Source organism: Synechococcus sp. HJ21-Hayes (assembly GCF_024345835.1).
GTDB lineage: Bacteria > Cyanobacteriota > Cyanobacteriia > PCC-6307 > Cyanobiaceae > Vulcanococcus.
Map to the genome: position 1 here is coordinate 54,639 of NZ_JAGQBW010000007.1, position 54,456 is coordinate 109,094.

At 67.0% G+C, this 54,456-nt stretch carries 57 protein-coding genes, 1 other RNA gene and 1 pseudogene (2 of these 59 running past the window's edge); 17 read left to right on the forward strand and 42 right to left on the reverse strand.

What is annotated here, in order from left to right; translation table 11 throughout:
- Positions 1-90 carry the 3' end of a UPF0182 family protein gene (locus KBZ14_RS07105; RefSeq protein WP_255117622.1) on the forward strand. The gene continues 2,733 nt to the left of window position 1, outside the view, so only the last 90 of its 2,823 coding nucleotides appear in the window; its start codon lies off the left edge, out of view; it ends in the stop codon at positions 88-90.
- A gap of 108 nt (positions 91-198) precedes the next feature.
- Here the strand turns inward: KBZ14_RS07105 and fba are convergent, their stop codons facing one another.
- The 22 genes and pseudogenes from fba to KBZ14_RS07215 all read right to left on the reverse strand — a co-directional run bounded on the left by fba (position 199) and on the right by KBZ14_RS07215 (position 19,305).
- Positions 199-1,272 carry a class II fructose-bisphosphate aldolase gene (gene fba / locus KBZ14_RS07110; RefSeq protein WP_255117623.1) on the reverse strand — a complete coding sequence of 358 codons (1,074 nt, stop codon included), beginning with the start codon at positions 1,270-1,272 and terminating at the stop codon, positions 199-201.
- Positions 1,273-1,322: 50 nt separating this feature from the next.
- Entirely contained in the window at positions 1,323-2,429 is a 1,107-nt protein-coding gene (locus KBZ14_RS07115; protein ID WP_399210966.1) for a Gfo/Idh/MocA family protein, read from the reverse strand.
- 31 nt (positions 2,430-2,460) lie between these two features.
- Entirely contained in the window at positions 2,461-2,904 is a 444-nt protein-coding gene (locus KBZ14_RS07120) for a hypothetical protein (protein WP_255117625.1), read from the reverse strand.
- On the reverse strand, positions 2,901-3,776 hold the full coding sequence (accD, locus tag KBZ14_RS07125) for an acetyl-CoA carboxylase, carboxyltransferase subunit beta (RefSeq protein ID WP_255117626.1): 876 nt from the start codon (positions 3,774-3,776) through the stop codon (positions 2,901-2,903). Before accD ends, KBZ14_RS07120 begins: the two co-directional genes overlap by 4 nt.
- 40 nt (positions 3,777-3,816) lie before the next feature.
- On the reverse strand, positions 3,817-4,653 hold the full coding sequence (locus tag KBZ14_RS07130) for a prepilin peptidase (RefSeq protein WP_255117627.1): 837 nt from the start codon (positions 4,651-4,653) through the stop codon (positions 3,817-3,819).
- Positions 4,653-5,021 (reverse strand): hypothetical protein, encoded by a 369-nt coding sequence (locus tag KBZ14_RS07135; RefSeq protein ID WP_255117628.1) that lies wholly within the window; start codon positions 5,019-5,021, stop codon positions 4,653-4,655. Before KBZ14_RS07135 ends, KBZ14_RS07130 begins: the two co-directional genes overlap by 1 nt.
- Before the next feature lie 39 nt (positions 5,022-5,060).
- Positions 5,061-5,963, reverse strand: a complete 903-nt coding sequence (locus KBZ14_RS07140; RefSeq protein WP_255117629.1) for a phosphoribulokinase — start codon at positions 5,961-5,963, stop codon at positions 5,061-5,063.
- 68 nt (positions 5,964-6,031) lie between these two features.
- Positions 6,032-7,117: a 3-isopropylmalate dehydrogenase gene (leuB, locus tag KBZ14_RS07145; protein WP_255117630.1), complete on the reverse strand. Its 1,086-nt coding sequence runs from the start codon at positions 7,115-7,117 to the stop codon at positions 6,032-6,034.
- Positions 7,118-7,200: 83 nt separating this feature from the next.
- A complete protein-coding gene (gene lpxD, locus KBZ14_RS07150; protein ID WP_255117631.1) occupies positions 7,201-8,268 on the reverse strand; it encodes a UDP-3-O-(3-hydroxymyristoyl)glucosamine N-acyltransferase in 1,068 nt (355 codons plus the stop codon).
- A 54-nt stretch (positions 8,269-8,322) separates the two neighbouring features.
- The gene (gene proB, locus KBZ14_RS07155) at positions 8,323-9,405 is read right to left on the reverse strand and encodes a glutamate 5-kinase (RefSeq protein WP_255117632.1); all 1,083 of its coding nucleotides are present in this window, start codon (positions 9,403-9,405) and stop codon (positions 8,323-8,325) included.
- An 18-nt stretch (positions 9,406-9,423) separates the two neighbouring features.
- Complete coding sequence (locus KBZ14_RS07160; protein WP_255117633.1) at positions 9,424-9,945, reverse strand: YqeG family HAD IIIA-type phosphatase; 522 nt, start codon at positions 9,943-9,945, stop codon at positions 9,424-9,426.
- Between the two features lie 3 nt (positions 9,946-9,948).
- Complete coding sequence (locus tag KBZ14_RS07165; protein WP_255117634.1) at positions 9,949-10,512, reverse strand: DUF3727 domain-containing protein; 564 nt, start codon at positions 10,510-10,512, stop codon at positions 9,949-9,951.
- 19 nt (positions 10,513-10,531) lie between these two features.
- On the reverse strand, positions 10,532-11,011 hold the full coding sequence (gene ruvX, locus KBZ14_RS07170; protein WP_255117635.1) for a Holliday junction resolvase RuvX: 480 nt from the start codon (positions 11,009-11,011) through the stop codon (positions 10,532-10,534).
- Between the two features lie 3 nt (positions 11,012-11,014).
- A complete protein-coding gene (locus KBZ14_RS07175; RefSeq protein WP_255117636.1) occupies positions 11,015-12,103 on the reverse strand; it encodes a hypothetical protein in 1,089 nt (362 codons plus the stop codon).
- Between the two features lie 44 nt (positions 12,104-12,147).
- Positions 12,148-13,338, reverse strand: coding sequence for a F420-0:Gamma-glutamyl ligase (locus tag KBZ14_RS07180; RefSeq protein ID WP_255117637.1), 1,191 nt, complete (start codon positions 13,336-13,338; stop codon positions 12,148-12,150).
- Positions 13,339-13,401: 63 nt separating this feature from the next.
- A complete protein-coding gene (gene fumC / locus KBZ14_RS07185; RefSeq protein ID WP_255117638.1) occupies positions 13,402-14,811 on the reverse strand; it encodes a class II fumarate hydratase in 1,410 nt (469 codons plus the stop codon).
- Positions 14,812-14,827: 16 nt separating this feature from the next.
- The gene (locus KBZ14_RS07190) at positions 14,828-15,406 is read right to left on the reverse strand and encodes a thylakoid membrane photosystem I accumulation factor (protein WP_255117639.1); all 579 of its coding nucleotides are present in this window, start codon (positions 15,404-15,406) and stop codon (positions 14,828-14,830) included.
- 44 nt (positions 15,407-15,450) lie between these two features.
- Complete coding sequence (locus tag KBZ14_RS07195; RefSeq protein WP_255117640.1) at positions 15,451-17,148, reverse strand: DUF3685 domain-containing protein; 1,698 nt, start codon at positions 17,146-17,148, stop codon at positions 15,451-15,453.
- Between the two features lie 17 nt (positions 17,149-17,165).
- On the reverse strand, positions 17,166-17,528 hold the full coding sequence (locus tag KBZ14_RS07200; protein WP_399210882.1) for a Fur family transcriptional regulator: 363 nt from the start codon (positions 17,526-17,528) through the stop codon (positions 17,166-17,168).
- 80 nt (positions 17,529-17,608) lie between these two features.
- Positions 17,609-18,382 (reverse strand): 1-(5-phosphoribosyl)-5-[(5-phosphoribosylamino)methylideneamino]imidazole-4-carboxamide isomerase, encoded by a 774-nt coding sequence (gene hisA, locus KBZ14_RS07205; RefSeq protein WP_255117719.1) that lies wholly within the window; start codon positions 18,380-18,382, stop codon positions 17,609-17,611.
- 33 nt (positions 18,383-18,415) lie between these two features.
- Positions 18,416-18,688, reverse strand: a pseudogene (locus tag KBZ14_RS07210) (TIGR02450 family Trp-rich protein); the annotation flags it as partial.
- Positions 18,613-19,305: a Coq4 family protein gene (locus KBZ14_RS07215; RefSeq protein ID WP_255117641.1), complete on the reverse strand. Its 693-nt coding sequence runs from the start codon at positions 19,303-19,305 to the stop codon at positions 18,613-18,615. The gene KBZ14_RS07215 and the pseudogene KBZ14_RS07210, both read right to left, overlap by 76 nt.
- Before the next feature lie 103 nt (positions 19,306-19,408).
- On the opposite strand from KBZ14_RS07215, the gene KBZ14_RS07220 reads away from it, so the two are divergent.
- Positions 19,409-20,329: an NAD-dependent epimerase/dehydratase family protein gene (locus KBZ14_RS07220; protein ID WP_255117720.1), complete on the forward strand. Its 921-nt coding sequence runs from the start codon at positions 19,409-19,411 to the stop codon at positions 20,327-20,329.
- A 3-nt stretch (positions 20,330-20,332) separates the two neighbouring features.
- Here the strand turns inward: KBZ14_RS07220 and KBZ14_RS07225 are convergent, their stop codons facing one another.
- Positions 20,333-20,884: a CDP-alcohol phosphatidyltransferase family protein gene (locus tag KBZ14_RS07225; protein ID WP_255117642.1), complete on the reverse strand. Its 552-nt coding sequence runs from the start codon at positions 20,882-20,884 to the stop codon at positions 20,333-20,335.
- Between the two features lie 73 nt (positions 20,885-20,957).
- Here KBZ14_RS07225 and KBZ14_RS07230 point away from each other — a divergent pair, with 73 nt between their 5' ends.
- On the forward strand, positions 20,958-21,425 hold the full coding sequence (locus KBZ14_RS07230) for a CBS domain-containing protein (protein ID WP_255117643.1): 468 nt from the start codon (positions 20,958-20,960) through the stop codon (positions 21,423-21,425).
- Here KBZ14_RS07230 and KBZ14_RS07235 read toward each other — a convergent pair.
- From KBZ14_RS07235 to KBZ14_RS07245, 3 genes are all read right to left on the reverse strand, one after another.
- Positions 21,422-22,840 carry a hypothetical protein gene (locus KBZ14_RS07235; RefSeq protein ID WP_399210853.1) on the reverse strand — a complete coding sequence of 473 codons (1,419 nt, stop codon included), beginning with the start codon at positions 22,838-22,840 and terminating at the stop codon, positions 21,422-21,424. The two genes, KBZ14_RS07230 and KBZ14_RS07235, sit on opposite strands and share 4 nt — an antisense overlap.
- 67 nt (positions 22,841-22,907) lie before the next feature.
- A complete protein-coding gene (gene pdeM / locus KBZ14_RS07240) occupies positions 22,908-23,546 on the reverse strand; it encodes a ligase-associated DNA damage response endonuclease PdeM (protein ID WP_255117644.1) in 639 nt (212 codons plus the stop codon).
- Entirely contained in the window at positions 23,543-24,124 is a 582-nt protein-coding gene (locus KBZ14_RS07245; protein WP_255117645.1) for a glutathione S-transferase family protein, read from the reverse strand. The genes pdeM and KBZ14_RS07245 overlap by 4 nt, the downstream gene beginning before the upstream one ends.
- A gap of 36 nt (positions 24,125-24,160) precedes the next feature.
- Between KBZ14_RS07245 and KBZ14_RS07250 the strand changes: the two genes are divergently transcribed.
- Positions 24,161-26,365 carry a sigma 54-interacting transcriptional regulator gene (locus tag KBZ14_RS07250; protein ID WP_255117646.1) on the forward strand — a complete coding sequence of 735 codons (2,205 nt, stop codon included), beginning with the start codon at positions 24,161-24,163 and terminating at the stop codon, positions 26,363-26,365.
- Here KBZ14_RS07250 and KBZ14_RS07255 read toward each other — a convergent pair.
- From KBZ14_RS07255 to nadA, 6 genes are all read right to left on the reverse strand, one after another.
- A complete protein-coding gene (locus tag KBZ14_RS07255) occupies positions 26,362-26,616 on the reverse strand; it encodes a hypothetical protein (RefSeq protein ID WP_255117647.1) in 255 nt (84 codons plus the stop codon). The genes KBZ14_RS07250 and KBZ14_RS07255 overlap by 4 nt on opposite strands.
- Before the next feature lie 16 nt (positions 26,617-26,632).
- Positions 26,633-27,058, reverse strand: coding sequence for a gamma-glutamylcyclotransferase family protein (locus KBZ14_RS07260; protein ID WP_255117648.1), 426 nt, complete (start codon positions 27,056-27,058; stop codon positions 26,633-26,635).
- 139 nt (positions 27,059-27,197) lie between these two features.
- Entirely contained in the window at positions 27,198-29,726 is a 2,529-nt protein-coding gene (locus tag KBZ14_RS07265) for a ligase-associated DNA damage response DEXH box helicase (protein ID WP_255117649.1), read from the reverse strand.
- The gene (locus KBZ14_RS07270) at positions 29,723-31,357 is read right to left on the reverse strand and encodes an ATP-dependent DNA ligase (RefSeq protein WP_255117650.1); all 1,635 of its coding nucleotides are present in this window, start codon (positions 31,355-31,357) and stop codon (positions 29,723-29,725) included. The genes KBZ14_RS07265 and KBZ14_RS07270 overlap by 4 nt, the downstream gene beginning before the upstream one ends.
- Positions 31,354-32,388, reverse strand: coding sequence for a ligase-associated DNA damage response exonuclease (locus KBZ14_RS07275; protein WP_255117651.1), 1,035 nt, complete (start codon positions 32,386-32,388; stop codon positions 31,354-31,356). Before KBZ14_RS07275 ends, KBZ14_RS07270 begins: the two co-directional genes overlap by 4 nt.
- 9 nt (positions 32,389-32,397) lie before the next feature.
- Positions 32,398-33,402: a quinolinate synthase NadA gene (nadA, locus tag KBZ14_RS07280; protein WP_255117652.1), complete on the reverse strand. Its 1,005-nt coding sequence runs from the start codon at positions 33,400-33,402 to the stop codon at positions 32,398-32,400.
- A 45-nt stretch (positions 33,403-33,447) separates the two neighbouring features.
- Between nadA and KBZ14_RS07285 the strand changes: the two genes are divergently transcribed.
- From KBZ14_RS07285 to KBZ14_RS07295, 3 genes are all read left to right on the forward strand, one after another.
- The gene (locus tag KBZ14_RS07285; RefSeq protein WP_255117653.1) at positions 33,448-34,317 is read left to right on the forward strand and encodes a TIGR04168 family protein; all 870 of its coding nucleotides are present in this window, start codon (positions 33,448-33,450) and stop codon (positions 34,315-34,317) included.
- Entirely contained in the window at positions 34,311-35,387 is a 1,077-nt protein-coding gene (locus tag KBZ14_RS07290) for a hypothetical protein (RefSeq protein ID WP_255117654.1), read from the forward strand. Before KBZ14_RS07285 ends, KBZ14_RS07290 begins: the two co-directional genes overlap by 7 nt.
- 519 nt (positions 35,388-35,906) lie before the next feature.
- Complete coding sequence (locus tag KBZ14_RS07295; protein ID WP_315856132.1) at positions 35,907-36,611, forward strand: endolysin; 705 nt, start codon at positions 35,907-35,909, stop codon at positions 36,609-36,611.
- 12 nt (positions 36,612-36,623) lie between these two features.
- Here the strand turns inward: KBZ14_RS07295 and KBZ14_RS07300 are convergent, their stop codons facing one another.
- Complete coding sequence (locus KBZ14_RS07300) at positions 36,624-37,496, reverse strand: TPM domain-containing protein (protein ID WP_255117656.1); 873 nt, start codon at positions 37,494-37,496, stop codon at positions 36,624-36,626.
- A gap of 18 nt (positions 37,497-37,514) precedes the next feature.
- Between KBZ14_RS07300 and KBZ14_RS07305 the strand changes: the two genes are divergently transcribed.
- Positions 37,515-38,687, forward strand: coding sequence for a class I SAM-dependent methyltransferase (locus KBZ14_RS07305; RefSeq protein WP_255117722.1), 1,173 nt, complete (start codon positions 37,515-37,517; stop codon positions 38,685-38,687).
- A 34-nt stretch (positions 38,688-38,721) separates the two neighbouring features.
- Here KBZ14_RS07305 and aroB read toward each other — a convergent pair whose 3' ends face one another.
- The 3 genes from aroB to recQ all read right to left on the reverse strand — a co-directional run bounded on the left by aroB (position 38,722) and on the right by recQ (position 42,473).
- Complete coding sequence (aroB, locus tag KBZ14_RS07310) at positions 38,722-39,858, reverse strand: 3-dehydroquinate synthase (RefSeq protein WP_255117657.1); 1,137 nt, start codon at positions 39,856-39,858, stop codon at positions 38,722-38,724.
- Between the two features lie 72 nt (positions 39,859-39,930).
- Positions 39,931-40,311, reverse strand: a complete 381-nt coding sequence (locus KBZ14_RS07315; RefSeq protein WP_255117658.1) for a phosphoribosyltransferase — start codon at positions 40,309-40,311, stop codon at positions 39,931-39,933.
- A gap of 266 nt (positions 40,312-40,577) precedes the next feature.
- Positions 40,578-42,473, reverse strand: coding sequence for a DNA helicase RecQ (gene recQ / locus KBZ14_RS07320; protein WP_255117659.1), 1,896 nt, complete (start codon positions 42,471-42,473; stop codon positions 40,578-40,580).
- Positions 42,474-42,522: 49 nt separating this feature from the next.
- Between recQ and KBZ14_RS07325 the strand changes: the two genes are divergently transcribed.
- The 4 genes from KBZ14_RS07325 (at position 42,523) to KBZ14_RS07340 (ending at position 45,229) form a co-directional block, all read left to right on the forward strand.
- Positions 42,523-43,404 (forward strand): carbohydrate ABC transporter permease, encoded by an 882-nt coding sequence (locus tag KBZ14_RS07325; protein WP_255117660.1) that lies wholly within the window; start codon positions 42,523-42,525, stop codon positions 43,402-43,404.
- 60 nt (positions 43,405-43,464) lie between these two features.
- On the forward strand, positions 43,465-44,712 hold the full coding sequence (locus KBZ14_RS07330; RefSeq protein WP_255117661.1) for a 5-(carboxyamino)imidazole ribonucleotide synthase: 1,248 nt from the start codon (positions 43,465-43,467) through the stop codon (positions 44,710-44,712).
- A 6-nt stretch (positions 44,713-44,718) separates the two neighbouring features.
- Positions 44,719-44,901, forward strand: a non-coding RNA gene (gene ssrS / locus KBZ14_RS07335) — 6S RNA.
- An 88-nt stretch (positions 44,902-44,989) separates the two neighbouring features.
- The gene (locus KBZ14_RS07340) at positions 44,990-45,229 is read left to right on the forward strand and encodes a hypothetical protein (protein ID WP_255117662.1); all 240 of its coding nucleotides are present in this window, start codon (positions 44,990-44,992) and stop codon (positions 45,227-45,229) included.
- A gap of 559 nt (positions 45,230-45,788) precedes the next feature.
- Here the strand turns inward: KBZ14_RS07340 and KBZ14_RS07345 are convergent.
- Together KBZ14_RS07345 and clpS are read right to left on the reverse strand one after the other, a co-directional pair.
- Positions 45,789-46,067: a DUF2103 domain-containing protein gene (locus tag KBZ14_RS07345; protein ID WP_255117723.1), complete on the reverse strand. Its 279-nt coding sequence runs from the start codon at positions 46,065-46,067 to the stop codon at positions 45,789-45,791.
- A gap of 227 nt (positions 46,068-46,294) precedes the next feature.
- On the reverse strand, positions 46,295-46,606 hold the full coding sequence (clpS, locus tag KBZ14_RS07350) for an ATP-dependent Clp protease adapter ClpS (protein ID WP_255117663.1): 312 nt from the start codon (positions 46,604-46,606) through the stop codon (positions 46,295-46,297).
- Between the two features lie 119 nt (positions 46,607-46,725).
- Between clpS and petN the strand changes: the two genes are divergently transcribed.
- From petN to KBZ14_RS07370, 4 genes are all read left to right on the forward strand, one after another.
- Complete coding sequence (petN, locus tag KBZ14_RS07355) at positions 46,726-46,827, forward strand: cytochrome b6-f complex subunit PetN (protein ID WP_255117664.1); 102 nt, start codon at positions 46,726-46,728, stop codon at positions 46,825-46,827.
- A gap of 20 nt (positions 46,828-46,847) precedes the next feature.
- The gene (locus KBZ14_RS07360; protein ID WP_255117665.1) at positions 46,848-47,021 is read left to right on the forward strand and encodes a hypothetical protein; all 174 of its coding nucleotides are present in this window, start codon (positions 46,848-46,850) and stop codon (positions 47,019-47,021) included.
- A gap of 150 nt (positions 47,022-47,171) precedes the next feature.
- Positions 47,172-48,296, forward strand: a complete 1,125-nt coding sequence (locus KBZ14_RS07365; protein WP_399210885.1) for a CofH family radical SAM protein — start codon at positions 47,172-47,174, stop codon at positions 48,294-48,296.
- Positions 48,287-49,612, forward strand: a complete 1,326-nt coding sequence (locus KBZ14_RS07370; RefSeq protein ID WP_255117667.1) for a hypothetical protein — start codon at positions 48,287-48,289, stop codon at positions 49,610-49,612. The genes KBZ14_RS07365 and KBZ14_RS07370 overlap by 10 nt, the downstream gene beginning before the upstream one ends.
- Here KBZ14_RS07370 and psb29 read toward each other — a convergent pair.
- A complete protein-coding gene (gene psb29, locus KBZ14_RS07375; protein ID WP_255117668.1) occupies positions 49,609-50,298 on the reverse strand; it encodes a photosystem II biogenesis protein Psp29 in 690 nt (229 codons plus the stop codon). The genes KBZ14_RS07370 and psb29 overlap by 4 nt on opposite strands.
- A gap of 87 nt (positions 50,299-50,385) precedes the next feature.
- Here psb29 and clpP point away from each other — a divergent pair, with 87 nt between their 5' ends.
- Positions 50,386-50,976 carry an ATP-dependent Clp endopeptidase proteolytic subunit ClpP gene (gene clpP, locus KBZ14_RS07380; RefSeq protein ID WP_255117724.1) on the forward strand — a complete coding sequence of 197 codons (591 nt, stop codon included), beginning with the start codon at positions 50,386-50,388 and terminating at the stop codon, positions 50,974-50,976.
- 88 nt (positions 50,977-51,064) lie between these two features.
- Here clpP and ftsH read toward each other — a convergent pair whose 3' ends face one another.
- The 3 genes from ftsH to KBZ14_RS07395 all read right to left on the reverse strand — a co-directional run.
- Positions 51,065-53,002: an ATP-dependent zinc metalloprotease FtsH gene (ftsH, locus tag KBZ14_RS07385; RefSeq protein WP_255117669.1), complete on the reverse strand. Its 1,938-nt coding sequence runs from the start codon at positions 53,000-53,002 to the stop codon at positions 51,065-51,067.
- Positions 53,003-53,086: 84 nt separating this feature from the next.
- Positions 53,087-53,407 (reverse strand): DUF1830 domain-containing protein, encoded by a 321-nt coding sequence (locus KBZ14_RS07390; RefSeq protein ID WP_255117670.1) that lies wholly within the window; start codon positions 53,405-53,407, stop codon positions 53,087-53,089.
- Positions 53,408-53,556: 149 nt separating this feature from the next.
- Positions 53,557-54,456, reverse strand: partial view of an ABC transporter permease gene (locus KBZ14_RS07395; protein ID WP_255117671.1) — the 3' portion only. Its footprint extends 330 nt past the window's final position; the window shows 900 of its 1,230 coding nt (coding positions 331-1,230); its start codon lies off the right edge, out of view — the gene reads right to left on this strand; the stop codon is at positions 53,557-53,559.

The window sequence follows — 54,456 nt, forward strand, 5'->3', positions numbered from 1 at the left end:
GTTGTGGTAACCGATGGCACCACGTTTGTCATGGAGCGCAATCTGAAGGATGCTCTCAAGCGCCTGGTGTCAACCACGCCCAAGGGTTGAGCTGGTTGGGTCCTTGGTCTCGGTGCTCAGCCAAGAGGTGCTCGGCCAACAAAAAAGGCCCCGTAGGGGGCCTTCGACTTCAGGGGTTGGTCTGGTCCAGCTGCTGGATCAGGCAGCCACGGCGGTCTTGGGGTCGAGTTCGCCCTTGGCGTACAGACCGGCGTAGAAGTTGATGTCGCGCTGTTTGATCTTGCTGGCGTTGCCGGCGCACCAGAACTGCTGGTAACGATCGAGGCACACCTGCTTCATGTAGGCCCGGGCAGGCTTGTTGAAGTGGCGGGGATCGAAGTTAGCGGGGTCTTTGGCGGCAGCTTCCCGCACAGCGGCGGTGAAGGCCAGGCGGTTGTCGGTGTCGATGTTCACCTTGCGCACGCCGTTGCGGATGCCTTCCTGGATTTCCTCTACGGGCACGCCGTAGGTCTCGGGGATGGCACCGCCGTACTTGTTGATCATGTCCAGCCACTCCTGGGGCACCGAGGAGGAGCCGTGCATCACCAGGTGGGTGTTGGGGATGGCCTTGTGGATTTCGGCGATGCGGCTGATGGCCAGCACTTCACCGGTGGGCTTGCGGGTGAACTTGTAGGCGCCGTGGCTGGTGCCGATGGCGATGGCCAGGGCGTCCACCTTGGTTTTGGCCACGAAGTCGGCGGCCTCGGCGGGATCGGTGAGCAGCTGGCTGTGGTCGAGCTTGCCCTCGAAACCGTGGCCGTCCTCAGCCTCGCCCATGCCGGTTTCCAGGGAGCCCAGGCAACCCAGTTCACCTTCCACGCTCACGCCGATGGCGTGGGCCACATCCACCACTTCCTTGGTGACGGCCACGTTGTACTCGTAGCTGGCGGGGGTCTTGGCGTCGGCCATCAGGGAGCCATCCATCATCACCGAGGTGAAGCCGTTGGCGGCGGCACCGAAACAGGTGGCGGGGCTGTTGCCGTGGTCCTGGTGCATCACCACCGGGATGTCGGGATAGGTTTCCACGGCAGCCAGGATCAGGTGGCGCAGGAAGTTTTCGCCGGCGTACTGGCGGGCACCGCGGGAGGCCTGGAGAATCACCGGAGAGTCGGTCTCGTGGGCCGCCTCCATGATCGACTGCACCTGCTCCAGGTTGTTCACGTTGAAGGCAGGGATGCCATAGCCGTTTTCAGCGGCATGGTCGAGCAGCAGGCGAAGCGGTACCAGCGCCATGGGGGAGACCTCGAGGGGGAATGCGGGCGATCCTAACCGGCGCCTTGTTGTCAGAATTCCTGGCGTAGCCCCGTATCCGCAGCAGCCAGGGCGAGATCGCTGATGGCCTGGCTGTGGACGGCCTCCGCCAGGCCTGGCACCATCGGCCGGCTGGCGCGGGCCGCCTCCGCCCACCAGCCAATCAGGCGTGCCACTGGGGCCACGCGGCCATCGGGCCAGGTGTGGGGGAAGGCCAGGGCTGGATCCGGGCTGATCTCTTGCAACGCTCCGCTGCCCTGGGCCTGCCAGAGCTGAAAGCCATGGACGTAGTCGTTCTGGTTGCTGGAGCCGAGCACCAGGGTGCCCTCGCTCCCATAGATCTCGATCCAGTAGCCGCGCCCCGGTCGGGTCACCGAGGCCAGGCTCACCTGTGCCGCCAGGCGGCGTCCGCTGGCGGCCTCCAGCTCCAGCTGCAGCAGGGCGATGTCCTCGGCATCCACGGCGGCCAGCCGTCCGCTGCCATCAGCCAGGGGGCGCTGGGGAATGGCCATGCTGCGTTGGGCACCCACGCTTCGGGCCGGTCCCACCAGCCAGTGCAGGGTGTCGAAGGCATGGGTGCCCAGGGATCCCAGCACGCCGCCGCCGGCAGCCCGTTGCGAATACCAGTTCCACGGCCGCGTTCCATCGGCCCTGCTGCCCATCAGCCAGTCGAGTTTCACCAGCCACGGTGTGCCAATGGCGCCCTGGTCCAGCAGGACCTTGAGCTGCATGAACAGGGGCACGGCGCGGTATTCGAAATCCACGGCCACGCTCACGCCGGCCTCCAGGGCCTGGCGTTGCAGCTCCTGGATCTGACCCGCATCCAAGGCCACGGGCTTCTCGAGTAGCAGGTGCTTTCCAGCGGCAATGGCCGCCTGGGCCAGGGCAAAGCGGGGGGCCGGCGGGGTAGCAATCACCACGGCATCCACCTGGGGATCGCTCAGCAGGGCTTCGAGCTCGCTGGTGCCGGGCAGGTTGGCGGCGGCACAGGCCTGTTCGAGCCGCTCGCGGCGTGGATGCCAGAGGGCCACCGGCTCGGTGAGGGGGCAGTGCCGCAGGGCCGGCAGGTGCACTTTCTCGCCGAAGCCCAGGCCGGCTACGGCCACCCGCAGGGGTTGCAACGAAGAGGCGGTGTCGATCACGGCGGCGGGGTGATGGCGAGTGAAGGAATCAGGATCCAGCCAGCAGGTTGGCCCCTGCGGCGCAGACCGCCTGGATGGTTTCCTCGATCAGTCCATCGTTACTGGCCGGCTGCCACTGGCTTCCCCATTGCGGCAAGCCATTGATGGAGGTGTCGCGGAACAGGTTCTGGCCGCAATCGATCTCCATCACGTAGAGATCGCTGGCCGGGGGGCGCTGGGAGCGGCCCTGCTCGCTGCCGGGATCGGGCTGTGGCATGGCCTGCTGAAAGCGGCTGAGCACCGTGAGGTTGCCCGCCTTGCTGATGCGCAGGCTGCCGGCATCCCACCACTGCTGCCCCTCGGCAGTACTGGCCACCGGTTGCCAATCCACCGGTCCGGCCCAGCTGCCGCTGGGGTTGAGCAGCACCACGGCAACCGCCAGAAGCGCCGCCAGGAGCTTGCCCACACCGCTGCGGAACTGCTGGGGTGTCATACGGATGCGGCCTTGGTACAGCCGTGCATCTTCAGCAGACCCACCAGGGTGCTGCGCAGTTTCGTGCGCGGCACGATGTGGTCGACGAAGCCGTGGTCCTGCAGGTATTCCGCGGTCTGGAAGTCGTCGGGGAGTTTCTCCCTCAGGGTCTGCTCAATCACCCGACGGCCGGCAAAGCCGATCAGGGCCCTCGGCTCGGCCAGGATCAAGTCGCCAAGCATGGCGAAACTGGCGGTCACGCCACCGGTGGTGGGGTGGGTGAGCAGGGGTAAATAGAGCAGTTCGGCCTGGCGATGGCGCTCCAGGGCTCCGGAGATCTTGGCCATCTGCATCAGGCTCAGCATCCCTTCCTGCATGCGTGCTCCGCCAGAGGCACACACGATCAGCACGGGGTAACGGCGCGCCGTGGCCGTCTCGATCAGGCGGGTGAGCTTCTCCCCCACCACCGACCCCATGGAGCCGCCCATGAAGCGGAAATCCATCGCCCCCAGGGCCAAGGGCAAACCCTCCACGGTGCAAAGGCCGGTGATCACGCCGTCCTTGAGGCCGGTGGAGCGCTGGGTGTCGCGGATCCGGTCGGCGTAACTGCGGCGATCCTTGAAGGCCAGGGGATCAGTGGGGGCCAGATCAGAATCGAGGGCTTCAAAGCTGCCCTCATCGGCGATCAGGTGAATCCGCTCCTCGCTGAAAATGCGGTGGTGATGCCCACAACCGCTGCAAACACTGGCATTGGCCGCAAGATCCTTGCGATACACCACCAGCCCGCATTCCGGGCATTTGCTCCAGAGCCCGTCCTCCTCGTTCACCTCCTGGGGATTGCGAACCGCCGGTGCGGTCTTGCGGCGATCGGCAAACCAGTCGAACAGCGACATGGAGGCAGGGAGCGTCCGGGTTTAGGTGGTCTTCAGACCATTAAAGGGCTCCCCAGCCCAGCCAGTGCCCTAGCTGTTGCAGCCAGAAGCTGTTGCCACCGATCCACACGGCCAGGCCTCCACCGGCCAGGAACGGACCGAACGGGAAGGGTTGACCGCGTTTGAGTCGGCCGCTCAGCAGGCCGAGGGCACCGAACAGCGCTCCCGCTAGCACCGCAAGGAGCACCGCCAGGCCAACGCCGCTGAGCCCAAGCCAAGCTCCCAGCAGGGCTGTGAGCTTGGCATCGCCCAGACCCAGGGCGGGCTTGCCCATCACGTTGTGGGCCAGGCCACTCAGCCCTTCCATGGCCAGCAGTCCCCCACAGGCCGCCAGCAGATGCTCGAGCAGCAAGCTGCGCCCACTGCTCTCCCCCTGGCTAAAGCCGGCGATGGCCGTGATCGCCAGGCCGAGCAGCACCCCCCAGCGGCAGAGGGGTTCCGGTAGCCATAGGTGATCCAGATCGATCAGGGTGAGGGGCATGAGCAGGGCCACCAGCAGCCAGCCCGCCACCAGCAGCATCCAGCCGGGGGGGGCGGCCAGGGCGGAGGGGCTTCCCAGGGCCGTGGCCACGAACAGGCCAGCGGTGAGTAGCTCAACCGCGGGGTAGCGCGCGCTGATGGGGTTGCCGCAATGGCGGCAACGGGCCCTCAGAACCATCCAGCTGAGCAGTGGCACATTTTCAAACCAGCTCAGTTGGCTGCCGCAGTGGGGGCAGTGGCTGCGGGGGTGAACCACCGATTCCTCCCTGGGCAGGCGCCAGGCCACCACGTTGAGGAAGCTGCCTAAGCAGGCACCCAGCACAGCGGCCAGGACAGCAGCAACAGCAGTCGAGCTCATCAGCCGCGGTAGGTGGTTCGGGTACTCCGCAGTCGCTGTGTGCGGCCACGCACAAGGTCGAGCGACACGTACTGCTCATCGGGCAGGAGCACCGGCAGTTCGAACACCACCCGGCCCTGGCCCATGCCCGTGCCTGACAAGACAACACCCAGGGGCTCCAGTCCGCTGGGACAACGCTCGATGTAGGTGAAATAAATCCTTCGGGCCCGGCCGATCACATCGGAACTGTTGATGCGATCCCAGCGGGGCTGCAGGCGCAGCTCAGAGCGAACGTCCGGCCGTGGGCCCTGACCGGAAGGCCCAGTGGCCCCCGCAATCACAAAGGACGGAGGACCACCGGGCGTAGAGGGGACGGGTACTGACTTCACCGGGTCCGCCTGACGGACCCACACTAGTGGCTAAAAGCCTCAGGACAGTTTCTTTTTCTCCTCGATCATCCGGTGAATGATCGGGGTGAGGATCAGCTCCATGGCGAAGCCCATCTTGCCGCCGTTCACCACGATGGAGGTGGGGCTGGACATGAAGGAGTCGTGGATCATGTCCAGCAGGTAGGTGAAGTCGATCCCCCACTTCTCACGGGCACCCTTGCGGAAGTGGATGATCACGAACGATTCATCCGGGGTGGGGATGTTCCGGATCATGAAGGGGTTGGAGGTGTCCACGGTGGGCACCCGCTGGAAGTTGATGTCCGTGCGGCTGAACTGCGGGCAGATGTGGTTGATGTAATCCGGCATGCGGCGCAGGATCGTGTCCACGGTGGCCTCAGCCGAATACCCACGCTCGTGGTTGTCGCGGGCGATCTTCTGGATCCACTCCAGGTTCACGATCGGCACCACGCCCACCAGCAGGTCGGCGAGGGAGGCCACGTTGTAGCCATCTCCTTCCACACCGCCATGCAGGCCCTCGTAGAAGAGCAGGTCGGTGCCGGCGGGGATGGGTTCCCAGGGGGTGAACTGGCCTGGTTCCAGGTTGGTGCCAAGGCGTCCGTTGTGCTCAGCGGCTTCCTCCACGGAGTGCAGGTAGTAGCGCTTCTCGCCGCCGCCGCTCTCGCCGTAGCTGCGAAACAGTTCGCCCAGCTTGTCGAACAGGTTGGCCTCGGGGCCGAAGTGGGAGAAGTTTTCACCCTTGGCTAGGGCCTCGGCCATGGCCTGCTTCATGGGGCCACGCTCGTAGCGGTGGTAGCTGTCGCCCTCCACCACGGCGGGGGTGATGCCCTCGCGTTTGAAGATCTGCTCGAAGGCACGCTTGACGGTGCTGGTCCCTGCGCCGGAGGAACCGGTGACAGCCACAACCGGATGACGCTTCGACATGCGCAAGGATCAGCAGAACTGTGGGCGAGTTTGGCAGGTCGTGGGTCTGTCCCCTAGTGCCAGGCGTTTCAGCCCTCAAGGGCCGCCAGTAACTGGTCGCCCATGGCCTGGCAGCCCAGCTGAGTGCAGCCTTCGGCCATCAGGTCACCGGTGCGGTAGCCGGAGGCCAGCACGGCATCCACGGCTGCTTCTAGGGCCGTGGCGGCGGCGTCCTGCTGCAGCCCAACCCGGAGCATCATGGCCGCACTGAGCACCATGGCCATGGGGTTCGCCTTGTCCTGGCGGGCAATGTCGGGGGCTGAGCCATGGATGGGCTCGAACAGGCCTGGCCCCTCCGCCCCCAGCGATGCGGAGGGCAGCATGCCGATGGAGCCTGTGAGCATGGCGGCCTCGTCGCTGAGGATGTCGCCGAACAGGTTGCTGGTGAGCAGTACGTCGAACTGCCTTGGGGCACGCACCAGCTGCATGGCGGCGTTGTCCACGTACATGTGGGTGAGCTCCACGGAGGGGTACGCGCTGGCGTGGAGGGTTTCCACCCGGTCGCGCCACAGCTGGCTCACATCCAGCACATTGGCCTTGTCCACCGAGCAGAGCCTGCCGCCCCGCTGCAGCGCCAGATCGAAGCCCACCTTGGCGATGCGATCGATCTCGTAGTCGAAATAGGCCATGGTGTTGAAGCCGCGCACATGGCCATTGGCTTCAACCCGGCCCTTTGGGGTCCCGAAGTACACCCCGCCGGTGAGTTCGCGCACCACCATCAGGTCCACGCCCTCGATCACCTCCCGCTTGAGGGTGCTGGCCTCCACCAGGGCTGGAATGATCTTCACCGGCCGCAGGTTGGCGAATAGTCCCATCCCGGATCGCAGCCCCAGCAGGCCGGTCTCGGGGCGCTGCTCGCGGGGCAGGCTGTCGTACTGGGGGGAGCCGATGGCGGCCAGCAGCACAGCATCGGCGGCCTTGCAGGCCGCCAGGGTGCTGGTGGGCAGGGGCTCTCCGGTGGCATCGATGGCGGCGCCGCCCATGGGCTGCTCGTCGTAGACGAGCTCAAACCCGTGCCTGGCACTCACCACATCCAGCAGCTGCCGGGCCACCGCGGTGATCTCCGGGCCGATGCCATCGCCGGGGAGCAGGGTGATCCGGTAGCTGGACGTCATGGTGAGGAGGGGGCAGGAACCGCCAAGGGCGGTGTTTCAGGACTGGGCGCGAGGCTAGGCCTTGGGCGGATCCCGGCCGATGCTCAGGGCTTCAGCTGCTTCTCCAGCTGGCGCAGGGCCTTGGCCATCTCCGGCAGTTTGTTGAAGGCAGCAGAACAGCGCAGCCACAGCCGGTTGGGGATGGCGGGGTAACCGCTCACCACTTCGCCTGGGGCCACCTCGCCGTGGATGCCCGATTTGGAGGAGGCGATCGAGCGATCCCCCATCACGGCCTTGTTGGCCAGCCCCACCTGGCCGGCCAGGATCACGCCGTTGCCCAGCTTGGCCCCGCCGGCGATGCCCACCTGGGCGGCGAGGGCGCAGCCTTGGCCCGTGGTCACGCCATGGCCCACGTGCACCAGGTTGTCGATCTTGGTGCCAGCGCCGATGCGGGTTTCTCCCACCGACGGGCGATCAATTGTGCTGCCGCAGCCCACTTCCACACCGGCTTCTAGGACCACTAGGCCGGTCTGGGGCATCTTGCGCCAGCCATTCGCAGTAGGAACAAAGCCAAAACCCTCGCTGCCGATCACGGCGTTGGAGTGCACCACACAGCCGCTCGCCAGGCGTGAGCCCGGGTGCAGCACGGCACCGGCGTGGAGTTCACAGCCCTCGCCGATCTGTACGTCCTCGTAGATCACCACATGGGGATGGAGGGTGCAGCTGGAGCCGATCTGCACCTCGGCGCCGATCACCACATGGGCCCCAACGTGGGACCCCATGCCCACCACCGCAGAGGGGTCGATCACCGCGCTCGGGTGGATTCCTGCAGGCTTGGCCCGACGGGGATGGAGGGCCTCCAGGGCCTCGGCGAACCCCAGCCGGGGATCCGCCAGGGCGATCCAGGCCAGCCCCTGGGCACTGGCCTGCTCTTGCAGTGCTGGCGCCTCATCGCCGCGTTGCGGGAGGAGCACCGCACTGGCTGTGGTGCCGCCGAGAGCGGCAGCCAGGGCATTGCCTGGCTCCAGAAAACTCAGCTGGCCGGCCCTGGCCTGATCGAGGGCGCCGGCACCCTGGAGCTCCGGATCGCTGCCCAGGTCATGGGGCAGGTGCTGGAGGCCGCCGGCGGATTGCACTTCACTCAGCCGGCTGAGCAGGTCGCTGAAGCGCATGGGGGCCGTGGGCTTTCGGCCGAATCGTAGGGCCCGTGCTTGGACCCAGGTCGATCAGCTGGGGGTGGCGGCAGCGGTGAGCACCAGGTGATCGCGGTGCACCACCAGCCCGCGCTGGCCCATCACGCTGCGCAGGTCGTCGCTGCTGAGGGCGGATAAACCGCGAGCCAGCTCACGACCATCCAGGGCCAGGAGACGCACGGCATCTCGGGCGGCGAAGTGGCCCTCCACCTGCTGGACCCCCACCGCCAGCAAGGAGGCCCCCTGCTGCACCAGCGCTTGCTCGGCGCCCCGGTCCACGGTGATGCTGCCCTGGGGCAGCAGGGCGTGGGCCAGCCAGCCCTTGCGGTCGCTGAGGGGTTGGGGGCTGGGATGGAAGCGGGTGCCCACGTTGGCCCCCGCTAGCAGGGCCTCCAGTACCGCCGGATCGCGGCCATCGGCCAGCCGCACCGGAATGCCGCTGGCGGTGGCGATGCGGGCGGCGGAGAGCTTGGTGGTCATGCCCCCGGTGCCCCAGTTGCCGCCCCCCTTGGCCACGCCTGTCAGGGCTTCCAGTTCCGCCAGGCTGTTCACCTCGGCGATGGGACGGGCGTCGGCATCGCGGCGGGGATCTCCCGAATAGAGGCTGTCGATGTCGGTGAGCAGCACCAGCTCATCGGCCCCAACGGCTACGGCCACCAGGGCGGAGAGGGTGTCGTTGTCGCCGAAGCGCAACTCATCGGTGGCAAGGGTGTCGTTCTCGTTGATCACCGGCGTCACACCCCAGGCGAGCAGTTGCTCGAGGGTGCGGCAGGCGTTCTGGTACCGGCGCCGTGACGCCAGATCGCCGCGGGTGAGTAGCACCTGGGCCACGCAGCGGCCGTGGCTGGCGAAGGCCTGGTCGTAGAGGGTCATCAGCCGCCCCTGGCCCACGGCGGCGGCGGCCTGCAGGGCCTCTACCTCAGTGGGGCGCTGGGCCTGGCCCAGGGCATGGCAGCCCAGACCCACCGCCCCACTGGTGACCAGGGCCACGGGTTCCCCCCGCTGCCACAGGCCACTGAGGCTCGAGGCCAGATCGGCGATCACCTGCTCGGTGCTGCGGGATGGATCGCCCCGCAGCAGGCTGGTACCCACCTTGATCACCCGTCGTTTGGTCATGCTCGGCCGTTCTCCGTGTCAGCGCAGGGAGGCACCGGCCAGCCGCGCCAGCTTCACCTCCAACATCTGCCAGCGATCGTGGGGACAGGGTTGTCCCTCCGGATTCACCGGTTTCACCAGCACCGTGTAGAGGCCCAGGCGGTTGCCGGCCAAGACATCGGTGAACACGCGATCGCCCACGATCGCCACGTGGGCTGGGGGGATGGCCAGCTCAGCCAAGACCCGCCTCAGCGCGCCTCGGCGCGGTTTGCCTGCGCTGGAGGTGAAGGCCACGCCCAGTTGGTCGGCCAGGCCGCCGATGCGGCTGCGGGAGGGGTTGTTACTGAACAGGTGCAGGGGCATGTGCTCCTGGGCCCGCCGTAGCCACAGCTCCATGGCCGGCGGCAGTTGGTGGCTGCGCCGGGGCAGCAGGGTTCGATCGACATCCAGCACCAGGGCCTGGATGCGTTGCTCGATCAGGTGCTCCAGCGGCAGCTCCGCCAGGGTGCCGGGGGCCATCCAGTCGGGTTGCAGGAGCTGCGTCAGGGACAAGCGGGTCACGCGTCAGTCGTCGGCGAGTTCGCGCTCGTCCAGCTCGGCCTCGATGCGGGGCTGGATCCGCTCGAATTCCTCCCCTTCCACCAGCACGCCCTCGCCGTCCTGCAGGCGGGCCACCACAAAGAAGGGATCCAGGGGGATGAACAGGCCGTATTCCTGCTCGTTGGCCCGGAACTGGATCAGCATCTCGTAGAGGTCGGTGTCCTCGCTGTCCTCGTCGTCCTCGATGTCCTCTTCCAGTTCCTCGGGCTCATCCAGGTCGCCGCTCACGGTGAGGGTCACGGCCGAGCGCACCAGGGTGAGGTCGTGTTCCTGGAGCACCACCTCGGCCACCGACAGGATCGATTCGGCCGCATCGAGTTCCTCGATCACCTCGTCCTCGCTGTCCTCGTCCTCGGCGATGCGTACCAGGCACACCGGGGTATCCACAGGGGTGAGCAGGGCGTAGTCGTTGCCATCCAGGGGAATCAGCTGCTCGAGGAAGCAGAGCAGATGGCGACCCTGGCCATCGCGCACGAGCACCGTGGGCACATCACCGGATCCGTTCGCAGTCGGGCCGTCGGAGCTCATGAAGAGGAGGCAGATCTTCTCAGGATGCCTGCGCACCCTCCCCGGGGCCAAGCACAGGGGTCGCCGCTGGGACCGGCGCAGGCTCAGGCCCCTCGGCCAGCCACTGCTCCAGCAGCATGGCGGCGGCAGCGCTGTCGAGGGCACCGCTGCGATCGCCCTGCAGCCCATGGCGTTCTGCAGCGGCCCAGCTACTGGCGTATTCGTTCACAAAGGCGAGGGGCAGCTCCAGGGTCCGGGCCAGCCGCTCGCCGTAACGGCGGCAGTGCAGAGCCTGGTTGGTGGGCTGCTGGGTGGCATCCAGGGGCAGCCCCACCACGAGGGCGGTGATGCGCCGCTGTGCCACCAGGGGCTGCAGTACAGCCAGGTCTGCTGGGAACTTGCCCCGCTGCAAAGCCCGCAGGTGCGTCACGGTGAGCCCCAGGGCGTCACAGCCCGCCAGCCCGATCCGCTTGCGTCCCACATCGAGAGCAAGCACTGAGCGTGGCTTGGGGGCCACCATCGATCAGCGGCTCCAACGGCCCACCGGCGTGGGAATCGGACCTTGGCGGGGCTGCAGCCGGCCGAGTACGGCCTCAAGCTTGCGGGCCATCTCCTGGCTGGGTTGGGGCGCATGGCGACGCCAGACGCTGCGGGCCATCAGCACCTCTTCGCCCTCTGGCGCCATGCCCAGGCTCTGGAACCACTGGCTGCGTTCGCGGTCGGTCAAATCGCTCCGCACAATCACTTGCTCCGATCCGGCGGCCCCTTGTTCCAGCAGCCATTGCAGTGCGGGGCCCTGCAGGTGCTGCCAGCCCGGGTGCAGGCTGAGCTCCAGCTCGGGGATGCCGCGGGAGCTGTGGCGCAGGCGGCGAACTCCCGCCACGGCCTGTTGCCTGCTGTTGTCGATCAACATCAGGCTGGGCGATTGGCTCTGGTCCAGTAGGTCTTCGACCCGGCGATCCAGCAACTGGCGCAGCTGGGCTGGCAGGGCCGCCTGTTCCAGGTGCCACATGGCCGAGGCGGTCCGGCTGTTCAGGGGCCGGAGCTGCAGCTCGGCGGGCAGCTTCACAGCATCCGGCTCCACCGCCTGGCCGCTGTTGGAGGGCTCCCAGCGCCAGAGGGTTTCACGCCGCAGAGGCTGGAAGCCCTGCTGACGCAGCAGAGCGAGCCGGGCATCATCGCAGCTGGGGCTGGTGGCGATCCAGCTGGCGGCACTGCGGCTGCGCTGGATCGCCTCCCGTACAAGGGCCGCTTCCACGGCCATGCGGCCCGCTTCGCTGGCACCCAGCACGGCTTCACAGGTGCGCAGGTGTTGCAGCTGCCAGCAACTGCCGCTGCGGTTCAGGCGCTTGCTCACCACCAGCCCCAGGGGCTGGTGGCTCTGGCGATAGGCCACGAGCACCATCGGCGCCAAGGCCCGCTGGGCCGTGAGGCTGTGGAGCAGACGCTCCGGCCCCTGCAGCAGCAGGGAGCGCTGCAGCAGGGGATGCAGGTCTTGAAAGGCGGAGTCCTGTAGGAGCGGCAGATGCCAGCCCCGCAAGGGCTCGATCTGCAGGGGTGGCGGCGTCAGCGGCGGCGTCACAGGTGGCGGCACGGGCTGCGGCACGGGCATGTCCCTGGAGGAGGGCCGCCCAGGCAAAAGGGCTTGTTGCAATGTTATGGGCGAACCAGCACGAGGGGCGTGCGCTCGTTGGCGTTCCCGGCCGGGTTGGGCCGCAGCGCCCGCTGCAGCAGCGCCTCGTCGCAGCCGGGGCTCGAGGCCAGTACCTTCACTCGGCCCAGGTCGTTCACGTCCACCACCGCCACTGCCACGCCTAGGTCGGCCGCCAGTTGGGCACAGATGGCTGCGGGTTGGTCAGGTCCCAGCACAATCGTCTGGTCGTAGGGGGGGGTAGTGCCAGTGATGTCGTCGATCAGACGGGCCTGTTCACCAGCGAGCCGATAGAACCAACCCTTCGACCCCACCAACTTCAGGGCCATCCCCACCAACCAGGCGCACAGCACCCTGGCAGGGCCCACATCGTCGATCAGGCTCTGCAGGCCGCAGGCGGAGGCCAGGGAGCTGGTGGGGTGGAAGACGCGGCAGAGGAGCCGTGCCAGCGAAGATGGTTCCACCGTGGCGGGATGGTGGTAACGCCCCTGCATCACCGCCAGTGGGGTTTCCCCGATGGTGAGCACATCGCCGGGTTGCAGAACGGCGCCGGCGTAGTGACGCAGCACCTCGGTGGGATCGTCGAGGGTGCCGAGCAGATGGGTGCGAATCGGCAATACCGAGCAGTGGTCGCCCTGGCGCCAGCTGGAGGTGCTGGGGTTGGCCGGGGCCGGTTTACGCAGGGGGATCAGCACGCCATCGCGGCGCTGCAGGCGTCCGAAGGGGCCGTAGTTCACCCAGAGAATCTCGAGCCAGAGGGTGTCGAGTAGGGCCTTCAGATCGCTGCCTGCAGGCCCACTGATGCTCACGCTCACGTCGGCTTGGGTGGTCTTGCGGCCCTTCACGATGTAAGCGAACCAGTAGCCATCCGCCCGCGATTCCTCATCGGGATGGCGGGGGGTAATGCGGTTGGTGATGGTGAGTGCCGAGAGATCACCACGGCCCAGCAGGGTGGGCTGCAGGCTGATTTCCGGCACAAACACCTCCATGCGGGCATGGGGGTTGTGGATCTGGATGGATCCCTTCACCAGCACCTGGCTATCGCCCTCCCGCTGCACTTTCCAGCCGCTGGTGCTGATCTGCAGGGGTGAGGCAGGCCTTAGCCGGTGGCGGCTCTCCAGCCACAGCAGGGCCAGCCCGAAGATCAGGGCACTGATCAGCAGGAACGCAATCACGGGATACAACGCCAGCTCCATGGGGTTTGCGGGAGCGTAGGGCCGGCTACTGCCCAGTCCACCCCCTGGGCATCAGTGGCTGCCTTACACCATCTGCTCCGGCCGCACCCACTGGTCGAAGTCATCGGCGCTGATGTCTCCGAGCACCAGGGCGGCTTCCTTGAGGCTGAGGCCGTGCTTGTGGGCGTGCTTGGCGATGGCGCAGGCGCGGTCGTAGCCGATGGCAGGGGTGAGGGCGGTCACGAGCATCAAGCTCTGGTTGAGCAGCCTCTCGATGCGGGGCTCGTTGGCTTTGAGGCCTTCGATGCAGTGTTCCCGGAAGCTCTGGCAGCCGCCCGCCAGGAGCTCGAGGCTCTCCAGCAGGTTGTGGGCGATCAGGGGTTTGAACACATTCAGCTCGAAGTTGCCCTGGCTGGCCGCCATCTGCACGGCGGTGTTGTTGCCCATCACCTGCACCGCCACCATGGTGAGGCTCTCGCACTGGGTGGGGTTTACCTTGCCCGGCATGATTGAGGAGCCCGGCTCGTTTTCTGGCAGCACCAGTTCCCCCAGGCCGCAACGGGGGCCGCTGCCCAGCCAGCGGATGTCGTTGGCGATCTTCATCAGGCTGCCGGCCAGCACGGTGAGCGCGCCGTGGCAGCTGGCTAGGGCCTCGTGGCCGGCCAGGGCCTGGAACTTGTTGGGGGCACTGGTGAACAGGGTGCCCAGGCGTGCGGGGAGCCGCTGGGTCCCCGCCTCGCCGCAGCCCTTCGGGGCATTGAGGCCGGTGCCAACCGCCGTGCCGCCGATGGCCAGCTCCCGCACCCGCGGCAGGGTGGCTCGGATCGCCTCGAGCCCCAACTGCAGTTGGGCCACGTAACCGCTGAATTCCTGGCCGAGGCTCAGGGGGACCGCGTCCTGCAAATGGGTGCGGCCGATCTTCACGATCTCGGCGTAGGCGGTGGCCTTGGCCTGCAGGGCTGTGGTGAGGCCCTCCACGGCTGGAATCAGGCTCCGTTCGAGTTCCAGCACCACGGCAATGTGCATGGCCGCTGGGAAGGTGTCGTTGCTCGACTGGCTCAGGTTCACATGGTCGTTGGGGTGCACAGGGCTCTTGCTGCCCAGCTCACCCCCCAGGGCTTCCACGGCCCGGTTGGCGATCACCTCGTTGGCATTCATGTTGCTTTGGGTGCCCGAGCCCGTCTGCCAGATCTTCAGGGGGAACTCAGCGTCCAGCGCACCAGTGGCCACCTCTTCAGCCGCGCTCACGATGGCGGCACAGAGGCTGGCGTCGAGTTTGCCCAGGTCGCGGTTGACTTCGGCGCAGGCCGCCTTGAGTTGGCCAAAGGCGTGCACCACCGCCAGCGGCATGGGCTGACCAAAGGGAAAATTCCGGATCGAGCGCTGGGTCTGGGCTCCCCAGTAGTGCTCGCTGGGCACCGCAATGGCCCCGAGGCTGTCGGTTTCGAGGCGGGTGGTGCCGTTGGCGGTTGCGCTGCGCTTGCCGTTGGTCATGGCTGTCCCCAGGGGGTCACTTGGAAGGAACGATTTCGCTGTTCAGCTCGTTCACCTCGAGGTTGAGGCTGAGCTTTACGTCGCCCTGGGGCTTGAGGCCCGTTACCTGGGTAAGGGCCACGTTGATGGCATCGATGCTCACGGGGCCGCTCTCATCGAGCACCGCTTTGCCGTTCTGATCGAACACCACTACCTGGGGAATCAATCCCTTCCAGTAGCTGGCAGGGTCTGTGGGGCCATCCCCCTGGCGGCCTTGCAGGGGGTCGGTGGGGAGGATGATCAGCTCGGCCGTGCGGCCCCAGAGCCGCTGCAGCTCGTTGAACACGATGGCGTACTGCTTGCTGGCGGCGCTGTCGTCGAGGAAGAAGCCCAGCACGATCGGGCGGTGCTCGGCCATGGCATCCGCCAGGGTGCCCCGGGGTGGCACAAGGGAACCATTGCCGGCGTAGAGGGCGTAGATGTTGCCGTCGTAACTGTTGGTGTCGCGGGCGGCTTGGGCAGAGCCCGGCAGTGCCAAGGCCGCAGTCAGAGCCATCGTCAGCACCAGGGCGAAGGCGGTGCAGCGATTCAGCAACCGTGCCAGGAAACCGGGCATCAAACGGAACAGGCCAACATTGCGGCCATTGTGACCCGTGGCTTTCAGCCTCTGCTGATGCTGCGGCCCATGCCCTGGACAATGCCGCGGCCCACCAGGCCGATGGCCCGCCCGATCACCTGGGTCAGCACCACCACCACCAGATTCCCCAGGCGCCGCAGCAGGGCCTGGAGTTGAGGCGCCAGGGCATCGCGGCTCTCGAGGGCGAGGGTCACCAGCTGCTGCACCCAGCCCAGCTGGCGCAGCTCCCCATCGCGGGGTTCGGTGAGCGTTAGCGGGGTGATGGCGCCGGCCTCGAGCTTGTAGAGCAGCCGTTGGCTTTCGTAGAGCTGCACCGGCCGCTCAAACCAGCTGCCCCAGCGCTGCTGGGCATTGAGCTGATTGCGCAGCCGTTCCAGATTGCGGGTGGCCAGTAGGTCGCGGCCCAGCAAGTAGCGACGCAGCTCGGGCCAGTTGCTGCAGCAGGTCAGCAACTCGGCACTGATCAGTTCGGCGTTGCGGATCAGCCAGTTGCTGATCAGGGCTTCCAGCTGTAGAAGCGCCTGGGGCTCATCGGGAGCCAGCAGGCGGCCATCCACCAGTAGGGGCTGGGCCTGCACCAGGGCCGCCAGCATCGGCAGGGGCGCGGGCAGCTCGGGGTCCACGGAATCGAGATCGGCGTTGCTGCTCAGGGTGTCGGCCACGGGCAGCAGGCTGCCCTGCTGGGGCAATTGCACGTATTCCCCTGCCATCTGGCGTAGGGCGAGGCGGCGCAGCTCGGGTTGGAGGCTCTGCCAGCGCTGTTCGAGTTGTTCACCGCGCAGCTGGTCGTGGCGTAGCCGGATGATCAACAGATCCAGCTGGCTGATCAGGGCCAGCAGCAGGTCGCGGCGGTGTTCCTGGGTCAGGCCTTCGAGGGCCAGCCGCTGGCCGCTGTGGTTACTGAGCCCGGCCTGGGTAGCGGCCACCAGGCGCTCTTGGATGGCCTGCCACACCCCCACAGCGGTGCGTTCCCGCAGGGTGATGGCGGTCACGCCGGAGGGCTTGGACGCGCTCACCCGAGGTCCAGCGGCTTGAGCCGGAGCAGGGGCGGGAAAGGCCATGCTCACCGGCCCCCACAGCCAGAGCAGTAGGCGTCGGGCCACGGTGAGTTCTCGCAACCGTCCGAGCAGCAGGAGCTGGCTGAGGCCCCCTGGGACTGCCAGCTGCAGCCATTGCTCACAGCGGCGTTGCTCAGCATCGATTTGCACCAGGCCGCTCTGCAGCAGCCATGGCCCGAGTCCCAGGGCTTGCTGGGGTTCGCTGGAGCTGGCGGCCACGGGACGGAGCTCCACCACCCGTCCCCCAGCCAGCAGGGTTTGCACAGCCGCCTGGAGGTCGTCAGCCTCGGTGTCTCCCTGCTGGATCAAGCCCTCGGCAGGCAGTTGCAGCAGCCAGTCGCTGGGATAGGTGGCCTCCGCCGGGAGTAAGAGCAGCAGCGGTGCGGGCTGCCAGCGTTCCCGCAGGTGGTGCAGTTCCGCGGCCAGGGTTTCTGCAGGCAGGCCCGAGGGTGAGCTCCACAGCACTAGCTGGGGGGCCCCTTCCAGTTGTTCGGGCCAGCAGACCGTTCGGAAGCGGCCTCCTGCCGGCTCCGCGGCGCTCAACAGGCGGATCAATCCCTCCCGCAGGAGCGGGTCAGCCAGGATCAGCAGCTGGGGTGCGACCTGGGCCTTGGGCACGGCGTTGGAGACGGCGATGGTCAGGCCATAAGGTAGCCAGCCCATACCCGTTACTCCAGGGTTCAGCGGCGGCGGCGACCGCTGAGATGGAGCGTGTATCCCTCAATCGCAAAGCCGGTGAGCTCTTCGATCGTGGCCAGTAACTCGGGGGGGAGTTCCACATCCAGATCCTGGATGGCTCCCGATTCCAGGCAGGTGAGGTGGCTGTGGGGATCGCTGCGGTAGCCATACAACCGACCACTGGCCCGATCGAGGCACTCGATCACTCCGGCGCTCTGGAGGGCTTCCAGGTTCTGGTACACCGAGGTGTGGCCGATGTTGCGTCCCTTGGCGTTCAATTTCTCGAAGATGTCGCGGGCACTGAGGTGATCCTTCTCGTCCCAGAGCAATTCGAGAACCATGCGCCGTTGCCGCGACAGGCGCATGCCGAGGTCCCGGCAGCGCATGTAGGCGCTGTCAACCCCTGGGCTGGCTGGCGTGGCAGGCACTGAACTGGCCGGATCTCTTACACCGTTATAGAGCCGCTCGGCGAACTGACTGCATCCTGCAGTCGTTCGGGCCCCACGGCGGCTATCGCTTCAGCCAGATCCACGGTGCCGTCATAGAGGGCCCGGCCCACGATCACTCCCTCGACGCCGAGGGGAGCCACGGAGAGCAGCGAGAGCACGTGTTCGAGCGTGCCGATGCCGCCGGAGGCGATCACAGGAATGCTGCTGGCCTGGGCCATGGCCCGCAGGGAATCCAGGTTGGGGCCTGCCAGGGTCCCATCGGTGGCGATATCAGTGCTGATGATGGCGGCAACCCCGGTGTCTTCAAAACTCTTGGCCAGTTCCGTGGCCTTGACGCTGCTGGTTTCGATCCAGCCGCGGGTGGCCACCAGGCCGTCCTTGGCGTCGATGCCCACCACCACCTGGCCGGGATAGCGGCTGGCCAGGCGTTGCACCAGTTCGGGCTGTTCGATGGCCACGGTGCCGAGGATCACGCGATCGAGGCCGCAGCCCAACAGCTCCTCAGCCCGCTCGGCGCTACGCACCCCGCCACCGAGTTGGACGGGAATGTCGAGGGCGGCGGTGATGGCCTTCACCGCGTTGTCATTCACGGGTTGGCCGGTCCGGGCGCCGTCCAGGTCCACCAGGTGCAGGCGCTGAGCCCCCTGGCGCTGCCAGGCGAGGGCCTGGGCCACCGGGTTGTCGCTGAAGCGGGTCACCTGGTCGTAGTCACCCTGATGCAGCCGTACGCAGTGCCCGTCGAGCAGGTCGATGGCCGGGATGATCTGCATGGCGGCGGGGGTGGGTAACTGTTGCCAGCCAGGCTGCCAGAGGCGCCGATTGCGCAGGTCCCGCAGCGGCACCACCAGCCGGAAGCTGCGCTGCAGCACCGCCTCCAACTCCACAGCCCGCTCGGTCCCCTTGCCCCGTTCTCCCAGCAGGGCGAAGTGGCGATAGCCGCCACTGCGGCCCAGGCTGGCCGCTTGGGCAGTCCAATGGTGCGGCACCCGCGAGGTTGTACTCATGCTGTGAAGTGTTGGCCGAGGCCATAGGGCTCGGCGTCGGCGGGATCGAGCAGTCCCAGCTCCTGCCGCCATTCGCGGATGGACCGTTCCCAGCCGTCTTCCCAGCGCACCGCCGCCAGGCAGTGGGCCTGCCGGCCGATCCCCATGCCATGGGCCACGGCGCGGCTCAGGGCTTCAAAGCGTTGCGTCTGGAAGCGGAAGCTGGCCAGTTGGCTGGCACTGGTAAGCAGCACGTAGGCCGGGAATCCGATCTGGGCGGCGGTGATGGCCAGCACGCCGGTTTCGCCCTCCGGGGCGGTGCCGAAGCCACTGATCACATGGTGGATGTCATGGGTGGTGGCCACCCGCTGGGTGAGCCACTGGGCTTCGGTGGTAGTGGGTCGGGGGCGGAAAAATTCCGGGTCGTAGTTGAGACGCCGAATCAGGCTGGCGTAGTTGTGGCCGAGGCTTTCCGCCGGCAGTTGCAGCAGCAGCTCGATGTCGGGCTGCAGGGGTGGATAGCGGCTCTCCATCATCTCGGCCCCACCGGGTACCTGCCGGAAGCGACGCACACAGTCCGCCATCTGCGGGCTGTCAAGGAAGCTGTCCACCAGGTCAGCCACGTTGCTCAGATCGCCGCCACTGCGGCCGATGGTCGCCAGCAATTTGAGGTTGTTGAGGGAGCGCAGCAATTCGGTGAAGCGTGACATCAAGACTGCGGTCTGGATCTGAAGATGAATGTGTTCCCAGTGTGGGGCCGCCAGATCCGTTGGGGCAGCGGTTTGAATGGCGCGCAGTTCCGCAAGGCCTGTCGTGAAGATCCTGGTGATGGGTGGCACCCGCTTTGTGGGCAAGCCGCTGGTAGCCCAGCTCCAGGCCGAGGGCCATGCCCTCACCCTCTTGACCCGCGGCAAGAACCCCGTGCCGGCAGGCGTGGAGCACATCAGCGGCGATCGCACCAGCCCCGCCGGCCTGTCGGCCCTTGAGGGTCGCCGTTTCGATGTGATCGTGGATAGCTCAGGCCGCACGGTTGAGGACAGCCGTGCCGTGGTGGAGCGCACTGGAGCCCCAGCCCATCGCTTTGTGTACGTGAGCTCGGCGGGTGTGTACGCCGACAGCGTGCTCTGGCCCCTCACGGAGGACTCCCCCACCGATCCCCAGAGCCGCCACGCCGGCAAGCTCGACACCGAGGCCTGGCTCCAGGCCGAGAGGATCCCCTTCACCAGTTTTCGGCCCACCTACATCGTGGGTGCGGGCAACTACAACCCCGTGGAGAGCTGGTTCTTTGACCGCATCGCACACGGCCGGCCCGTGCCCCTGCCCGGTGACGGCGACACCATCACCCAGCTGGGCCACGTGAACGATCTGGCGGCGGCCATGGCCCGCAGCATTGGCGTGGATGCCGCCGCCAACCGCATCTACAACTGCAGCAGTGCCCAGGGCATCAGCTTCCGGGGGCTCGTGGCCGCTGCTGCCCGCGCCTGTGGCAAGGATCCGGCTGCAGTAGAGATTCGCAGCTTTAATCCCGCTGGCCTGGATCCCAAGGCCCGCAAGGCTTTTCCCCTGCGCTTGGCCCATTTTCTCACCGATATCCATCGGGTACAGCGGGAGCTGGCCTGGACGCCGCAGTACGACGTTGAGCGCTCCCTTGCCGACAGCTTCACCAACGATTACGCCAGGCGCATGGCCACAAGCCCGGATTTCAGCTCCGATGAGGCCCTTCTGGCGGGTTGAGCGTCAGCGCTGCTCGGCGCGCAGGTATCCCCAGGCGGAACTGAGGGCCAGCGCCAGGGACGGCCAGAACAGCCAGTAGCCGAGCAGGTGCAGCATCCCGGGCAGCCCGAAGTTGTTGGGACCCTCCAGGGCGGCGCCCCAGCCATTCGGCCAAAGCAGCAGCAGCAGCGAGGTGAATTGCAGGATCGTTTTGGCCTTGCCGCTCCAGGAGGCGGGGCCTCCGCTGCCCTGGCCCGCCCGCCATCCTGAGATCAGCAGCTCTCGCGCTAACAGCAGCCACACCGCCCAGAGCGGCAGTGTCCCCTGTGCCCCCAGCCACAGCAGTGGGGCCAGGATCAACACCTTGTCGGTGAGGGGATCGAGCCGAGCTCCCCACACGGATCCACCGCCGGCCCGGCGCGCCAGCCAGCCATCGGCGGCATCGCTCAAGCCCCCTAGCAGCAGCAGTGTCCAGGCCTGGGCCTGGCCGCCGCCGCTGAGGGCCAAGATCAGGGGCAGGCCCAGGGCGGCGCGGCCCACGGTGAGGGCATCGGCCAGGCGGCGGCTCTTTGACATCGATTCTCGGCCGGGTGGCCCCATTCTTCCGTCTGCCCGGCGGGTGACAATGTCGCCAGCAGCAATCCTGGCCATGGTCGTCGAACGACGCGTTTCCGAAGTGATGACCTCTCCGGTGCTGAGCGTGGGTACAGCCACCCCGCTGCAGGAGGCGGTGCAGCTGATGAGCGAGCACCACGTGAGTGGCCTGCCGGTGGTGGATGTCAGTGGTGCCCTGGTGGGTGAGCTCACCGAGCAGGACCTGATGGTGCGGGAGAGCGGCTTTGACGCCGGTCCCTATGTGCTGTTGCTGGATTCGGTGATCTATCTGCGCAATCCCCTGCAGTGGGACAAGCAGGTGCACCAGGTTCTCGGCAGCATCGTGGGCGAGGTGATGGGCAAGCACCCCCACACCTGCCCCGCAGATACCCAGCTGCCCGCCGCTGCCAAGCAGCTCCACGACAGCAGCACCCAGCGCCTGTTTGTGTTGGATGGGGACAAGAAGCCGGTGGGTGTGCTCACCCGCGGCGACGTGGTGCGCGCCCTGGCCGCCGCCGGTTAAGGCAGGGGCGGCGGCAGCAGAGGGGGTGGCGGCACTGGCAGCGGGGTTTCCCTCGAGGCGCTATCCACCTCGCTGGGGCTCACCGCTGCAGGATCAACCTGTTGCGGTTCCGCTGGGGGATCGGCCGTGGTGGCATCGGGGTTGGCGGGCAAACTCTCCCCCTGCAGCAGCAGCAGCGGTGGCGGCAGATCCGGTGCCAGGGGCAACCTCTCCTCGGGACTGCTCTGATCCCCATCGCTCTGCTGCAATTCCCTCAGGGCCATTGGGTCGGCGGTGATGGGTGGCTCCCGCAGGGGGGAGCGCAGGGCGCTGCGGTTGGGATCCTTGCTGCCCTTCGGTGCCCAGATCAACCGGGCCACCGGTTCCACCCCCTGCTCCATCAGGCGGTTGAACCCCGCCAGGGCGCGGTCGATGATCTGCCCCCCCAGGGTTTGCCCGCACTGCAGGGGGTTGCCGCAGCCGTTGTTGTTGAGCCTGGGCGTGAGGCTGGCCAAGAGGTTGCCCTGGAGCGGCAGTGACCGCTGGCTCAACCGCAGCAGGTAGGGCACGTGCACAAAGCTGGTCGCCCCGCCGCTGATCCAGTTGGCGTCCGCGTCGCTGAAGCCCTTCACCCCCGGGATGATGAAACGACTCTTCGAGGCGTGGTCGGGCAGGTAAGCCGCCCGCAGCCCCCGATCTCTGGCCAGGGCCTTGGTTTGCTCCAGGGTGAGCCCATCGCGGCTCATCAGCACCTCGAGGCGGCCGTCGTTGCGTAGGCCGATCACCATCCGGATCCGTGGCAGGAAGTAGCGGATCTGCTGCCCCATCGAGATGCTGTAGGCGCCCTTGTACTCGGGCGGAGGGCTCTCCAGGTCGTTGTAAACGCTGTGCAGACCGCCGATGAAGCTGTCGTAGTCGGCGGCCCGTTGGGGTGTCAGTTCGCCGTAGCCGAAGTCCACCCGGCCGTCATGGCGGATGCCCACGTAGGCCCGCTGGCGTGCGGCGGTGCGGTTACGACCGCGCCACACCCGAGAACCCAGCTTGATGTCGCCCAGGGGAACCGTGATCTCCTGGCCGCTGTTGTTCACGTGCCGCTCGTACATCGGCCCGGACACGTAGGCCAGGGCGGAGCTGTCGTTGAAGGCCTCCTGTTCCCGGTCCCAGCCCTCGAGCAGATCCAGCCGCACTTTGCGGGGGTCGAAATCGAGGGCGTAAACCTGATCGTTGGGCAGGTAGCGGAACGCTTCGGTGCTTGCCGCGTCTGCGGTGGCGGCCTGGTTGTTCGCCCTGCGGCGGTCTGGCAGGGGGGGCGCAATGGCGATCAGAAAGGCCAGGGCCCCCAGCGGCAGGCCGATGGTGAGCCAACGCTTGCGGCGCCACAGCGGCCGGACCGGCGGGTGCGGAGTGGGAGGCGTTTCGCGAACCAGAGTGGGCACTCGGCGTGGAAGGCCGCCTCGGATCTGCTCCGAATCAGCGGCAACGGCGTATCAATCTACGGGCTGTTCACGGCAGGCACATCACACAGCCATCGGCGATCACCCAGCGCTGCAGTTGTGGCGAGCAGGGGTGCCCCCCGGTGAGGTTGCCGAAGGCCGGCAGTAGGAGCCGCTGGGCGGGGCGATCCAGGGCGAAGCAGGGCAAGCGCAGCCGATCGGCCCCACCCCCGATCAGGGCCACCGGGTGTAGGTGCCCGCAGATGTTCAGCAGGGGCGGATCGCCCGGCGGCGGCGGCTCCGGTTCATGGCTCAGCCAGAGCACACCCCGCTGTTGGGAGGGAGCCGCTGGCAGCCCCTCGAGCCAGCTGCCCCGATCGTGGTTCCCCCCCACAAGAGTGAGGCGGCAGCCCAGTAAATCGGGCAAGGCCGCAAGTTTCTGGCGCAGGCTGAGGGTGAGGCCGAGGCGGCTGTGGATCAGGTCGCCCAGCACCAGTACTTCCCTGGGCTGCAGCCGGTGGGCCAGATCCAAGAGTCGGTTCAGGTTGGCCGCATCCCCGTCGCTGGGCAACGGAATCCCATTGGCCTGGAAGGTCTCGGCCTTGCCCAGGTGAACGTCCGCCAGCAGCAGTAGCTGCTGCTGGGGATCCCAGAGGGCGCCCTCGCCCAGCAGATTGAGGTGATGGCCGTGCCAGTGCAGCTCGCTCACCGCTGGCCCATCACCTCCTGGTAGGCCGGCCGGGCCTGGGTGGCGGCAATGGTGGCCTGCACATTGGGGAAGGGGGTTAGGTCGATCTGGGGGAAGAAGATCGGCAGATAGGCCAGGTAGGCCTGCACGGCGCAGTCGGCCACACCCCAGTGCTGGCCTGCTAGCGGCTTGCCTCCCTCCAGGAGGCGATCCAGCATGGTCATCAGGCGCGGAAATTCCCGCTCGCGGCTGGAGGGTACGAACAGGGCCGTGGCCAGGGTCGCATTGGCAAACAGCACCCATTGCTGGACCAGGGCCCGCTCGGCGGGGGTGCTGCATTCGCCGCCGTAACGCTCCGCCAGGTACAGCAGGATCGCGCCACTCTCGAACAGCTGCAGGCGGCCGCCGGGGAGGGCTGGATCCTCGTCCACCAGGGCTGGCACCTTGCCGAAGGGGTTGATGCCCAGGAAGGGCTCCTCGCGGTGCTCGCCGGCTTCCAGGTCCAGCAGCGCCCAGTGGTAGGGGATTCCCTTTTCCGCCATGTACCAGCGGGGCATGGAGGCCCGGCTGCGGGCACTCCCGTAGAGGGTTAGAGCCATGGGGATCGGCTGAGCTGGGGGCATCATCGGCCCCGGATGGCTCAACGCCATCACACTGAGCTGAGTGGCTCGGGCACCGTGAAGGAGCAGCTGGCGGCGCAACGCGAGGAGCAGCAGGCCGCTCTGCTCCGCCTGGCCCCGCACATCGTGGGCCGCACCCGCCGCGGGGTGGTGGGTAGCAGCCGCTATGCCAAGGCGCTGCGGGAGGCCGTGCGCCATGCCTCCGACGACCGGAACCGACAGCCGGTGTTGATCTCCGGTGAGCCGGGCTTGGAGAAGGACAACCTCGCAGCCCTGATTCATTTCGGTTCCCCGGATCGCCACCAGCTGCTCGTGCAGCTCGATGGCGCTCTCCTGCGCCCCGATGGTGCGGAGCTCTTTGGCTCCGCCACCGCCGACGGTGAGGGATCGCTGCTGGACACCCTGGGCAGTGGCTCGCTGTTGATCGACAAGCTCGACCAGGTGTCAGCGGAGTTGCAACCCGCGCTGCTGCAGCTCGCCCGCAACGGTCGCTGGCAGGCCCCTGGAGCCGATAGCCATGAGCGGCAGTTCACAGGCCGGGTGTACTTCACGGCCGAGGCGTCCATGCCCAGCTTCGACCGGGCCTGCACCCTGATCCGTGTGCCGCCCCTGCGGGTTCGCCGCCAGGACCTGGGCGAATGGCTGCGCTATGGCGTGCGGCAGCGCAGCCGCAAGCTCGGCTGGGATCAGCCGCCGGAGGTGCCCGAGACGGTGGTGAAGCGGCTGCAGATCTACGACTTCCCCAACAACCTGCGCGAGTTGGAGATGTTGATCTATCGAGCGCTGCAGCAGGCGCGGCGCCAGGCCGATGGTGAGGCCGCCGGTGGGAGCACTGCGGCAGCGGCGGTGCTCCCCACGGCCCTGCCGGAGGACGTGTTCTGGACGTCCCCCCGCCAGCAGCGCTTCCGCTTCGACATCTGGCGCTGGAAGCCGCGCCTGCGGGAGTTGATGCGAGCGCCATGGCTCTGGAACGGGCTGCTGTTCGGCCTGGTGAGCTGGATGTTCGTGCTCGTGAACCTGTGGCTGTGGCTGGGTCCCCAGGACCGCGCCCACAACGGCGCCCTCAATCTCTTCTGGGCCTGGTGGTGGCCTTTGATCCTGTTGAGCTTTCCGCTCGTGGGCCGGCTGTGGTGCTCCTTCTGTCCGTTCATGGTGTGGGGTGAGATCAGTCAGCGGCTGGCTACAGCCCTGGGCTGGCAGCCCGCCCGCTGGCCCCGTGGCAACACGGACGACTGGGCCTCGCCGCTGCTGGCGGCAGGTTTCGCGGCGATCCTGATCTGGGAGGAAACGGCCAACCTGCTCAACACCGCTTGGCTGAGCAGCTGTCTGTTGTTGCTGATCACGGCGGGGGCGGTGATCGGTTCGCTGCGCTTTGAGAAACGCTTCTGGTGCCGCTACCTCTGCCCAGTGGGGGGCATGAACGGCCTGTTTGCCAAGCTCTCGATCCTGGAGTTGCGGGCCCAAGTGGGCACCTGCAGCGGCAGCTGCAGCTCCTACGCCTGCTTCAAGGGGGGGGCGGCCGACGGGGAGGGTTTGGCCACTGCAGGGTGCCCACTCGGTACGCACCCTGCCCACCTCAGCGATAACCGCAACTGCGTGCTCTGCCTCACCTGTGCCCAGGCCTGCCCCCATCGCTCGGTGCAGTTGGCCCTGCGCCCCCCGGCCGCCGATCTGCAGCGTGAGATGGAGGTGCCCCGGGGGGAAGCCGGCCTGTTGCTGGTGTTGGCGGGCGACCTCTGCCTCCACGGCTGGCAGCGACTGCTGGGTTGGTTGCCTCTGGCCCCTGCCACCCTGGTGGCGGGCCCCCTGCTGCCCCGGCTGGCCTTTGCCTGCCTAGCCCTGGCGCTGCCATCGGGGTTGTTTCTGCTGACCCGGCCCTTCTTCTCGGCTCCGCGCTTGCGGCGCACCCTCTACGGCCTGCTGCCGCTGGTGTGGGCCCTGCTGCTGGCTCGTCATCTCCCCATCGGCATGGCGGAAGCGGGCCTCGTGCTACCGGTGAGTGTGGCCCCCCTGGCTCCGCCTTGGGCCGCCTCACTGCCCCGCTGGAGTGCCGACCCCCATGTGATCGGCTTTTGCCAGAGCGCCGCCGTGCTGCTGGGGTTCAGCGCGGCTGTGGTGGTGTTGCGCCGGATGTTGCAGACCAATCGGCTGGCTTGGCTGAGTTCCACGGCCCTGGCGCTGCTGCTGGCCCTGGGGGGACGCTGGTTGGTGGCCTTTTAGTAGCTGCGGCAGAGGCGCTGGATGTCGCTGCTGCGGTAGAGGCTTTCGCTGGCGCCTGGCGTGGCTTCCGCCAGCTTGTGGGCCTTGGTGAGCAGGTGTTCGCTGCCGATCCGGTTGGCGATGGCCGCCTTGGCCGGGCCACTGGCGCTGGCCCAGCTCTGGCAGTCGCGGCGGGTGTCAGCGGCCACAGCGGCTGTGGCCCCGATGCCCGCCAGCAGCAGTGCCACCGGCGTGATGAGGCAGATCCGCATGGGCTCTCGGGCTGGCTCAGCCTGCTGGTTGACGCCGACCCTGCCAGATCCCGGAGGTGATGCGGGCCCCATGGCGCACCTGGCGTTGCCGTCCGACATAGACCCACGCCTGGCTCCCATCGACCAGGCGCCAGCTCTGCCGCTCGTAGAGCCGCGGCACCCCCTCGAAGCGGTCCAGGGCGGCCAGCATTGCCGGGGTCACGGCGTAGAGCTCGCCAGCAATGGTGTCGGCTGGATCGTCGCTGGCCACGGCCATCGGAAAGGGGCCCAGGTCGTAGAGCCGAGCGCCCGGCAGCAGCGCTTCGCCGCGGTAGGTGCCAGCGGCGATCCAGTGGTGGTTGCGCTCACCTCGTTTCAGGCTGCCGTACACGAATACCGGAGCGGTGTCGCTGGGGCTGGCCCCAGGCCAGGGATAATCAGCCGATTCGCCTTGTGCTGCCATGACGATTGCCCTGCTGATTGCCCTGGCCGGATCCCTGGTGCTGATGAGTGTGATTGTGCGCCGTCTGGAGCGTTCCTGAACCAAGGGCTGCCGTTCCATGCCCGTGCGTGCGCCTGGGTGGATAGTGCGCCTGTTCTTGTTAGTTGGCTTCCGCTCGTTCCGCCTCGCGGATCAGCCGTTGCACCCGCTCCAGTAGCGACTCGTTGCTCATGCGGCTGTTGAGGCGCTCCACCAGCAGCGGAAAGGCCAGGGGGCCGGGCCTGCTGGTGCGCTCCAGCAACCGTTCACTGCCGGCCAGGCGTGTGAGCACCTCCTCGAGGCGATGGAGCTCCAGCTGCTCCTGCATCACCTCCCGCCGGGCCTGCTCCAGCAGCAGATGCTCCGGCTCATGTTTCGTCAACACATCGAACAGCAACGCGGCGCTGATCTGGAGTTGCCCGCCCGTCTTGTTCTGGCCTGGCATGCCCTGGGTCACCAGACCACTCACCTGGGCGATGGCCCGGAACCGCCGGCGGCAGAGTTCCGAGAGGTTCACGGCCTGTTCCAGGTCGGCTTTGAGCTGGCTGAGGTCGAACAGATCGTCGCCGTGGAGCTCCAGCAGTTCATCAAAGGGGTAGCCCTTGGGGGCCAACAGCTCAAAGCCGTAGTCGTTCACCGACACGGTGATGGTGCTGGGGCGATGGCGGGCCAGGCGCCAGGCCCAGAGGAAGCCGAGGCCCTCGTGTACAAAGCGCCCTTCCAAGGGAAAGGCGAACAGATGGCTACCCTCGCGGCTGCGGCACACCTCCATCAGCAGCTGGTGCTGCAGCGGCAGGCGTGAGAGGTTGGCTTGCCGCTGCAGCAGCGGTTTGAGGGCCTGCAGTTCCGGGCTGTCCAGTTCAGCGCTGCCGGCTAGGGCCCGGGCACAGCGATCCATCTCCGCTCGCAGGTGCTGGCTGAGCAGGTCGGAGAGGGCCATCTGGCCGCCTGCCCAGGCTGGAACCGTTGCGCTCTTCTTGGCCGTGGCCCTCACCATGGCGGTCATCTCCCGCAGGCGCACGAACTCCAGTTGGCGGCCCGCGAAGAAGAACACGTCGCCAGGTTTGAGACGGCCGATGAACGCCTCCTCCACATGGCCGATCACTGCGCCTCGAACGAAGCGCACCGTGACGGAGCGATCGGCCGTGATCGTGCCGATGTTGAAGCGATGCAGCCTCGCGATGGCCTTGTCGAGCACGCGGTAGCGGAACGGCTCGCCAGCGGCGGCCGGCTCGTCGTCTAGCCGGCAGCGCACCAGCTTGCGGTAGCGCGGGTAGGCCGCCAGGCATTGGCCGCCGTGTTCGAGAAAGGCCAGGCACCACTGCCATTGCGTGTCTGTGAGCTGGCGGAAACTCCAGCTCCTCCGCACCGCCGTGAGGGCCTCCTCGGGCAGGAAACCAGGGCCGCAGGCCAGGGTGACCAGGTGCTGCAGTAGCACATCCAGCGGCAGCTGGGGCGGCCGGCGGTGTTCCACCAGCCCTGCGGCCAACCCCCGCCGCATGGCGCTCAGTTCCAGTAGTTCGAGGGCATTGGTGGGCATGAACAGCACCTGGGAGGTGCCTCCCGGCGTGTGGGCACTGCGTCCCGCGCGCTGCAGCAGGCGGGCCAGGTTCTTGGCGGAGCCGATCTGCACCACTCGCTCCACGGGTTGAAAATCCACACCCAGATCCAGGGAGCTGGTGCACACCACCCAGCGCAGGTCACCGGTCTTCACCTGGGCCTCGATCGCCTCGCGCTCAGCCCGGTCGATGGCGCTGTGGTGCAGGGCGAGGAGCCCCTCCATCTCGGGGCAGGCGAACCGCAGGCACTGGTGCCAGCGCTCGGCCTGGTTGCGGGTGTTGGTGAACAGCAGGGTGCTCACCGCCGGATCCAGGCCGGCCACCAGCTGTTCGTACATGCGCAGTCCGAGGTGGCCGCCCCAGGGGAAGCCATCGATTGAGTCGGGCAGCAGGCTGCGGATCGCCGTGGTGCGCTGGATGTCGGCGGTGACGATGCGCGGTTCTGGGCTGGTCGCCGCCGCGGCACCCACGCCCACTGCCGCTTGCGCCGCCTCGTTGAGGTTGCCGATCGTGGCGCTGATCGCCCAGGTGCGCAGTCCCGGCCGCAACTGTCGCAGCCAGCTCAGGCAGAGCTCGGCCTGCACGCCGCGCTTGCTGCCCATCAGCTCATGCCACTCATCGATGACCACGGCCTGCAGCGCGCCGAATAGCTCTGGTGCCTTGGGATTGGCAAGCAGCAGGCTCAGGGATTCGGGGGTGGTGATCAGGATCTGGGGCGGGGTGCGCAGCTGTTTGCTGCGCTCGTGGCTGCTGGTGTCGCCGTTGCGGATGGCCACCCGCAGCGGCCAGCCCATGGCGCTGATGGGTTGCTCGATCGCCAGGGCCAGATCGCGGCTCAGGGCCCGCAGGGGGGTGAGCACCAGCAACCGCAGGCCATGCGCCGCCTTGGCTTGGCTCTCCTGCCCCGGCTGAGCCGCCAGCATCTCGGCGATGGGGCCCATCACCGCGGCATAGGTTTTCCCAGACCCCGTGGGCACCTGCAGCAGGCCGCTCTCCCCAGCGAGATAGGCCTGCCAGCACTGGCGCTGGAACGGCATCGGGATCCAGCCTTGCAGGCGAAACCAGGCCTCGATCGGCGCCAGCACGGTCAAGGCCGTACCTCCATCAGGGCGAGGGCCGAAGCGAGGCTGTCGGCCTCGGCGGCGGGCTTGTCGCGGCGCCAGCGGCTGATCCGGGGGAAGCGCACGGCAATCCCGCTCTTGTGGCGCTTGGAGGCTTGCAGGCCCTCAAAGGCCAACTCGAACACCTGCAGCGGCTCCACCGACCGAACCGGCCCGAACCGCTCGCGGGTATGGGCGCGGATCCAGCGGTCGAGTTCGCGAATCTCGCCATCGTCGAGGCCGGAGTAGGCCTTGGCGAAGGTCACCAACTCGCCGGCGTCATTCCAGAGTCCAAAGCTGTAATCGGTGTAGAGGTTTGCCCGCTTCCCGCTCCCGGCCTGGGCATAGAGCAGCACCGCATCCAGTTTCAGGGGCTCCAGTTTGTGCTTCCACCAGTGGCCCCGTCGCCGGCCCGCTAAGTAGGGGGAGTTCAGGGCCTTGAGCATCAGGCCTTCGGCCTTGCTGTGGCGGGCCTGTAGGCGCAGTGGTTCCAGCCCCTGCCAGTCGCTCAGGGCTTGGCAGGGGGAGAGCCGCAAGCGGCTCTGCAGCTCGGCGGGGGCTGTGGCGCTCCAGTGCTGATGTAGCTGCTCCAGCCACAGTCGCCGCTCCCTCAGGGGGTAGGTGCGCACATCGACGCCCTTGCGCTCCAGCAGGTCGTAGGCCACAAAGGCGGCCGGGCACTCCCGCTGCAGGGCCTTGCTGGGCGCCTTGCGGCCCAGCCGCCGCTGCAGGTTGGCGAAGGGTTCAGGGGCCTCAGCCTCCGGATGCCACACCACCACTTCGCCGTCGAGCACGGTGCCCTGGGGAAGGCTGGAGGCCAGGTTGATCAGCTCGGGGAAGGCCTCGTTGATCAACTCCTCTCCACGGCTCCACAGGCTGGATCCTGCGCTCCGCTGGATCAGTTGGCCCCGGATTCCGTCCCACTTCCACTCCAGTTGCCAGTCGGACGGCGCGGTGTCGGCCAGCTGCCCAGGCTCCAGGGGGCTGGCCAGAAAAAATGGATAGGGCCGCCCCGACAGCTCCTCGCCCTCCCCCGCCGGCGCGATCAGGCCCTGGAAGGCCGCGGCGGAGGGTTCGAACCCTCCCATCAGTCGGTGGGCCAGCAGGGCTTCATCCAGCCCGGCGCTGCGGGCCAGGCCACGGGTCACCAGACCGGTGGAGACGCCCACCCGAAAGCCGCCACTGAGCAGCTTGTTCACCAGCAGCAGTTCGCCGGCGGTCAGGGTGGCCCAGCAGTGGCGCACGGCCTCAGCCTGGGCGGTGGGCTCCAGGGCGGCGAGATGGGGGAGCCGTTTGGCCATCCAGATTTCGAGGGAATCGGCCTCGTTCGTGGCCTGCGGCGCTGGATGGGGCCAGAGCAGTGCCACGGTTTCGGCGGAATCGCCCACCTGGCTGTGGCAGGCCTCGAACAGCCAGTCGGGCAGCGCCGTGGCTTCCTGGCAGATCTCCCGCAACCGGCGGCCGCTGATCAGTCGCCGCCGCCGTTTGCCCAGCAGTAGGGCCAGGGCCCAGGCGGCATCGCCCGGGGGCACGGAACGGAAATAGTGCTCCAGCCGCTCCACCTTGGCGTTGGTGCTGGTGGTGCGGTCCAGGTCGTCGAACAGCGCTGCAAAGTGCCTCAAGATGGTTCCGCCTGCTCCTCATTGCCGCTGCGTTCGGCTTCGAAGTGCCCGGCCAGGGGCGCAGCGCTGATGCCTTCTACCTCCCGCAGGTAGCGAGCGAGCACGTCGCTTTGGCCGTGGGTCACATACACCTGCTGGGCGCGGCTCTGCTGCACCGTGCGGACCAGTCCTCCCCAGTCGGCATGGTCGCTGAGCACAAAACCGCGCCCGTAGCCCCGGCGCCGCCGCGCGCCGCGCACAGCCATCCAGCCACTCACGAAGGCCGTTTGGGCGCCGGCCAGCTGGCGCATGCCCGTGCCGCGCTGGGCCGCTGGCGGAGCGATCAGCAACCGGCCCGCCAGGGAGGCCCCGCGGGGCAGGCTGCCCAGGGGCACCGTTGGCGGCATGGCGACCCCCGCCTCTCGGTAGCTGGCCATCAAGTTGTGCACGGCGCCATGCAGCAGCACCTCATGCTCCACGCCGATGGCGGCCAGTTCCGCCAGTAGCCGCTGGGCCTTGCCGAAGGCATAGGCAAACAGCACCGATGGGCGGTCGGGCGCCTGCTGCCACCAGGTCTGGATCTGGCGGGCCACCTCGGTGCCGCTCTGCCAGCGGTAGATCGGCAATCCAAAGGTGGCCTCGGTGATGAACACATCGGCTGTCACGGGCTCAAAGGGGGTGCAGCTGGGGTCGGGGCAGCGCTTGTAGTCGCCGCTCACCAGCCAGCTTTCAGCGCCGGCCTCGAGCCGGATCTGGGCGCTACCCAGCACATGGCCGGCCGAATGGAACGACACGCGGGCGTCGCCGATGCCCAGCACCTGCCCGTAGTCCACCGGCAGCAGGCGGATGTCCTGGCCCAGGCGTTGGCGCAGGATGCCTTCACTGCTGGCAATGGCCCAGTACTCGCCGCAGCCGGCACGGGCGTGGTCGGCATGGGCGTGGGTGATCAGGGCGCGCGGTACCGGCCGCCATGGGTCGATCCAGGCCTGCGCAGCGCGGCAGTAGAGGCCCTGGGGGGTGAGCGTGAGGAGGCCGTCGGCGGGAAGGGGCATGGCCCCGCTTCAGCGGCTCATCTCCAGCATCTTCTGGATCGGCAGCAGCGCCCGCTGGCGCATGGCCTCATCCAGTTCGATCGCCGGGGCCATGCCGTGGAGGCACTGCCATAACTTCTCGAGGGTGTTCAGCCGCATGTAAGGGCAGGCATTGCAGCTGCAGCCATCGGCACCCGGCACCTCGAAGAACTGCTTGTGGGGCACGGCCTTGCGCATCTGGTGCAGGATCCCTGGTTCGGTGAGCACGATGAAGCTCTCGGCGGCGCTGGCCTCGGCCCGGTGCAGCAATTTGCTGGTGGAGCCGATGAAATCGGCCAGGTCCAGCAGGTGCTGTTGGCACTCCGGGTGGGCCAGAACCTCGGCTCCGGGATGTTCGAGCTTGAGCTGCAACAGGGCCTGCTCGCTGAAGGTTTCATGCACGATGCAGCTGCCAGGCCAGAGGGTGAGCTCCCGGCCGCTCTGGCGTTGCACCCAGCGGCCCAGGTTCTGATCGGGGGCGAACAGGATCGGTCGATCGGCCGGCAGCTGCTGCACCAGATCCACGGCGTTGCTACTGGTGCAGATCAGGTCGCTTTGGGCCTTCACCGCGGCCGAGCAGTTGATGTAACTCACCACCAAGTGGTCGGGATGGGCCTCCCGGAAGCTGGCGAAGGCATCGGCGGGGCAGGCGTCCGCCAGGGTGCAGCCCGCCTCGAGATCCGGCAGCAGCACCGTTTTGTTCGGGCTCAGGATCTTGGCGGTCTCGGCCATGAAGTGAACGCCGCAGAACACGATCACCTCCGCATCGGTGGCGGCGGCCTTGCGGGATAGCTCGAGGGAATCGCCGATGAAGTCGGCGATGTCCTGAATGGCGGGGTCCTGGTAGTAGTGCGCCAGGATCACGGCCTTGCGCTCCTGCTTCAGCGCAGAAATGGCCGCCGGTAGCTCGGCATGGGGCGGGCATGAGCCAGTGGCAGGGTTTCCGCTGCTGCCCTGGGCACCTAACGCTGTGTTCTGAGCAGCCGCGAAAACCAACCGAATCCTCAGCTAGTGCAGGATGGCAAGAGCCTAGGCATCAGGTTGTCAGATCTCCGCATTGCTATCGCCGGAGATCTCCACGGCCAGTGGGACGCCACCGATGAACGGCTGCTTGAGCTGATTGCACCCGATGCGCTCCTGGTGGTGGGCGATCTCAACGACGGCCAGCAGCAGATTCCAGCCCGGTTATCGCGGCTGCAGTTGCCCCTGGCCTGCGTGCTCGGCAACCACGACACTGGCCGTGACTCCAGCGGTCGCACCCTGCAGCGCCAGCTGGCGGCTCTCGGTGATCGCCACTGCGGCTGGGGGCTGCGGGAGTTGCGGCCGCCGGGCCTGGCGGTGGTGGGGGGCCGGCCCGCCAGTGCCGGCGGCGGCTTTCATCTGAACCAGGGGGCCCAGGCGGTGTTCGGGCCGGTGAGCCTGGAGGAGTCTGTGTCGCGCATCGTGACGGCTGCCCTGGCGGCCGACCCGAGCCTGCCCCTGGTGTTGCTGGCCCACAGCGGACCCACGGGGCTGGGCAGTGCTGCCGGGGATCCCTGCGGGCGTGACTGGAAGCCTCCCGCCTGCGACTGGGGCGATCAGGACCTGGCTCTGGCAATTGAGCGCATTCGCCGTCGCCGGCCCGTGCCACTGGTGGTGTTTGGGCACATGCACCACCGGCTCAAGCGGGGCCAGGGCGACCGGTTGAGTTTCTGCCGGGATCGGGCAGGAACCGCCTACCTCAACACGGCCTTTGTGCCCCGCCACGGCACCGACGACCGCGGCCGGCCCCTGCGCCATTTCAGCTGGGCCGTGTTTCGCGACGGTGAGCTGGGGGAGGTGAGCCACCGCTGGTATTCCCCGGAGGGTGAGCTGCTCTACCGGCAAGTGCTGGCTGCGCCGCTGGCCGCCAAGCAGCTCGCGCCATGCTGATCCTGGCCTGCGTCAGTGGCCATGGTTTTGGCCATGGTTCGCGGGTGGCGTCGGTGCTCACGGCCCTGCACCAACTGCAGCCCGACTGGCGTCTGGTGCTCTCCACTCCGCTGCCGGAGGCATTTCTGCAGCTGGCCTTTGGTCCGGTGCCGTTTGAGTTGCGCCCTTGCCGTTGGGATGTGGGGGTGATTCAGGCGGACGCCCTCGGCGCCGATGGTCCGGCCACGCTCATGGCTCTGGATCAGCTCCAGGCAGCCCTACCTACCCAGTTGGAGCGCGAGGCGCACTGGCTGATGCAGCAGGACGAACCGGTGCTGGTGCTCGCTGATGTGGCACCTGCGGCCGCCGATCTGGCGGCGGCGATCGGGGCGCCCCTGGTGTGGATGGGCAATTTCGGCTGGGATGCCATCTACCGCCCCATGGGGGGTGTCTTCAGCGACTGGGCGGACCGCGCGTTGGCCCTGTATCGCCGCGGCCAGGCCGTGATCCGCTGTCCCTTCGCCATGGCCATGGACTGGGGCCTGCCCCAGTACGCCGTAGGCCTCACCGCAGGGCGGCCTCGCCAGGCGGCTAGAGACCTGGCCAGAAGCCTGGAGCTCGATGCTCCGCGGGAACGCACGGTGATGGTGGGCTTTGGCGGCATGGGGTTCGCCCTGGATCCGCATCTGTTTACCCGTTGGCCCCAGCACTGCTTTCTGGCCAGCGATGCGGCCCTCGCTGCCGCGGCCCCGAACGTCCGGCTGATGCCTGAGCAGCTGCGGCCCCTCGACCTGATGCCCCTCTGCGGACGGATCATCACCAAACCGGGCTACAGCACGTTCTGCGAGGCCATGGCCCTTGGGCTGGGCCTTCATTTGGTGCACCGCGAGGGATTTGCCGAAGCCCCGGTGCTGGAGGAGGCCTTGCGGCGCCACGCCCCCCACCGGCTGCTCACACGAACCCAGCTGCTCGAAGGCGACTGGCAGCTCGACCAGCCCCTGTTGCCAGCCACGGGCTCAGCCCTCGACCCCGAAGGCCACCAAGAGGCCGCGGTGTTGCTGCGCCAGCTGGCGTTGCAGTTCACCGCTTGAGTGAAACTGCCGCGTATCTGCGCTATCTCAATGCCGATCAATCTTGGCATTTTGTTGTTCCGAACTGAAGCTGGCTTCGCCGAGCACAACCGGCCAAATGTATTATTCACTACAGGTGGACACCTGTGTGACTGTCACTGACAAGATTTCATCTGGAGGATTTGTTTGACAAACTCTCTGCAACCAATTCTTTAATGCGTCTCGTTCCGACCTCTTTCCCTTGTGGTAGTGAAGTCGCTCTGAGTCTGAATTTGGTTAACCCGTCCCCCAGTCTTTTCGCCACCGCTTTCGTCTTCGAAACCGTCTGGCTCAATCGATTTCTCGGCTGAACTTGCGCTTGTCGCCAATCATTGGTGTCATGCGTCGATTTCTGCGGGATGGAAGTCCTTCGCGATGCATGGTTTGCTGAGTTCTGCTCTTCGCCGCCTCCCAAGCCCGTTCCTGCCGGCTTCGATCGCGCTGGGGTGCACCCTCTCCCTGCTTCTGCCTCAGGCGCCTGTGCGGGCCGCGGCTGATCAGGTGGAGGTCCCCCCGACAGACTCCGCACCCGCTCTCGCTCCCCCCCTCGAACTGGCCCCGCGACCCACCAAGGTGGCCCTGCGCGATGCCGCTGCGCCGGCGGATACCGCTGCAGCCAGCAGCGCCTATCCCATCACCCCTGAGCGGCGGGCCCTGCTCAACACCATTCGCTTTGCCGAGGGCACCTGGGCCCGGGGTGAAGATCTGGGCTATCGGATCATGTTTGGCGGGGGTCTGGCTCCCCATCTGGAACGCCACCCCGATCGGGTCAACTACTCCGGCGGCTACGCCAGCGCCGCTGCCGGCGCTTACCAGTTCATGCCGTTCACCTGGGCCCTGGCCAGTCGCAGTTTGCGCCTGCAGGGGTTTGGTCCCCACGTGCAAGATCAGGCAGCTCTGTTCCTGATCCAGCGCCGCGGCGCCCTTGAGCTGGCCGATCGGGGTGAGTTCACCCCCCATCTGGCCGCCAAGCTGGCGCCGGAGTGGGCCTCCTTCCCCACGTTGGCCGGCCGCAGTTACTACGGCCAGCCCGTGCAGCGCTACGCCCTGCTCAAGAGCTTCTATGAGCGCAACCTCTCGGAGCTGCGTGCCGGTGCTGCCATCCCGGCCACCGTGGCCCAGAGCCCCCGTTGCTTGCCGGTGGAATCCCTGCGTTGCCAACTCGAAGCGCTTGAAGCCATGGGCCCCCGCAGCAAACCCCTGTGACTCTGATCAGCGTCAGGTCTCTCCGTCCTTGAGCTTGGCCTTGCCCACGGTGTTCTGGGCGATTAGGTAGGCCACGGCGATGGCTCCCACGAAACCCAGAGCGTTGCGCAGCAGGGGCAGCAGATCGGGGGTGCGGGTCACGATCGGGGCAACCCCGAACACACCAAACAAAATCACCCACAGGGGAGAGAGCAGCAGCACCCAGGCCCACTCCACTTTGTGTTCGGGCTTGCGGGGATAGGCCGCAAATCCCACGATCAGGCCCCCCAGCACCGAGGTGGCCAGGGTGAGCACCCATTGCTCATTGGGCAGCCCTGGCACCACCTGGCACCCGCCCCGGTCGAGACAGGTTTCCACCGCCGCTAGGGAGTCCACGATGGCCGCATCCTGGCCGTGGTCGCGCACGTAGTACTGGTTGCCGAAGCGGGTTTGCAGCTCTACCCAGTAGGTGCGCGGCATCAGGGCGAACAGGGCATCACCCACGTTGAAATTGAGCAGGTTGCCGCCGCGCTCATCGGCCACCAGCAGCAGGCTGCGCTCATCCAGGCCCCAGAATTCCTTCACCGCCAGGCCGGGCGTGCGGTCGTACTGGGTGAGTACCCGCAACTTCCAGCCACTGCGCTGCTCCACCTCGTTGAGGTGCTGCTCCAGGCTGCTGCGCTGCTGGTCCGTGAGGATCTTGGCCAGGTCGATCACCGGCGTGGGGTGATCGGGGAGCAGATCGGGATTGTCGTAGGCCGCCGCAGGCGCAACGCCCAGGCTGAGCAGCAGGGCCAGCCCGAGCACGGTGGTGACCAGGGCGGCAGTGGCTCGCGCCCAGGCCCGCTGGAGAGTCAGATGAAGAAACTCCCGCGGGCCCATGGCAACTGCTTCAGTGGCCAGCATTCTCCCTGAGCTGAGCCCATCCCCGTGACTCCCCTTCCGGCTGCACCCCCCTGGTTGGCCCAGCGCCTGGAGCAGGCCGGTGGCGCCGTGCCGTTTGCCACCTACATGGAGTGGGCCCTGCATGATCCTGAACACGGTGCCTATGGCAGTGGCCGGCTGCAGGTGGGCCCCCGCGGCGATTTCGCTACCTCGCCATCCCTCGGCCCCGATTTCGCCGCCCTGCTGGCTCCCCAGCTGGTGCAGTGGCTGCAGGAGTTGGCTGAGCAGCATCCGGGCCAGCCCCTCGCCTTGGTGGAGACGGGACCGGGAGAAGGCGACTTAGCCCTGCAGTTGGCCGAGGCTCTGGCCGAGAACTGGCCCGCGTTGGCGGCCCGCACTTCCCTGGTGCTGGTGGAGCCCAATCCGGGCATGGCGGCCCGCCAGCGCCAGCGCTTGGCCGTCTGCCCCCTGCCCTGCCGATGGGTGGGCCTGGCGGAGCTGGCAGCTGCGCCGGTGCAGGGGGTGGTGCTGGCCCACGAGGTGCTCGATGCCTTGGCGGTGGAGCGGATTGTCTGGGACGGGGCGCACTGGCGCCAGCAATTGCTGGAACTCCACCAGGGCCTGCTGCGGCTGGTGCCCGGCGAACCCCTGGGGCCGCAGGCCGAGGCGCCACTCACAGCCCTGGGGCTCCTGCCGGCCAACCCCCAGCGTCCGCCTGGCTGGACCACCGAGTTGCATCCGGGACTGCAGCCCTGGCTCCAAGCCGCGGCGGCGGGCCTCAGCGCCGGGCGAATGCTGGTGATCGATTACGCCCATGAGGCCTGGCGTTACTACGCGCCCCAGCGCGCCAACGGCACCCTGATGGCCTATCGCGGTCAGCAGGCCAGTGATGATCCGCTCCAGGACCCCGGCCACTGGGATCTCACGGCCCATCTGTGCATCGAGAGCCTGGTGGCGGCAGGGGATGCCACGGGGTGGTCGTTGGTGGGGCAGCGGCGTCAGGGCGAGGCCCTGCTGGCCCTCGGCCTGGCCCAGCGGCTCCATGGCTTGCAGCACCAATCCGTTGGCCAGCTCGCCGATCTGCTCAGCCGCCGGGAAGCGCTGCTGCGCCTGGTGGACCCCATGGCCCTGGGGGACTTCCGCTGGCTGGCCTTCTCACGGGGCCCGGCCGGGGCGATGCCCCTGTTCCTGCAAGATCCGTCCCTGGTCTAGGACGAGGGATCGCTGTGTCGGGACTGTCCAGCGCTCAGCCCAAGGCGGCCAACACCGCGCGGATGGTGTCGGCGCTCACGTCGTCACGGATCTCCACCCTGCCCAGCCCGGTGGGCAGCACGAAGCGAACCTTGCCGTCCCGAACTTTCTTGTCCCCTTGGAGGCACTCGAGCACGGCATCGGGATCGAGATCGGGCCAGGCCATCGGCAGTCCGGCGGCAGCGATCACCGCTTTCTGCCTCCTCTGATCCTCCTGGCTCCACAGGCCCATGGCCAAGGACACCTCACCGGCGGCGATCATGCCCAGACCCACGGCCTCGCCGTGCAGGTAGGTGCCGTAGCCGCACAGGGCTTCCACCACGTGGCCGAGGGTGTGGCCGTAATTGAGGATCGCCCGCAGGCCGCCTTCCCGTTCATCGGCCGCCACCACCTGCGCCTTGGCAGCGGCGGAGCGCTCCAACAGGCTCTGCAACCGCTGGGCGCCAACGCTGGCCAGGCTGGCCAGGCCCGCAGCGGGGTCATGCTCGGCGGCGGTGTGCAGATCGGTGAACAGTTCGGCATCACCGATCACGCCGTACTTGATCACCTCGGCCATGCCGGCCCGGAATTCGCGCTCCGGCAGGGTGGCGAGGGTGGCGGGATCGATCAGCACCAGCCTTGGCTGGTGAAACGCCCCGATCAGGTTCTTGCCGCCAGGGTGGTTCACGCCAGTCTTACCGCCGATGGCGGCATCCACCATGGCCAGCAGGGTGGTGGGCACCTGCACCACGGCGATGCCCCGCAGCCAGGTGGCGGCGGCGAATCCCGCCATGTCGCCCACCACGCCGCCGCCAAGGGCCACGATCAGTGACCCCCGCTCCAACTTGCGGGCGAAGGCGGCGTCGTGAATCTGCGCCACCGTGGCGGGGGTCTTCTGGTCTTCGCCGGCCTCGATCACCAGGTCCGTTGCCGCGAAGCCACTGGCGATCAAGCTCTGCAGCACGTTCGCGCCGTAGTGCTGGTGCACCACCGGGTTGGTGACCACCAGCACCTTGGTACCGGCCTTAAAGCCGCGGCCACGCACCTGCTTTCCCAGTTGGTGCAGGCTGCCGTCACCGATCACGATCGGATAGGGGTTGGCGCTCAGGGCCACCTCGATGGTTCGGGAGGGGCACGCGGCGGCAACGGTCATGACGGGTGGTGGGGCGGCCAGAGGTGTTGAGGCTACGGGGGCAGAACGGAGCGATGGCGGGCTCGTCAAGGCTCAGCTGCGTGAGGCGCGGTAGCGCTGCTCATCAGCAGATGCCCCTGCGCCACTTTCCCAAGGAAATACGATCCACTCACTGGAGTCAGTGATCTCCACGGCTTGCCACCACTGGGGCTCGGCTTTGCTCACCCACACCACCACCTGGCTGTTTTCCAAGTGCTTGTAGGGCCCCAAGGTCAGCCCGGTTTCGTAGACGTCATCAACCACGAGACAGCCCGCCCTGGCCTCTGCCAGCAGGGGGAGCCCCAGGCGGTGGCTGAGGGCTACGGCCAGCACTAGTCCGCCGCGGGGGATGCCGAAGATCCCGTTGAAGCCTGAGGACCCCGCAGCGATCTGTTCCACGGCTTGATCAAAGGCGTCCCAGGTGAGGTTGCGCATTGATTGGGGTCGATCCCTGAACGATCGCCATGGTCGCAACAGCGTGGCTGGTTGCGGGAGTGTCGCGCGTTCTTCGCCCAGGGTCCGAGCGCTTGGCCCCAGCTCCATATCGACCCAAGGCCGAGGCGCATGAAGAACCAGCCGCAGCTTGACAAACCTGGGCGCCTGGTTGGCGGCGCCATAGTCCGAGGGATCAAACAGGTCGCTGCGATTCGCGGGAGGACTGAGCCTGCTGGCCACGCTGATCGAATCCAGCGACCTCTGCGTCATCTGTTCATTGGCCCATGGTCACGAACCACACCCAGTAGCTGCTCGCCGTAGCGCTCCAGCTTGGCGGCCCCGATGCCGCCAACAGTCGCCAGCTCGTCTCGATCGCGGGGCCGGCGGGCCGCCAGCTCCATCAGGGTGCGGTCGTGAAACACCACATAGGGCGGCACTCCCTGGAGCCGTGCCTGCTCGAGCCGCCAGGCCTTGAGCACCGTTACCAGCCCGTCATCCACCTCCGCTTCGCCATTGCCACTGCGATCCCAGTGGGTTGTGCTGCCGCGCCGGCGCTCCCGCTGCGGGGGCGGTAGCGGCAGCTCCAGGCTGATCTCGCCCCTGAGCAGGGGCCGCACCCGCTCCTGCGGACCCAGTTGCAGCCCACCCTTGCCCTCGGGCACGGGCTCCAGATAGCCCAGTCCTGTGAGTTGGCGCACCAGCGTTCGCCATTGGCTGCGGTCGAGCTCGCGGCCGATGCCATACACGCTCAGGTCGTGGTGGCTGAATTGGCGGATCTTCTCGGTGCTGCCCCCCAGCAGCACATCCACCACGTGGGTAGCGCCGAAGCGCTGGCCCGTGCGCACCACGGCCGAGAGCAATTTCTGGGCGGGCACGGTGAGATCGGCGAGCTGTTGTGGCTCCAGGCAGCCATCGCAATTGCCGCAGGGCTCGCCCAGCTGCTCACCAAAGTGCCGCAGCAACACCTGGCGGCGGCAGCCGGGAGCCTCCGTGAACCCCAACAGAGCATCGAGCTTGCCGTGCTCAATGCGCTTCTGCTCCTCGGGAGCGGCTGAGTCGTCGATGAAGCGGCGCAGCTGGGGTACATCGCCGGGGCCGTGCAGCATCCAGGCCACCGCCGGCAGGCCATCGCGGCCTGCCCGCCCGGTTTCCTGGTAGTAGGCCTCCAGGCTCTTCGGCAGATCCACGTGGGCCACGAAGCGCACATCGGGCTTGTCGATGCCCATGCCGAAGGCGATGGTGGCCACCACCACCACCGCGCCGGTGCTGCCGCCGCTGCGGAACAGCTCCAGGGCTGCCGAGCGCCGGGCGGCCTCCATGCCGGCGTGGTAGCCCACCGCCTCGAACCCCGCCGCCTGGAGCTGGCTTGTGAGGCTGTCCACCCGGCTGCGGGAGCGGGCGTACACGATGCCGCTGTGGCCCCGCTGCTCCTGGAGAAAGGCCAGCAGCTGCTGGCCGGGCTGTTCCTTGGCCCGCAGCAGATAGCGGATGTTGGGCCGATCGAAGCTGGCCAGAAACACCTGGCCGCTCTCCAGCTGCAGGCGTTTGATGATCTCGGTGCGAGTGCGCGGATCAGCCGTGGCGGTGAGGGCCAACCGCGGCACCCCTGGGAAGCGCTCGGCCAGCACGCCCAGCGCGATGTATTCGGGCCGGAAATCGTGGCCCCACTGGGAGACGCAGTGGGCCTCATCAATGGCGAAGAGGCTGGGGGGGCGTCCCCCGGCCACGCCGGCCGCCAGGCGTTCCAGCAGATCCCCCGCGAGCAGCCGCTCGGGCGACACATAGAGCAATTGCAGACTGCCCTCCTCGAGCTGGCGCCACACCGCCGCAGCCTCTTCAGGGCTCAGGCCGGAATGGAGGGCAGCGGCCAGCACGCCCGCCTGGCGCAGCCCGGCCACCTGGTCGTCCATCAGGGCGATGAGGGGCGACACCACCACCCCCAGCCCCGGCCGGCACAGGGCCGGCACCTGAAAGCACAGGGACTTGCCGCCGCCGGTGGGCATCAGCACCAGGCCGGAACCACCGCCTCGCACGTGGCGCACGATCGCCTCCTGGGGGCCACGGAAGGCGCTGTAGCCGAACACCCGCTGCAGCACCTCCAGCGGTTCGGCATGGTTCGCCCCCGCGGCAGACCGGCTCACCACCTTGCTGGCTGATTCCAAGAGATCTCCCACAATGGCCGCACATCGCCCAGCCGGCCCCTGTTTGTCCATGCCAGCCACCACCCGCAGTGCCACCGCCTGGGGCTTCCTGGCACCGGGCCTGATCCTGATCGGACTTTCGGTGCTGATCCCCGCGGCCATGGCCCTGGTGATGAGCTTCACCCAGAGCGGTCTGGATGTGAGCGAACCGCTGCAGTTCGTTGGTCTGGCCAATATCCGCCGTCTGCTGGCGGATCCGATGTTCTTCAAGGTGCTTGGCACCACCCTTCTTTATCTGGTGGGCGTGGTTCCGCCAGTGGTGCTTGGGGCCCTGGCCCTAGCGGTGCTGGTGAACCGACAACTCCCGGGCATCCACTGGTTTCGGGCCGCCCTTTACACGCCGGTGTTGGTGTCGATCGTGGTGGCGGCGATCGCTTTTCGCTGGCTCTATGCCGAAACCGGCTTGATCAACGGCTGGCTCAGCGCGCTGCTGGGGCCGGCCTTTTCGCCGATCGGCTTCCTCACCAATCCCCTGCTGGCGCTGCCCTCGGTGATGGTGGTGACGCTCTGGAAAGGCCTCGGTTACTACATGGTGATTTTTCTGGCTGGCCTTCAGGGCATCTCTCCGGACCTTTACGAGGCCGCTGAGCTGGATGGCAGCGAGGGCTGGCGTAAGCACCTCGACATCACCCTGCCGTTGCTGCGGCCCTACCTCACCCTCGTGGCCGTGATCTCCGCCATCGCGGCCACGAAGGTGTTCGAGGAGGTGTACCTGATGACCCAGGGCGGCCCAGCGGATGCCACCAAGACCCTCGTGTACTACGTGTACGACCAGGCCTTCGCCGAACTGGAGATCAGCTACGCCTGCACTGTTGGCCTGGCTCTGTTTGTGATCGTGCTCCTGCTCAGCTTGGTGCGCTTCGCCTTCGCCGGCGACAAAGGTTTCAGCTGACCGGCTTGCCCCTTCTGAAGCCCCTAGAGATGCGATGGTGGTTGATTGACCTGCCGGCGCATGGGCGCTTCGATCGGGATAGTGGGGGGAGGCCAGCTGGCCTGGATGCTGGCGGAGGCTGCCCAACGGCGGGGTGTGTCCCTGCAGGTGCAAACCCCCAATCCCCAGGATCCTGCCGTTGCGCTGGCATCCGGCGTGGTGCAGGCGGATGTGCGCGATGTGGGCGCCACCCGGAGGTTGGCCCAGGGCTGCTCCGCCATCAGCTTTGAGAATGAGTGGGTGGATCTGCAGGGCCTGGCTCCCTTGGAGGCGGAAGGTATTCAGTTCGTTCCCTGCCTGGATGCCCTCAAACCCCTGGTGTGCAAGCGCAGCCAACGGGAACTGTTGCAGCGGCTGAATCTGCCTTCCCCGCGCTGGATTCCCCTGGATCTGGTGCAGCAGAAGCAGCCCGTTCCAGAGCTGATGCCGCCGGTACCGACGGGTGCTCCCAGCGGTGCTCCTGCCCCAGGCCCTGCTGTGCAGTTGCCGGATGGGTTCGCCTTTCCGTTGATGGCCAAGGCTGCCAGTGGCGGCTACGACGGCAAGGGCACCGCCCTGCTGCGTTCAGCCGTGGAGCTAGAGGCCTTGATGCAGCGGGTGGACGCCGGGAACTGGATCCTGGAGGAGTTCGTGAGCTTCGACCAGGAGCTAGCGGTGGTGGCTGCCCGGGACCGCCAGGGGGAAGTGGTGTGTTTTCCCCTGGTGCAAACCCATCAGTACCAGCAGGTGTGTGACTGGGTGCTGGCACCGCTGGAGGCGAACCACGGCCTGCAGCAGCGGGTGCGCAACATTGCCGCCTCGCTGCTCACCTCTCTGGATTATGTGGGCGTGCTCTCGATTGAGTTCTTTTATGGGCCCAGGGGCCTGATGGTCAATGAACTGGCGCCCCGCACCCACAATTCCGGCCATTTCTCCATTGAAGCCTGCAATCTCAGCCAGTTTGATCAGCAACTGCTCGTGGTGGCCGGTGAGCAAGCTCAGGAACCAGAGCTGGTGGTGCCTGGTGCCTTGATGGTGAATCTGCTCGGCTTCGAGGTGTCCGACAGTGAGTACGCCCCCCAGCGCGAGGCGCTGAAGGCCCTTGCTGATGCGCACCTGCACTGGTATGGCAAGCAGGGAGCGGCCCCCGGCCGCAAGCTGGGTCACATCACCGTGCTGCTGCGCGAAGCAGAGAGTGCCGCTCGCCGCCAGGAGGCCATGGCACGCCTTGAGCAGGTGAGGCAGATCTGGCCCCTACCGCCTGGCCCGGATCCCCAGCAGGGGGCTTAGGATTGCGCTGGGCTGCTGTGTTGGTGACTGCCTTCTACAGTTTTCTGATCTGACTCCCTTTTCGACTTGGGGCGTCTGTCGCGACAGTGCCGTAGACCGGCCTCGTAGCCGGAAACGAATCTCCGCTCTGACTCCCCTTCTGGTTTATCCAGGTCGGAATCTGGGGCAACACGGCACGGTGGTCCATCCTCTTCCAGTGCAATGAGTCCTGTCAGTTCCGAGGGTTGGACGGACTGGCGAGTGGACTGACAAACGGTCTGACACATTGACGCACGACATGACCAGATCCTTTGCCCTCGCTGTGGCTGTTGTTGCGCTTGGCGTCTGTGTGGTGCCTGTCCGGGCCATCAGCCGTGATGACGCCTGTGCGCGCTTTGCCAGCAAGCTCAGCGACGCAGTGAAAGCTGGCGACACCGCCAAGGCGCAGCAGGTTTACAGCGTTGGCAGCCAGCGCATCGCCAGCCGCTTCAACGGAGCCACTTGCCCCAACGTTCAGCCCCCGGCCAGCGGCAACTAAGGCCACTCCTGGAGAATGCGGTCGAATAGGACCAGTCGGTCTCATCGGTGAAGATCCCCAGTGGTTGGTAGCGGGATCCGATCTTGCCAGCAAGTGGCTGCTGGCCAAGCTGAGCACCGACGTTCAATTTGGGTATACGGCTAAAGCTCAGGGAATTTGCTGCATTGCTGGTGGGTAATTTCAATGGATTCTCTTTCCCGCCAGCGCAAAGCTCTATGGCATTGTCGGGAATACAGGTGCCACGGCGTGAGCGATTCACGACAATCAAAAGGCCGTTCGGGGGTGGTCAGACTTTGGACATGTGTTGGGATCAGTTCTCTCCACGTTCAGCGGATTTACCCCACATCGTTAATGCTTTTCATGGTTAGGACTGTTGGGTTCATGGATGATCAACCATGGAGATCTTCTTCTTGGTTCTAGACTGGTTTCTGTTGCTGTATCTCTTGGTTTGAGCTGTCTTTGAATGGCGTTGCTCAGTTGCCCATAAGCCCCGCTGTGTGTTGACCCTGTTCTGATGTCTTGGTGTGCCAGCCTTTGTTCGCGTCCACGGGTAAAGACCTCAGTTCTGCATGGTCTGCGCGATGAGGGCTTCCAGGCCGGCTTGATCCAGGCCGGTGACCACGAACACTTCCTGGGCGCTGCTGCCTCGGCGCGCCACCAGCTTCCAGCCTCCGGTAATGGGAATGGATACCCGTAGGCGAAGTTCCGGCGCTCGGCCCCTCACCCGGGAGATCACGGCGGGGGTGATGGTGTCGATCTCGGGGCTGCGCACCAGCCGCCGGAGCAGTGGGATCAGCCCGTCCAAGTAGGTGCTGTGGGTGATCACCAACCTGCCCATGGTTTTGCCGTGGTATGGGCTGGCCAACCCTAGGGAACCCTTCAGAGCATGCCGTCCGCTCCACCTTGTCCATGGCTGCGCCAGCCCTACCCGATCGGCGCCACGCCCTGATTGGCCAGCGCCTACCGGATCATCAGCTTCGTGTTGGAGGCTGAGCAGCAGAGGTTGCATACCCGGCCGCTGTTCCAGTTGATGCACCGTTCCCGCAACGGTTGAGGGTTTCCGCTTCAGCCCCGCTCCAACGGCGCCATGGTGAGGCCTTCAGCCCCGAGTTGTTGGTGGTACAGCTCGGCCTGCTCGAGGGGGCCGCTCCACACCACGGCTGAGCCCGTGGAATCAATCCGGTGGGCGAGATCCCAGGCCTGGTCTGGCTGCATGCCGGGGATGTAGCGCACCAGTACCTCCACCACGTGCTGGAAGGTGTTGTGGTCGTCGTCCAGCACGATCACCCGTGCTGTGGGGTAGGGCTGCTGCAGCAACTGGCGTTCCATCACGGCCTGCCCACCGGGGTTGGAGGACGTGCTTTGAACTGACTGCACGGGGGTCTTCAGCACGGCTGGATGACGGTCAACAACAGAACAAGGCATCGAAGAGGTGGCCTGGGCCCTCTCAGGGCCTCAAGGCTGGGTAAAGTGCGCCCACACGAATTTCTCACGCCATGTTGATCACCGTGGGTTGGGCCTCCCTGGCTGCTCTGTTCACCTTCTCGATCGCCATGGTGGTGTGGGGCCGCAACGGCGACGGCACCCTTAACTTCTGAGCCCCCTGGCAGCGGCTGCTGTGACCGATCTCGCCCTCACTGGCAACAACGTGTTGGCGATCGTGGCCACCTCCTTGCTGGTGTTCGTTAGTGGAGGTGTGATTTATCTCTCCACGATCGAGTGGCGGGATCGCCGGCGCCGCCAGCAACCGGTGCGGATGGCGACGAAAGCCGGCACCAAGGCCCGCCGGTGATCACGAGCCTGTGAGAGCTCCGCTTTGACGCCCTTGCTCCAGGCCGATCGGCCAGAGCCGCTGGCCCAGTGGGCCTGGCAGGAGGCAGGCGAGCTGTTGGTGCCTCCCCCCTCCGAGGGCCATCGTCCCGGGGCAACCTGGAGCCCCGAGCTGCAGCAGCAGCTGGATGTTGCCCTTCGCCGGGATCCGGCTTCGCATGATGCGGCGATCCTGGCCTTGCTCTTGCTCGAGACGCCGCCCAGTTCCTCGTTGCGCCAGGCGGCTGATGGCCTCCGCGAGCAGCTGGTGGGTGACGCGGTGACCTACGTGGTGAACCGCAACCTCAACTTCACCAACCACTGCCTGCAGCATTGCAGCTTCTGCGCGTTCCGCCGGGATCCCGGTGAGGCAGGAGCCTACTGGCACTCCTTAGAGCTCCTCCAGGACAGAGCAGCGGAGGCCCAGGCCCTCGGGGCCACGGAGCTTTGCCTGCAGGGCGGCTTGAATCCTGAGGCGCGGCTCCAAGGCTCTGCCCTTCATTACTACATTCGGCTGCTGACGGCCTGCCGTGATGCGGCCCCCGGGCTGCATCTGCATGCCTTCTCTCCCCAGGAGTTGCTGTTCATCGCGGAGCAGGACAGGCTCCCCCTTGCGGAGGTGATCGCAGCCCTGAAGCAAGCCGGCCTTGGTTCTGTTCCGGGCACGGCCGCCGAGGTGCTCAGCGAGCGGATCCGGCGCCGCCTCTGCCCTGAGAAACTCACGGCCCGCCAGTGGTGTGCCGTGATCCGCGAAGTGCATGCGGCCGGGCTGCCGAGCACCGCCACGCTGATGGCTGGCCATCTTGAACACCCTGCCGACCGCGCAGCTCACCTGCTCACCCTCGTGGCCCTGCAGCAACGGGCCTGGCAGCATCAGCAGATGGGTTTCACCGAGTTCGTGCTGCTTCCCTTCATCGGGGCGTCCGCACCCGCCTCCCTGCGTCAACGGGTGGGACGGGATCAGCCCGATCGGGAGGCGATGCTGGCCCTCACGGCCCAGGCGCGGTTGCTTTTGGGGCCCTGGTTTGTGAATCACCAGCCCAGTTGGGTGAAGCTCACTCTGGAGGGAGCCACAGAAGCCCTGCGCTGGGGGTGTAACGATCTCGGCGGAACGCTCATGGAGGAGTCGATCACCACCATGGCTGGGGCCCAGGGCGGCACCTGCCAATCGCCGCAGCAACTGGAGCAGGCGGCGCGCTCCCTGGGGCGGCCCGTGCGGGTGCGCACCACGCTGTATGGGGCACCGGTATGCGCGTGAAGCTCAGCAAGCTGCCCCTGCGCTTCACCATCCTTTCAACGGCCGTATTGGTGGTGGCTCCAGCCCTGGTTCTCGGGCTGTTTCCCCGTAGCAATGCCTCGGGCCTGGACCGGCTGGTGGGGGCTGCCGCGATGGTCCAGAGCTTTGCCTCGGCGGCGAACCAACCCGTTCCTCCCCTCTGGCGCCAGCGCCTGGGCGAGGCCTCTGCCCAGCGGCTGTGGCGCCAGCAACGGCGCCTGTGGTGGCAGTTCTGGGGGGGGCATGGGGATGCCGGCGCCTACCTGGTGCTCAATGCCCCAGCCAACCTCCCCCTTCCTGCCAATGGCCTGCGGGTGGATGATCTGCTGGTGGTGGCGCCCGACCCCTTGGCGCGCCAGTTGCTACGGGATCAGCTCAAGGTGACCCGCCGAGCCCCTCGGGGCATGGAGCAGCGCTGCAGCACCCAGTTGCGTCAGCGGGAGGCCGTGCTCTGGAACGGCACGGCCCTGGGCCAGATGTTGGGCCCCCTCGCCCCCGTGGTGCAGAGCGTGCAGCACGGTTGCCTGCTGCTGCGTTCCGAGCGGCAGGCCCTGCTCTGGCAGGGAGAGGCGGATGCCACTGAGGGGCTGCTGTCCCGAGCCCCCACGCCGATACCGGAACCGGTGTTGCAACCCCTGCCCGCACCCCTATTGATGGAGTTGCAGGGTCGGCGCCTGGATTTGCTCACCCGCGGACTGCTCAGCAGCCAGTTGGTGCGCCAATCCCTGGCTCAAACCTATGGCCTCGGTCCGCAGCAGCTCACGCTTCTGGAGCGCACACCCTTCCAGTTGCGGCTTAGGGCCGTGCCCACGGGTCGTTTCCAGGCAGGGCTCGAGCTGCAGGTGCCGGTGGGAGCGGATCGCAGCCGGTGGGGGTCCCTGCTGGCCGGCCTGCGCAAGGCGCTGCTCGATCAAGGGCTCATGGAGCAGGAGCTGGGCCCTACCGGCCAGGCCCTGCAGGCGCCAGGGCCGGCCACCACGGCGCCCACCAGCACCTGGAGTCGGGAGGACGGCATGGTGGTGGGCGGCTGGCGCTGGTTCCAGGCGGCTGGCGCCCCCCAGTTGCTGCTGTTCCTCGGGCCCGTGCCCACCCAGGCCTCGGTGTCAGCCACTGTTCCCCAGGCCGATTGGCGTCTGCGGCTGCGCCCCCAGGCCATGCTGAAGGCCTCGTTGCTGCCTGAGAGCCTGCCCCTGGTGGTGAGCCGATCCGCTGAGCTGCAGCTGCTGGGGCGCACGGCCAGTGGCCGTGCTGGCGAGCGCCAGAGCGCCCTGGCGGGGCGCCTGGATTTGAAGCCCTAGTTGGCTTCCTCTGCTGAAGAACCCTGGCTCAGGGCCCGCTCGCGGCGGCGCCGGTCGGCGGCCAGGGTTTCCTCCACGAGTTCCACGGCTTGGGCCATCTTCTCGATGTTGGTGGCATAGAGGCCCAGGTCCTTGTCCACCCGGTCCTTGATCAGGCCCATGGCCTCCCCGATGTCGTGGGCGGCGCTGCGCAGGGCCTGGGGGTCGAGGGCATCGGAGCCACGGGCGCTCTGCAGCAGGCTCAACAGCCCCACGGCCACGAGTCGTGAGTAGTGGAAGTCCGAGCGCTGCACGCCGGAGAGCAGGCCCGCGATCGGGGCCGGGGCACCCTCGCCCCGGTTCGAGAGCCAGCCCTTCACCTCCTCGAGGCTGTGGTGCCCCACGCTGGCCACCGCATCCGCGGCCATCTGGCGCAGTTGAGCGGGGTCAAAGCCATTGGCGCTGCAGAGGGCGGCGAACAGGGGGTCGCGTTGCTCGTCGGGGCGGTAGCCCTTGGACAAGCTGTCGAACACCTGGGTGAGGCCCACGGCGAACAGGCCATCGGCCTGGAAGCCCTTCTGGTGGCTCAGCAGGTGCAACTCCACCAGCAGTTCGTCCACCAGGCGGCGGTAAAGGGGGGCGATCACATGGGGAAACGCCGCATGAAAGGCCCGCTTGCTATCGGCAACGGTCTGGCTGGCGCCCACGCTCAAGGGTTCAAGGTGGGGCGACCCTAGCGCTGCAGATGCCCCACCCTCAGTAGGATCCGCAAAGCTGCTGCCTGCTCCGTGTCGATGATCCCGATCGTGATCGAAGAGTCGGGCCGAGGGGAGCGGGCGTTCGACATCTATTCCCGGCTGCTGCGGGAGCGGATCATTTTCCTGGGCGAACCGGTGACAGCTGAATCCGCCAACCGCATCGTGGCCCAGCTGCTGTTCCTGGAGGCGGAAGATCCCGACAAGGACATCTTCCTCTACATCAATTCCCCCGGTGGCTCCGTCTACGACGGCCTAGGAATCTTTGACACCATGCAGCACATCAAGCCTGATGTGCAGACCGTCTGCGTGGGCCTGGCCGCCTCCATGGGTGCCTTCTTGCTCTGCGCCGGTGCCAAGGGCAAGCGCAGCAGCCTCACCCACTCGCGGATCATGATCCACCAGCCCCTGGGAGGCGCCCGCGGCCAGGCCAGCGACATCCGCATCCAAGCCGACGAGATTCTGTATCTCAAGAAGAAGCTCAATCAAGAGCTCGCCGACCGCACGGGCCAGCCCCTGCCCCGCATCGAGGAAGACACCGACCGCGACTTCTTTATGTCGCCGGCCGAGGCTGTGGAGTACGGCCTGATCGACAAGGTGATCGACAAGCGCCCCGTACGGCCTGTCTGAGCCCATGCTTCCAGGCATCATGAGGTCATGAAAAAAGCCCGCGGTTCACACCGCGGGCTTTCTGTTGGTCTTGCAGGTCCAGGCCAGCTCAGGCCGGTGTGGGGCTGGCAGCACGCTCAAGAAATGGCGAGAAGCGTTCCTTCTCGGGGATTTCGGCGAACTCGGCCACGATGGCGCGGAATTCGTCGCCATCAAGACTCTCCTTCTCGATTAGAAGCTCCACCACGCGATCCATGCACTCGCGGTGTTCTGCCACGAGTTTCACGGTGTCGGCGTAGCAGGTCTGCACGATTTGGCGAACGGCATCGTCGATCTTGCTGGCCAGACGATCGGAACCGTCGCTGCGGGTCATCAGGTCACGGCCAAGAAACACCTCCTGATTGCCCGCCTCGAAGGACACCTGACCCAGATCGCTCATGCCGAAGCGGGTCACCATCTGACGGGCGATGGAAGCCACCTGCTGAATGTCGCCGCCGGCGCCCGTGGTGACTTCGGCGTAGCCGAACACCACATCCTCGGCGGCACGGCCACCGAGGGCACCCATGATGCGTGCCCGCAGCTGGGCGCGGCTCACGAGCATCTGTTCTTCATCGGGGGAGAACCAGGTGAGGCCTTGGGCCTGGCCGCGGGGGATCAGCGTCACTTTCTGCACGGGGTCGTGCGCCTTCACCAGGGTTCCCACCAAGGCATGGCCCACTTCGTGATAGGCAATCAGGCGCTTACTGCGGCCATCGGTGAGGGGTTTGCCCTCCATGCCGGCGATGATCCGGTCCACGGCGTCATCGATTTCGGCGAGGGTGGTGGCCTCCTTACGGCGGCGCGCCGTGAGGATGGCGGCTTCGTTGAGCAGGTTGGCCAGATCGGCGCCGGAGAAGCCCGGGGTGCGGCGGGCGATGGCCTCGAGGCTCACGTCCTCGGCAAGCTTCTTGTTGCGGCTGTGCACATTCAGGATCGACAGGCGCCCTTTGATGTCGGGCACATCCACCTGCACCTGGCGGTCGAAGCGGCCTGGGCGCAACAGGGCCGAATCGAGCACATCGGCCCGGTTGGTGGCGGCGATGATGATGATCCCACTGTTGCCCTCGAAGCCGTCCATCTCGGTGAGCAGCTGGTTGAGGGTCTGTTCCCGCTCGTCGTTGCCACCGCCCACGCCGGCACCCCGCTGGCGCCCGACGGCGTCGATTTCATCAATGAAGATCAGGCAGGGGCTGTTCTCCTTAGCGCGCTTGAAGAGATCGCGCACGCGGCTGGCGCCCACGCCCACGAACATCTCCACGAACTCGGAACCGGATAGGGAGAAGAAGGGCACACCCGCTTCACCGGCAATGGCTTTGGCAAGCAGGGTTTTGCCGGTACCTGGAGGGCCCACCAGCAGCACACCCTTGGGGATCTTGGCTCCCACGGAGGTGAAGCGCTCCGGGGTTTTGAGGAAGGTCACCACTTCCTGGAGATCTTGCTTGGCCTCCTCCACACCAGCCACGTCGTCAAACTTGACGCCCGTTTCCGCTTCCATGGCGAAGCGTGCCTTGGTTTTACCGAACTGCATGGCCTGGCCAGGGCCGCCGGGCATGTTGTTGGAGCGGCGGGCCAGGAACACCAGGGCGCCGATTAGCAGCAGTGGGAACAGCAGGTTGCCCAGTAGTCCAAGGGCTGGCGGAGCATTGCGGGGCGGATGGATATCGAAGCTGATGCCCTGATCCTTGAGCTTGTTCACTAGCTCGGGGGCTAGGCCAGGCAGATCCACGCGCAGCCGCTGCACGCGGTTGTCGAGATCGGGATCCACAGCCTCAACCACGGCGCTGCGGCCACCGTCAAACACGTCCACGGCGGTCACGCGTCCCGCATCGACGTAATCGAGGAAGCGCCCGTAGCTCATGCGGGCCACCGCCGCATTGCGGGGGGCCACCGTGGGGCCAGCGGCGCTGAAGCGGCTGCTGCCGCTATTGCCAAGCACCTGCCAGCCGAGGAACAACGCCACGCCGATGGGAAGAACCCAGAGGGCGATGGTGCGCCAGCGCTGATTCATGGCAGTGGAAATCCGGATCTGGATGTTTAACAAGTGTAAAGCGAGCCCTCGCCGATCCGGGGCTGGATCCACTGGAGGTGAGTGCTACACGGCTTCCTGCCAGTCCGCCGGCTCGCGGCTGTTCTCAGGATCGGGCGCAATGCTGAGGGTGCGGGGGGCCGTGCCCGTGGGTGCGGTGGGTTCATCGGGCTCGAGCGACAGCTGTTCCACCGGCAGGCTCTCCATCAGCTCAGGCCCGCCCAGGCCGTGGGTCCAGATTTCCACCACGCTGCCGGGAGGCGCCAAGAAGCTGAGCAGCTCGAAGGGGAACACCACCCGTTCGAGAAAAAACTCATCCGGGCCGATGCAACGCACGATCACCATGCGATCGGTGCCGTTGCGGTAGCCGCAGGAGAGCTGGGCCAAGGGAATCAGTCCTATGCAGAACAGCTAATAAACTCACCTGTGGGCTCCGTGATGGTTGCATCCAACACGGTTTAGGGGACCCGAGCGCTTCTTAAGCTTTTCTTTCTGCTGGTTTCGACATTTGCGGGGCCTGGCGGGAGTGGCCTGCCCTAGAGGCTGCGCAGGGCCGTGATCGGGTCGAGCCGGGCCGCACGGCGGGCGGGCAGCACCCCGAAGATCAGGCCGATGGAGCCGGAGAGCCCCACGGTTACCAACACACTCACGGTGCCAATGGCAGCGGGCAGGGGGGTAAGGGCCCCCAGGGCCGCCACGGCCGAGAGGCCGAGGGCACTGCCGATCACCCCGCCGAGGCTGGAGAGCACCAGGGCCTCCACCAGGAACTGGGCCAGAACGTCGCTGCTGCGGGCGCCCACGGCTTTGCGCAGCCCGATCTCCGAGGTGCGCTCACTCACCGACACCAACATGATGTTCATGATGCCGATGCCGCCCACCAGCAGGGAGATGGCGCCGATGGCGCCGAGCATCAACGTGAGGCCTCCGGTGATGGTGCCCACGATCGAGAGGGCGTCCTGTTGAGAGCGCACGGCGAAATCGTCCTCCCGGAGGATGTTGTGGCGCTGGCGCAGCAGGTTGGTGATCTGGAACTTGGCCGCACCGGTGCTCGCCTCGTCCTTCGCCTCCACGCTGATGAAGTTGAGGCTGACGCCGTAGGTGGGATCCCGGCCTGAGAGCTTGCTCACCATGGTGGAGAGCGGGATGTAGGCCGCCTCGTCCTGGTTCTGGCCGAACACGGCGCCCTTGGGGGCCATCACGCCGATCACCTCGAACGATTGGTCGCGGATGCGCAGGGTTTTGCCGATGGCCGATCCCACCGGCAGCAACTTGGTGCGCAGGTCGGGACCGATCACCACCACGTTGCGGGCCGCCTCCAGATCGCGCTGATCAATGAAGCGCCCCTGGGCCACATCAAAGCGGCGAACCGTGATGAAGTCCGGCGTGATGCCGGAGATCGTGGCCGTGGAGCTCTTGGATCCCGCCTGCAGCACCGA

What these genes read in the sequence shown, in the direction of transcription:
- KBZ14_RS07325 (WP_255117660.1), top strand. Translation starts at nt 42,523, where the DNA reads ATGCCAGCCACCACCCGCAGTGCCACCGCCTGGGGCTTCCTGGCACCG.
- leuB (WP_255117630.1), bottom strand. Translation starts at nt 7,117, where the DNA reads ATGACGTCCAGCTACCGGATCACCCTGCTCCCCGGCGATGGCATCGGC.
- lpxD (WP_255117631.1), bottom strand. Translation starts at nt 8,268, where the DNA reads ATGCGCTTCAGCGACCTGCTCAGCCGGCTGAGTGAAGTGCAATCCGCC.
- ftsH (WP_255117669.1), bottom strand. Translation starts at nt 53,002, where the DNA reads ATGAATCAGCGCTGGCGCACCATCGCCCTCTGGGTTCTTCCCATCGGC.
- KBZ14_RS07190 (WP_255117639.1), bottom strand. Translation starts at nt 15,406, where the DNA reads ATGCCCGGTTTCCTGGCACGGTTGCTGAATCGCTGCACCGCCTTCGCC.
- KBZ14_RS07130 (WP_255117627.1), bottom strand. Translation starts at nt 4,653, where the DNA reads ATGAGCTCGACTGCTGTTGCTGCTGTCCTGGCCGCTGTGCTGGGTGCC.
- KBZ14_RS07195 (WP_255117640.1), bottom strand. Translation starts at nt 17,148, where the DNA reads ATGGGCTGGCTACCTTATGGCCTGACCATCGCCGTCTCCAACGCCGTG.
- KBZ14_RS07215 (WP_255117641.1), bottom strand. Translation starts at nt 19,305, where the DNA reads ATGTCACGCTTCACCGAATTGCTGCGCTCCCTCAACAACCTCAAATTG.
- clpP (WP_255117724.1), top strand. Translation starts at nt 50,386, where the DNA reads ATGATCCCGATCGTGATCGAAGAGTCGGGCCGAGGGGAGCGGGCGTTC.
- KBZ14_RS07225 (WP_255117642.1), bottom strand. Translation starts at nt 20,884, where the DNA reads ATGTCAAAGAGCCGCCGCCTGGCCGATGCCCTCACCGTGGGCCGCGCC.
- KBZ14_RS07345 (WP_255117723.1), bottom strand. Translation starts at nt 46,067, where the DNA reads ATGGGCAGGTTGGTGATCACCCACAGCACCTACTTGGACGGGCTGATC.
- KBZ14_RS07180 (WP_255117637.1), bottom strand. Translation starts at nt 13,338, where the DNA reads ATGGAGCTGGCGTTGTATCCCGTGATTGCGTTCCTGCTGATCAGTGCC.
- petN (WP_255117664.1), top strand. Translation starts at nt 46,726, where the DNA reads ATGTTGATCACCGTGGGTTGGGCCTCCCTGGCTGCTCTGTTCACCTTC.
- KBZ14_RS07140 (WP_255117629.1), bottom strand. Translation starts at nt 5,963, where the DNA reads ATGTCGAAGCGTCATCCGGTTGTGGCTGTCACCGGTTCCTCCGGCGCA.
- aroB (WP_255117657.1), bottom strand. Translation starts at nt 39,858, where the DNA reads ATGACCGTTGCCGCCGCGTGCCCCTCCCGAACCATCGAGGTGGCCCTG.
- KBZ14_RS07175 (WP_255117636.1), bottom strand. Translation starts at nt 12,103, where the DNA reads ATGCCCGTGCCGCAGCCCGTGCCGCCACCTGTGACGCCGCCGCTGACG.
- KBZ14_RS07245 (WP_255117645.1), bottom strand. Translation starts at nt 24,124, where the DNA reads ATGGCTCTAACCCTCTACGGGAGTGCCCGCAGCCGGGCCTCCATGCCC.
- KBZ14_RS07315 (WP_255117658.1), bottom strand. Translation starts at nt 40,311, where the DNA reads ATGCGCAACCTCACCTGGGACGCCTTTGATCAAGCCGTGGAACAGATC.
- fumC (WP_255117638.1), bottom strand. Translation starts at nt 14,811, where the DNA reads ATGACCAACGGCAAGCGCAGCGCAACCGCCAACGGCACCACCCGCCTC.
- proB (WP_255117632.1), bottom strand. Translation starts at nt 9,405, where the DNA reads ATGACCAAACGACGGGTGATCAAGGTGGGTACCAGCCTGCTGCGGGGC.
- ruvX (WP_255117635.1), bottom strand. Translation starts at nt 11,011, where the DNA reads ATGGTGGCCCCCAAGCCACGCTCAGTGCTTGCTCTCGATGTGGGACGC.
- accD (WP_255117626.1), bottom strand. Translation starts at nt 3,776, where the DNA reads ATGTCGCTGTTCGACTGGTTTGCCGATCGCCGCAAGACCGCACCGGCG.
- KBZ14_RS07260 (WP_255117648.1), bottom strand. Translation starts at nt 27,058, where the DNA reads ATGGCAGCACAAGGCGAATCGGCTGATTATCCCTGGCCTGGGGCCAGC.
- KBZ14_RS07230 (WP_255117643.1), top strand. Translation starts at nt 20,958, where the DNA reads ATGGTCGTCGAACGACGCGTTTCCGAAGTGATGACCTCTCCGGTGCTG.
- KBZ14_RS07250 (WP_255117646.1), top strand. Translation starts at nt 24,161, where the DNA reads ATGGCTCAACGCCATCACACTGAGCTGAGTGGCTCGGGCACCGTGAAG.
- KBZ14_RS07275 (WP_255117651.1), bottom strand. Translation starts at nt 32,388, where the DNA reads ATGCCCCTTCCCGCCGACGGCCTCCTCACGCTCACCCCCCAGGGCCTC.
- hisA (WP_255117719.1), bottom strand. Translation starts at nt 18,382, where the DNA reads ATGCAGATCATCCCGGCCATCGACCTGCTCGACGGGCACTGCGTACGG.
- KBZ14_RS07290 (WP_255117654.1), top strand. Translation starts at nt 34,311, where the DNA reads ATGCTGATCCTGGCCTGCGTCAGTGGCCATGGTTTTGGCCATGGTTCG.
- fba (WP_255117623.1), bottom strand. Translation starts at nt 1,272, where the DNA reads ATGGCGCTGGTACCGCTTCGCCTGCTGCTCGACCATGCCGCTGAAAAC.
- KBZ14_RS07120 (WP_255117625.1), bottom strand. Translation starts at nt 2,904, where the DNA reads ATGACACCCCAGCAGTTCCGCAGCGGTGTGGGCAAGCTCCTGGCGGCG.
- KBZ14_RS07255 (WP_255117647.1), bottom strand. Translation starts at nt 26,616, where the DNA reads ATGCGGATCTGCCTCATCACGCCGGTGGCACTGCTGCTGGCGGGCATC.
- KBZ14_RS07300 (WP_255117656.1), bottom strand. Translation starts at nt 37,496, where the DNA reads ATGCTGGCCACTGAAGCAGTTGCCATGGGCCCGCGGGAGTTTCTTCAT.
- KBZ14_RS07165 (WP_255117634.1), bottom strand. Translation starts at nt 10,512, where the DNA reads ATGAGCTCCGACGGCCCGACTGCGAACGGATCCGGTGATGTGCCCACG.
- KBZ14_RS07340 (WP_255117662.1), top strand. Translation starts at nt 44,990, where the DNA reads ATGACCAGATCCTTTGCCCTCGCTGTGGCTGTTGTTGCGCTTGGCGTC.
- KBZ14_RS07370 (WP_255117667.1), top strand. Translation starts at nt 48,287, where the DNA reads ATGCGCGTGAAGCTCAGCAAGCTGCCCCTGCGCTTCACCATCCTTTCA.
- KBZ14_RS07330 (WP_255117661.1), top strand. Translation starts at nt 43,465, where the DNA reads ATGGGCGCTTCGATCGGGATAGTGGGGGGAGGCCAGCTGGCCTGGATG.
- KBZ14_RS07200 (WP_399210882.1), bottom strand. Translation starts at nt 17,528, where the DNA reads ATGCGCCTGTCGCGGCAACGGCGCATGGTTCTCGAATTGCTCTGGGAC.